Raw genomic sequence first — 51,144 nt, forward strand, 5'->3', positions numbered from 1 at the left:
CCGCCGTCGCCCAGCACCACCCCGGGCCCGACCGACGAGCCGACCGAGCCGGGCGGCGAGTGCACGGACAGCGGGGACTACAACGAGGACCCCGACCTCTCCACCACCCTCGTCGGCCTGCCGTCGAAGGTCGTGGCCGGAAGTGGTTTCCACGGCTTCAAGTTCCAGGTCAAGAATGACTCGGACCGCACCTACCAGCGGGTCGACTTCGGTGTTTTCGCGGGCACCGCGCACGAGAACATCCCCGATGGGACCGGCAAGTACCTGACCCTGCAGTACAAGGACCCCGAGTCCGGCGCGTGGAAGGCCATCTCCACCGACGAGAACGACCCGGGCGCGGGCTACGTCGGCTACACCGATGTGCGTCCGCACGAGACCCTCACCGTCGACCTGCGGCTGAGCGTGGCCAAGAGCGCGCCCGAGGGCTTCGGCTACGCCGTCAGCATCGGCGTGTACGCGGACGACGAGGGCAACTGCGTCTTCTCGACCGGTGAGTACTACGAGTTCGACGTGCTCAAGGCCGGTTCGGAGCCGGGCCACGTGCCGCCGTCCAAGCCGGAGCCGCAGGGTGGCAAGAAGCCGCTGCCGCACAAGCCGGAGGGCAACACGGAGATCAGCCCGAAGGGGAGCCTGGCTGAGACCGGGTCCTCCTCGGCGCTGCCGACCATCGCCGTGATCGGCGGCGTGGCCATGGTCGCGGGCGGGGGCGCGGTGTTCATCGTCCGTCGTCGTCGCACCGGCGGCGCCGCCGCGTAACGGCCTGACGGCCGACGCGCAGGTATAGGCAGCCGCAAACGAAGGGGGCCGCTCCCGGCACGGGAGCGGCCCCCTTCTCGGTGGCGGACGTCAGCTCTCGGGGGTGGCCGGGGGAACCACCGGCACCGGGAGCAGGGGCAGCTTCAGCGCCCCGAAGGCGTCCGCCGGGACCGCCGGGGCGGTCGGCTCGACCGGCGACAGGCGTTCGTACGACTCGCCCTGGGCCGGGCGGGGGTCGGGTTCGCCCCGGTTGGGCCACAGCGACATCGCCCGTTCCGCCTGGGCCGTGATCGTCAGGGACGGGTTGACGCCCAGGTTGGCCGAGACGGCCGCGCCGTCGACCACATGGATGCCCGGGTGGCCGTACAGCCGGTGGTACGGGTCGATGACGCCGTCCTCCGGGGAGGCTCCGATGGGGCAGCCGCCGAGGAAGTGGGCGGTCAGCGGGGTGCCCATCAGTTCGCCGACGTTGCTCCCGGCGAAGCCGTTGATGGAGTCGGCGATGTGGCGGGCGGCCTCGGCGCCTTCCGGGATGTGGTCGGGGTTGGGTTCGCCGTGGCCCTGGCGGGCGGTGAGGAGGCCCTTCCCCAGGCCCTTCGGCTTGCGGTAGGTGGTCAGCGAGTTGTCGTGGGTCTGCATGACGAGGCCGATGATGGTGCGCTCGGACCAGTGGCGGTTGGACAGGGAGCGCAGGGCCAGGATGGGGTGCCTGAGGCTGTTCCCGAGGAAGCGCAGCCAGCGCGGGGCGCGGCCGCCGTGGGGGATCTGGAGGATGGAGAGCATGCCCATCGCGTTGGAGCCCTTGCCGTAGCGGACGGGCTCGATATGGGTGTTCTCGTCGGGGTGGATGGACGACGTGATCGCGACGCCCCGGGTGAAGTCGGCCCGTTCCTCTCCCCCACGCACCGCGCGGCGGTAGCGGCGGTCGGTGGTCTGCGCGCCCACCAGCGCCTCGGAGTTCGTCCGCGTGAGCATGCCGAGCCGGTCCGAGAGGCGCGGCAGCAGCCCCTTGTCCCGCATCGTGTGCAGCAGCGTCTGTGTGCCGTACGTACCGGCGGCGAGGACGACGTACCGCGCCCGCAGGGCCTTCGGCTTGCCCTTGCGCCGGTTGTCCGTCGGGACCGTGGTGACCTGATAGCCGCCGCGCGGATCATCGCTCAGGGCGACGACGGTCGTCATGGGGTGGACGACGGCACCGGCCTTCTCGGCGAGGTGGAGATAGTTCTCGTTGAGGGTGTTCTTGGCACCGTGGCGGCAGCCGGTCATGCACTCACCGCATTCGGTGCACGCCCTGCGGGACGGGCCCGCGCCGCCGAAGTAGGGGTCGGGGACGGTCTGCCCCGGCTTGGCCTCGGCCGTGCCGGCCTCCTCCCCGCTGACGGCGTCATGGCCGTCGCCGAAAAAGACCCCCACGGGCGCCATATGGAAGGTGTCCCCCACCCCCATCTTCTCGGCGGCCGCCTTGAGGTGCACATCGGAGGGGGTGAGCGTCCGGTTGAGGCGCACTCCGAGCATCCGCCGCGCCTGGTCGTAGTACGGCCGCAACTCCTCCTGCCAGTCGGTGATGTGGCCCCACTGCGGGTCCCGGAAGAACGGCTCGGGCGGCACGTACAGCGTGTTGGCGTAGTTGAGCGAACCGCCCCCGACCCCTGCGCCCGCCAACACCATGACCTTGCCAAGGACATGGATGCGCTGGATGCCGAAGAGGCCGAGGGCCGGGGCCCAGAGGTAGTTGCGGAGGTCCCAGGAGTTCTTCGGCAGGGTCTCGCGGGTGAAGCGGCGGCCGGCCTCAAGGACACCGACGCGGTAGCCCTTCTCGCTCAGCCGCAGGGCCGATACAGATCCTCCGAAGCCCGAGCCGATGACGATGACGTCGTAGTCGAACTCGGCGCTCTCGTCAGCCTGATTCTGCCCCTGATTTTGGGCGCACTTGTCCCCTGACACGGGTACCTCCGTTAATATGTGCTGGTCAGCGCAGGCGCAGAGCCTTCATCGCGCGCAGGCTGCGGGTCATGAAGGCCGCGTACTTCTCATCCGTCATGCCGAAGGACGGGCCCAGCGGCAGCAGCCGCTGCTGAGCGACCGTCTGCGCCTCGGTGAACTTGAGGATGCCCTCGGAACCATGGCGGCGGCCGAGGCCGGAGTCGCCCATGCCGCCCATGGGGGAGGCGACGCTGCCGTAGGCGGCGGCGTAGCTCTCGTTGACGTTGACGGTTCCGGCGCGCAGCCGGGCGGCGACCGCGCGGCCGCGCCGGCCGTCCTTGGTCCAGACGCTGGCGTTCAGGCCGTAGGGGGTGGCGTTGGCGCGCTCCACCACCTCGTCCTCGTCGGTGAAGCGGTAGACGGAGACGACCGGGCCGAAGGTCTCCTCGGCGCACACGGCCATCGGCGACTCCACGCCGTCGAGGATCGTCGGCTCGTAGAAGAACGGGCCGATGTCCGGGCGGGGGCGGCCGCCCGCGACGACCGTGGCGCCCTTGGAGACGGCCTCTTCCACATGGCGGGAGACGGTGTCCAGTTGCGTCCGCGAGACGAGCGAGCCCATCTCGGCGCCATAGGCGAGAGCCGTGCCCAGCCGCATCGCCTTCGTACGGGCCACGAAGCGCTCGATGAAGGCGTCGGCGATCGACTCATGGACGTACAGCCGCTCGATGGAGATGCACAGCTGCCCGGCGGAGGCGAAGCAGCCGCGCACCGCGCCGTCGGCCGCCTTGTCGAGGTCGGCGTCGCGCAGCACCAGCATGGCGTTCTTGCCGCCGAGTTCGAGGGAGCAGCCCACCAGGCGGGCGGCGGCGGCCTGGGCCACGCCGCGGCCGGTGCGGGTGGAGCCGGTGAACGAGACGTAGTCGGCGTGTTCGACAACGGCGGGCCCGACGACCGGGCCCTCGCCGAGCACGACCTGCCACACCCCGGCCGGCATCCCGGCCTCCAGCATCAGCTCGCGCGCCCACAGGGCGGTCAGCGCGGTCTCGGTGTCGGGCTTCATGACGACCGCGTTGCCCGCGACGAAGGCGGGGATGGCATCGCTGACGGAGAGTTCGAGGGGGTAGTTCCACGGCACGATCTGGCCGATCACACCGCGCGGCTGGCGCAGTTCGGTGACCTTGGTGAGGGTCGGTACGACGCCCAGGCGCGACTTGGGGCGCAGGTAGGCGGGCGCCTTACGGCCGTAATGGCGGGCGGCGAGGAGGACGCCCTGAACCTCCTCATGGGCGTGCAGCCGGGTCTTGCCGGTCTCCAGCTGGATCAGGTCCAGGACCTCCGACTGGCGGCGCGCCAGCAGGTCGTGGAAGCGGAGGAGGACGGCGGCACGGCGGCGGACCGGGGTGGCGGCCCAGGCGCGCTGCGCCTCGCGGGCCTGGGCGAAGGCGGTGGCGACGTCCTCGGGGGTGGACTCGGGGAGGGCGGAGGCGAGGACCTCCCCGGTGAACGGGGTGTGGTTGACGGTGGTGCCGCTGCCCACGACGCCACGGGCGAGCCGGGCGACAAGCTCGGGGGTGACGACATCGGCCGCCGTACGGGGGCCTTGGGGGGCGACCGGATTGCCGTCGGCAGGGGCCGTCGTCGTGCCGCTTTGTGCGCTGGTGCTGTCCTGCGTCTCCGTCATGCGGCTGAGAGTAGGCCGCCGCGGCCGGTTTGGGTACCCGTCGGTAACTCGCCTTCACCGCTCACACACAATCGCGCCAGCGATTGCTGGCGCGACTGTCGGTGCGAGGGGGCGGATCGGTTCAGTCCGTGCCGATGGTGAAGTTCTCTTCGACTTTGACGTTCTTCAGGACGTTGTCGTACAGCTCGTCGCCGGTCTTCCCCGCATCGCCCTGGGCGGGCATGGTCACGGTCAGCTGCCAGGCGATCTTCTTGCCGCTGACGGTGATGTGATCACGGTTCATGTAACGGATGCGGTTCGTGTCGGTGCTGGTGCCGTACTCGAAGAACGCGGTGTCGAAGTCCACGGCATCCTGCCCCTGCTGCTCGCCCTTCTTCCTCGCTCCGCTCTTGGCCTCTTCCATCGTCGCCTGGGCGCCGCTCTTGTAGTACTCGACGACCTGCTCCGCCGCGCCCCCGGCGTTCGTGATCGTCCTCCGCTCATCGGACGTCGACGCGACCAGCGAGATGGTGTAGACGCCGCTGGGGTCGTAGAAGGTGACGGCCGGGTTGCTCGCGTCGTCGTCCTTCTGCACCCGCTTGTAGTTCTCGGGCACGGCCAGGGACGCCCCGAGCAGGTCGCGCTCCTCGCGGACCGTCCAGCCGGACGGCAGGGGGCTCTCACTCGCGAACGGCTTCATGAGGCCCAGCACCAGCGCTGCGGCCACCACCAGCACCACGGCGCCGAGAGCGAACTGGGCCTTGCGGTTCTTGTGCAGGACGGGCGGTACGAAGCGGTTCTGGCTCTCGCTCTGCCCGTAGGCGCGCGTCCCCACCATCGTCGGCACCGCCTGCGGGGGCGTCACCGCCGACTCCAGCGTCTGCCGCACCTCGGCCGCCACCGGGCGCATCGCCGGGTCCTTGCGCAGCAGTTGCATGATCAGCGTGCCGAGCGCCCCCGCCCCGCGCGCGGGCGTCTGCGGCTCGGCCGCGAGCACCGCCTGGAGGGTCGCGGGGGTGTGGCTGCGGCGGAACGGGGACATGCCCTCGACCGCCGCGTACAGCACGACGCCCAGCGACCACAGGTCCGATGCGGGGCCGGGCCGCTGCCCCAGCACTCGCTCGGGCGCGATGAATTCGGGCGAGCCGACGAAGCCGCCCGTCTCGGTGAGCCCCTGCTCGCCCTCGATCTGGGCGATGCCGAAGTCGGTGAGCACCACCCGGTCGTTGCGGCCGAGCAGCACATTGTCCGGTTTGACGTCGCGGTGCAGCACACCCGCCTCATGGGCGGCCGACAGCGCGCCGAGCACCGCGAGGCCGATCCGGGCCGCCTCGCGCGGGTCCAGCGTGCCCTCCGCGAGCCGGTCGCCCAGCGAATGGCCGTGGACCAGCTCCATCACGATCCACGGACGGCCGTCCTCGACCACCACGTCATGGACGGTGACGACGGAAGGGTGGTCGATCCGGGCCGCGGCGCGCGCCTCGCGCTCCATCCGCTGATAGGCGGTCTGCCGCTCACGCTCGGGGAGATTGTCGGGAACGCGCGGCTCCTTGACCGCCACCTCACGGTCGACGATCTGGTCGTGCGCCCGCCATACGGTGCCCATACCGCCGTGGCCCAGGCGGGAGACGAGGCGGTAGCGGCCGCCGATGAGCCGCCCGGTGCCGGGCACGGTCTGCGTGCCCTGCGGCGGCTGCGTGCCCTGCGGGGCCTGAGGCGGCTCGGGCGGGTGCGGAGTATGGCCGCTCCGCGGATCGTGCTGCGCGGCGTACTGCGTCGGCTCGTATCCGTCGTGCCGCGCCTGAGGCGGCGGCGCCGGAGTCGGAGCCGGTACCGGGGCGGCGGCCGGCCCGTGCGGCGGCCGCAGCCCGTAGCTGGTGGGCTCGTTCGCCCGTCCCCCGTCGTTGGTCATGAGCTCATCATTACGCCCGGCGGTATCGTCCGCTACCGCCCTCCGGTTGCTGAGACCGCTCGTGACAAAGCCGTTGCGACCGTTCAATCCATACCTGACAGAAGATGACCGATACCAGCCATACGGTCGCCGTCATGAGCCACTCCCTCCCCCACCGCCCCCGGATCTCCGCCGATCAGCGCCGCGCCCGCCTCGGGCGGCGCCATCTGCTCGTGCCCTCCACGCGCGCGGCCACCGCCGGGGAGGTGGCGGACGCGCTGGTGGGGCTGCACGCGTCCGACCCCGCGACCGTCTATCTGTCGGCATGCGCCCGGCTGCGCGAGCCGTGCGCCGAGGCGGTCGACCGGGCGCTGTACGACGACGTCTCACTGGTGAAGCTGCTCAGCATGCGCCGCACGCTCTTCGCCGTGACGACGGACCTCGCCCCCGCGGTGAGCGCCGGGGCAGCGCGGGCGATCGCCCTCAAGGAGCGCGCCACGCTCATGAAGCATCTGCGGGAGGGCACGGAAGGCGCGGAGGGCTGGGACGAGCGGCGCCTCGCACAGGTCGAGAAGGAGGTGCTGGCCGCGCTCGCCGAGCGGGGCGAGGCGACGACCGCCGAGCTGTCGAAAGATGTGCCCGCGCTCCGCGAGACGATCCTGATGTCGCCCGGGAAGCCGTACGAGGCCCGGCAGAGCGTCGGCAGCCGGCTGCTGCGGCTGCTCGCCTCCGACGGCCATGTGCGCCGCTGCCGCCCGCGCGGCTCCTGGACCAGCGGCCTCTACCCCTGGGCGCCGGCGCCCGCGCTCCCCGAACTGCCGGTGCGCAAGGCCACGGCGGAGATCGCACGGCGCTGGCTCGCGGCGTACGGGCCCGCCACCGAGGCCGATCTGAAGTGGTGGACCGGGTGGACGGTGACCGACACCCGGCGGGCACTGGCCGACACCGGCGCGGTCGGCGTGGAGTTGGCGGAGGGCCCGGGGTTCGTGGCGGACGGCGACGACGGGCCGGTGACCGAGACCGAGCCCTGGGCCGCGCTGCTGCCGGGGCTCGACCCGACGGCCATGGGATGGCGGGGGCGCGACTGGTATCTCGATCCGGCCGATGTGAAGCCGCTGTTCGACGGCAGCGGCAATATCGGCCCCACGGTGTGGTGGAACGGGCGGATCGTGGGCGGCTGGGCGCAGCGCGCCGACGGGGAGGTGGTGTGGCATCTCTTCGCCGACCGGGGGCGGGAGGCCGAGGCCGCGGTGGAGGCGGAGGCGGCGCGGCTGAGCGGCTGGCTGGGGGACAGGCGGCTCACCCCGCGGTTCCGTACACCGCTGGAACGCGAGCTGGCGCGATAGCCGGACGGATCAGCCCTGCCCACCGGCGGACCGGCGCACGGCGGCGCCGGGCTCCTTGTCGGATGATCGACACACCATGGGAACAGAAGACCGGCGGCCCGCTCCGGCGGGCGATTGAGTCCGGGCGCGGCATCGGGGAACGTAGAGCCTGCCGATGTTAAGGGGCGGACCGCGGCCGCCCCGCATCGGACGGACGACCACGAACCTCAGCTGCTCCGGCCGGGGACACCTCCCAGCGGTAGCCGGGGGCGAGCCGAAAGGTCGCGACGCTGCCGAAGCTCGCGACGCTGCCGAAGCTCGCGACGCTGCCGAAGCTCGCGACGCTGAAGCCCGCCCCGGTGCTCCGGCGGATGAACCGAAAGGGCGCACCGCGGTGGACCTCGCCTCGGTGCTCCGGCCGGGGACACCTCCCAGCGGTGGCCGGGGGCGAGCCGAAGGGTCGCGACGCTGCCGAAGCTCGCGACGCTGCCGAAGCTCGCGACGCTAAAGCCCGCCCCGGTGCTCCGGCGGATGAACCGAAAGGGCGCACCGCGGTCGACCTCGCCTCGGTGCTCCGGCCGGGGACACCTCCCAGCGGTAGCCGGGGGCGAGCCGAAGGGTCGCGACGCTGCCGAAAGGGAGAGCGCGCGGAGGCCCCGAGGGCTGCGATCGATATGCGGCTACCGCCGCGCGAGGGGCCGAGCACGGTCGACCGTCGACCGGGGGTCCCCCCGGCCGAAGGCTGGGGGAGGCTTGAGCGCCCCGGAGGCGAACCGAGCCCCACAAGAGGGGAGCCGCCCCGCGGCGGGGGTCCACGGGGCGGCAGCTGGGGCCGGCGCGGCCGATGGCGCCGGTGGGGGGACGGTGGCTAGCCGGTGACCTTCCAGGTGCGGGAGTCGGCCAACTGCTTGCGCAGCGCCGGGTCTTTCACCGCGCCCGTGTCGTCCGTCGCCTTGGCCGTGACGGTGTGGGCGGCCCCGTCGGACGGGACGCCCAACGACGCCGGGGTCACGGTGGTCTTGCCGCGCGCGGCGGTGACCTCGGCCCCGTCCGCGTACCACTTCAGCGACGCGCTCTTCGGGACGCTCACCTTGACGCTCGCCGTCCGCTTGACGGGCGTGCTTGTGGCCGTCCCGCTGCTGAGCACGCTCGCGTAGCGGTAGAAGCCCGCGATCATCGCCTCCCGGCCGGGCAGGTTGAACTCCTGGCCCAGGGTGCGCATGATCGAGTCGTCGGTGGGGCGGTTGATGCCCTTGGGGTAGTAGCCGCCGCCCACGTACGCGCCGACCTTGCCGCCGTCCGGCGAGGTCTGGCCGATCCAGCGGTACCACTTCTTCTGCTGCGCGGTCAGCTGCGCCGCCGTCAGCTTGGTGGCGTTGGGCTCCTCGGGCTCGGCGCCGGTGTAGGTGCCGTACTCCGGATAGAAGTACTCGTCGGCGAGCTTGCCGAGCGAGTGGCCGGTCTCATGGACCGCGACCTGGTCGGAGTCGGGGTCGTCGGAGGAGGCGGTGGCGACGCCGTCGTAGCCGACCTGCGAGGTGACGGTGTAGCCCGCGCCGCCGTACTTGGTGGAGTTGGACAGGACGACCACGAGATCGGCCTGCGGTGCCTTGGCGGCGTACGACTCGACTTTGTCGGTGTTGACGCACAGCAGCCGCTCGGTGTCGTCGCACCAGAAGTACGAGTCGAGGGCGGTGTCCTTGACGACGTCCTTGGACGGGTCGCCGGAGACGCCGGACTGGTGGGAGACGGCGTCCACGGTCCAGACGTTGAAGAGGCCCTTGTACGAGGCGTACGGCTCGACGGCGGACATCTGGTCCCACTTGGAGCGCGCGTCGGCGTGGAAGTCCGCCTGCCGGCCGGAGGTGTAGCCGTCGCCGATGAAGACGACATCGAGCTTGTCGGCCGTCGGGCCGTTCTGGACGAGGGAGCCGACCTCGCCGTCGGCGGCGGCCTCGGTCGCGGACAGCGTGCGGTCGGCGCGCAGCAGCCGCTGCGGGGTGGCGGCCGGGACCTCGGTCTGACGGGGATGGGAGCCGGGGCCGGTGAAGTACTCCACGTCCTGGGTGCGTGGGGCGCTCTCGGCCGCGGCGGCAGTCGTACGGGACGACGGAGTCGCGGTGGCGGCGGCGGTCGTGGCGGCGGCCGCCGCCAAGGCTATGCCTCCGGCGACGGCCGCGCTGCGCAGAGAGATGCGTCGGCGTATGTGTCTGCGCACGGTGGCTCCCGAAGTCTGTCCCGTAACCGGCTAGTTAAGCGGGGTTAATTCGCCGCTCAAACTATGGGCTGTGGGGAGCGTCGAGCAATGGGAACTAGGGAAGTGGCCAGAGAAATCCGGCGGGGGCAACCGGATGGGCTGTCAGCCCCGTCACGGGGCCTCGTCGCGCGCCAGCCGCAGCAGCCGGTCCAGCACCCTGTGGCCGCCGGTACGCACGCCGTCGTGCTCGAACTCGTCCGTCACCCAGGTGCGCAGACCGCGGATCGCACGGGCGGTGTCGAGGGACTGCGCGGTGTCCACGTACAGGTCGTCGTGGTAGATCGCGGCGGCCACGGGCACCGTATTACGGGCGAGCCGCTCGGGGTCGTACAGCGGTCCCCAGCCGGTGCGTTCGGCGAGGAGCTCGACAGTGCGGCGCAGCGGGCGCAGCGCCGCGTGGGTCTCCAGCATCCAGGGGTGCACGGTCTCGCCCGTGAGGAGCACCGGATGGTCACCGGCGACCGCCTTCTCCGCGTCGAACCGTGGGAACTCGGCGCGGATCCGGTGGGCGGACCAGTGGGTGGCGGTGCCGTCCTGGGCGTAGATGGACTCGTGCAGCAGGGTGTACAGCGGGCTCGCGGCGCGGGAGAGCACGGCCGCCACCCGCTCCCGGAACGCGTCGTTCAGCCGCGGTCCGTCGGGGGTCGGCGCGAACGCGTCCTCCAGGAGGTAGTGGAGGTGGTGCGAGCCGTCGCCGGTGCCCAGCAGGATGCCGAGCTGCTGGAAGGCGGCCGGGGTCAGGGTGGTGCCGTCCGGCAGCACCTCGTCGTGCGCGGCCAGATGGCGGACGATCGTGCGGACGGCCGCCGCGTCGCCCGGATAGCGGGCGTAGTGCGCGAGGGTCTTGCGCTCCATGCGCGGATAGGCGGCGCGGTAGACGGCGTCGGCGCCCGTACCGCAGTCGAGCGCGGGCAGTCCGCCGGTGATCAGCGCCGTGTCGAGCCCCTCGGGCGCGTACGAGAGGTAGCTGACGGCGCAGAAGCCGCCGAAGCTCTGACCGAGCACGGTCCACGGCCGGCCCCCGGTCAGCCGCCGCCGGATCAGCTCGCAGTCGCGGACGATCGCGTCGGCGCGGAAGTGGGCCAGATAGTCGGCCTGCCGCTCCGGGGTGCCGCGCAGCGGCAGGGTCTGCCGGGTGGCCGGGGTGGAGCGGCCGGTGCCGCGCTGGTCGAGGAGGAGGACGCGGTACTCCTCGAGCGCGCGGTCCAGCCAGCCGGAGCGGCCCACCGGGCGGTCGGCGCCGAAGCCGGGGCCGCCCTGGAGGTAGACCAGCCAAGGGAGCTGGTCACGCCGCGTACCGGCCGTGTCCCCGGCGACGACCTCTCGGGCGTAAAGCCGGATCAGCTCCCCCTCGGGAGCCTTATGGTCAAGCGGTACGTCGAAGTAATGGTCGGTGAGGAGCAGTCCCGGTTGGCGGACGGTCGTCGTGACGTCCGGTCCGGCCGGTGCTGTTTCCCTCGCCTGCTGCATCTTTCAATCCTCACGTAAATGAACTTAGCTCGGCAATTAAGCTACAGCCGGGGAGAAGAGGGCACGGTGGCCGAGAAGAGCGCCGGAGACGGGCGGGCGGCGGGAGCCGCCGGGGCGGGAGCAGGAGCGCACGGGATCGCCGAAATCGGGCGCCGGGTGCTCCGGCTGCGTACGGAGCGCGGCTTCACCCAGCGGCAGCTGGCCGAGCCCGCCTACACGGCGGCGTATGTCTCCACCCTGGAATCCGGGAAGGTGCGCCCCTCCGAGGCCGCCCTGCGCCATCTCGCCGGGCGCCTCGGCGTCAGCTATGAGGAGCTCACCACCGGCCGCTCGCCGCGCGACGCCACCCGGCTGCGGGCCGGCCTCACCGACGCCCGGCGGGCGCTGGCGACCGGCGCCAGTGAGGACGCGGCCAAGCTCCTCCGGGAACTGCACGCCGAGGCGGAGCGGCTCGGGTTCGCGGAGGAGCGGGCGGCGGTCCTGCTGGGGCTCGGCGACTGCGCGCTGGACACCGGCGAACTGACCGCCGCGCGCGACCACTTCGAGGCCGCCGAGCGGCTGCTCGCCGACGAGCCGCTGCCACGGCGGGTCCCGGCGATCCGCGGGCGCGCCACGGCCCACCTGCTCGCGGGCGAACTGCGCTACTCCTGCTATCTGCTGGAGAGCGCCATCGACGAGCTCAACGCCTCCGGGCTGCACGACCCCAACGCCCTGCTGCTGCTCTATACGGCGGCCATCGCCCCCTACATGGACATGGGGGCGCACGGCCGCGCCGTACGCGCCGCCGAGCTGGCGCTCGCGCTTGCCCCGAGCGTGGACGACCCGGGGCTGGTCGCCCGGATGCACCGCGGCGTCGCCCGCACCCTGATCGCCGAGGGCCGCACCGCGGAGGCCGACGCGTCCCTGGCCAAGGCACAGGAGCTGTACGAACAGCTGCGGATCCACACCGACCTGGCGCACTGCCACTGGATGCGCGGCTATATCCATGCGCAGGACGGCAATCTGGAGCGCGCGGAGCGCGAGCTGCGCATCGCGCGCGACATGCTGGCGTCCAAGCGGGCGGCGCTGTTCACGGTGCAGGTCGAGGTGGAGCTGGCGGATGTGCTGCGCCGGCGCGGCCGTACGGCGGAGGCGGAGGCGCTGCTGCTGCCGCTGCTGGCGCGGTCGCCGGGCTCCGGGGAGGCCGTCGCGCACGCGGTGGGCGAGCCGGAGGCGGCCGGCCTCACCGCGGAGCGCGGCGCGGTCCACGCGGGCGGCGCACACCGGCTGCTGGGCCTGATCGCCGACGAACGCGGCGACGCGGAGTCGGCGGAGGAGCACTACTGCGCGGCGCTGTCGCTGCTGGAGCGTACGGGCGCGGCCGGAGACATGGCCGACCTGTGCCGGCTGCTGGGCGATCTGCTGCGGCGCGAGGGGCGGCTGGAGGCCGCCATGGACGCCTACCGAACGGGCCTCGGCCACCGCGCGGCCCCCGGCACCACCACCCTGGGCCCGGCCCCGGCCGAACCGCCGATGTGAGAGACCGGCAGGAGCGGCCCGATGTGAGGTGCTCGGGTGCGACGGTGCGGCGGGGCGCCCGCCGACCGCCGGGTCCGCCTCCCCGGGGCAGGCCGCTGCCCGCGCGGGGGCGGGCCTGTTGCGCGCGGCCCGCGGCGCGATCCCGCCCGGGGACGGCGTCCGCGCGGGAGGCGTCCGCGCGGGAAGGGGCAACAGCGCACGCGTGGTGCCCGGCCGCCCGCCGGCCGGCGTGCCCGTCCTGCGGGGATACCCGGAGGCGAAGGCCGGTCCCTCCCCCCGCGGGGGGCCGGTCAGCGCCTGGTCAGGGCGCGCCGCGCGGCGGGCGGCCAGGGGATGCACAGGCCGCCGCGTGTGGGGGTCGCGGCGGCCTGCACGCGGCATCACCCCGCTGCCGGTCCGCCGACAGCGCATCGGGAGGCCCTCCGGCACGGTCGCGGGGCTGGGGTTCGGGACGACCCCGCGGGGTGGTGCGGCACGAGACCCACTCTGCCGGGTGAGCGAGGGGGAGGACATCCGCCGCTGGTCTCCCGTCACCCCCGCCGGTCGGCGGGGGTGATCCCCCCAACTGGGCGGAGCCAACGGCTCCATATTCCCGCGGCGATACGGCAGTCTGTCGGAGCAATGGTCATGACAGCCGAGGAGAGGGAGCGGCCGGTGATCCGTGTTGCGGTGGTGGACGACGAGGCACTCGTACGGTCCGGCCTGCGGCTGATCCTGGGCACCGCCCCGGACATCGACGTGGTCGCCGACTGCTCCGGAGGGGCGGCCGTGGAAACGGTGCTCGGCAGCGGAGCCGATGTCGTCCTCCTCGACATCCGGATGCCGGACGCGGACGGGCTCACCGTGCTCAGACAGCTGCGGGCCGCGCCCCGCTCCCCCGCCGTCGCCATGCTGACGACCTTCGACGCCCAGGAGTACCTCACGGCCGCGCTGCGCGCCGGAGCGGCCGGGTTCCTGCTCAAGGACACCGACCCGGAACAACTCGTACGGGCCGTACGGGCGCTCGCCCAGGGCGGCAGCGTCCTGGACCCCGGCGTCACCCGCGCCGTGATCGGCGGCTATCTCGCCGCCGAGGCCGAGGCGACGGCCGCCGAGGTCGTCGAGGCGCTCACCCCGCGCGAGCGCGAAGTGCTCGCCCTGCTCGGCGAGGGGCTGGCCAACCCCCAGATCGCCGAGCGGATGGGGCTCGCGCACAGCACCGTCAAGGACCATGTGCGGGCGGTGCTCGGCAAGCTGGGCGGGCTCAACCGCGTCCAGGCGGCGATCGTCGCCGACCGCGCCGGGCTGATCGCGAGCCGGCCGCCGACGGGCGGCGCCCGATGACGGTCTCCCCGCTGCGGTCGTTCCGCGGTACGCACCGGGGTTCGTCCCTCGACCCGCTGCCGTCCCCGCCCCCCGCACCGCGGCGCCGGCTGCCGCGGTGGGCCACGCACTGGGGGTCGCTGCTCGTCCCCGTCACCCTCGCCGTGGCCGACGCACTCCTCGTCAACGGCGTCACCTTCGGCCTGGAGCTGAATGTGTCGCTGGTCGCCGCGGGAGCGCTGCTGCTGCGGCGGCGCTTCCCGGCGCTGGTCTTTCTGAGCACCCTGCCGGGGATCCTCATCGGGTACGTCTGGTTCGCGCCGATGATCGCGCTCTATACGGTCGCCGAACGCCGCCCCGACCGGCGGCTGCTGGGCATCTCGGCGCTGCTGCTGGCCGCCGCGCACTTCGTCCCGTGGCCCGTCTCCGACTTCGAGCCGACCGCGTACCGCGAGAACACCCTGACGCTGATCGACGCCTGTGTCACCTCGGTCGGCCCCGTCGCGCTCGGCCTGCTGGTGCGTACGCGCGGCGAACTCGCCGCCCGTATAAAGGACCTGACTCGCAGCCGCCGCCACGCGGACGAGCTGATCGCCGCGCAGGTGCTGAGCACCGAGCGCGCACGGCTCGCCCGGGAGATGCACGACGTCGTCGCCCATCAGGTCAGCCTCATCAGCCTGCAGGCGGGGGCGGTGCAGATCAGCGCCGAGGACCCGAAGGCGCGGGAGGGCGCGCGGACGATCCGTGAGCTGTCCGTGCGGACCTTGGACGAGCTCCGCCATATGGTCGGCATCCTGCGCGCCGCCGGCGGCGACCACGAGGAGCTCACCCCACAGCCCCGGCTGGCGGACCTGCCCCGTCTGATCGAACTGAGCGCGCTGAACGTCGCGTACGAGGCGGGCGGGGCGGAGGCGAGGGCGGGACGTCCGGAGGCGGTCGAGCGGGCCGCCTTCCGCATCGTCCAGGAGGCGCTGACGAACGTCCGCAAGCATGCGCCGGGGGCACGGGTGACGGTGCGGGTCAGCGATGCGCAGGAAACGGACGGAGCGGAGGAGGGCGAGGGGGCTGAGGGGGACGAAGGGGCTCAGGAGGACGAGGACGCGCGCGGCTTGCGGGTCGAGGTCCGCAACGGGCCGCCCGACGCGTCCGCCGTGGCCCCCGGACTGCCGGGCGGCGGCCACGGTCTGATCGGCCTGCGGGAACGGGCACAGCTACTGGGCGGCACGCTGGAGGCCGGCCCGACGGACGAGGGCGGCTTCGTCGTACGGGCCGACTTCCCCAAGACGCCACGCATGCCGGAGCCCCGCGCCCAGGGGGTGTCCGGCGCGCCACCGCAGAGGTGACCGGGCGTGAGTGTCGCCGCGCCGCTAACGGAGTGTGCCGTTACCGTGATTCAGCGCGGGCCAGGCCACGACCGCCCGGCCCCGACCCAGCACCTGCTGCGCACGACATCACGGAAGGCAGGACCGGCGATGGAGGCACCTGCCGACGCCGACAGCGGGCAGCCGGAGGTTGTGGTGGGCATCGTCGCCGACCCGGACACACCGGCGGAACTGGCGGAGGAGCTGGCCGAGGAGCTGCCCGAGCTGCTCGCCGAGAACGTGGACCGGAACCTCGTATGGAACTTGCAGGTCATCCGTGATCCGCTGACCGCCGCCGTGCGCGACGACATCGGGGCCCTCAACCTGGCACGGGAACAGAAGGCCCGGGAGAACTGGGACATCGCCATCTGCCTCACCGATCTGCCCCTGCTCACCGACGGCAGGCCCGTGGCGGTCGATGTGGACGCCGAGGACCGGGTGGCCCTCGTGTCCCTGCCCGCACTCGGCGGGCTCTTCCTGCGGCGCCGGGTCCGCCGCGCGATCGTCCAGCTGGTGAAGAACCTGGTGAATGCCGGGGCGATCGATTTCCGGGCGCGAGAGGGCCGCGCCCCCGTCGGGCCGATCGTTCCGGAGCGGACCGCCCCCCTGAAGCGCGCGGCGACGGACGAGGAGATCGTCGATCTGCGGATCGTAGGGTCTCCGGCACGAGGACGCGTACGCCTGCTGCTCGGCATGGTGCGCGCCAACGGCCCCTGGCGCCTGATCCCCGCCCTCGCCAAGGCGCTCGCCGCCGCGCTGGCCACCAGCGCCATCGCCATTATGAACGGGGCCATGTGGAACGTGTCCAGCGCCATCGGGGCCGATCGGCTCGCCGTGGTGACCATTTTCTCGATGGCCGCCATGGTGATCTGGCTCATCGTCCACCGGCATCTGTGGGAACGGCCCGACTCCCCTACCCGCCAGGACCGGGAAAAGGCAGCCCTGTACAACGCCTCCACTGTCCTGACCCTGTCCCTGGGCGTCCTGTGGGGTCTCATCGGGCTCTGCATCGTGGACTTCGCGGTGGCCCTGTTCCTCATCAAGGGCGGAGTGCTGTCCAAGCAGGTGGGCCACTCGGTCGGCTTGGACGAATACGCACGCCTGGCATGGCTGGCGAGCGCGGCGGCCATCGTGGGCGGAGCTCTCGGCTCCGAGTTCGAGAGCGACGATGCGGTCCGCCGCGCCACCTACGGCAAACGGGAACGGCTGCGCCGCGAGCAAAGGGAACGTGAACGCCAAGCACGTGAGCGCGAGGAGTCCGATACCTCAGCGTCCGTGTAGGGTCCGCGACTTGGGGCCCGCGTCTTAAGGGCCCGTCTCAGGCCGAGAGGGAGTCCACCGCGTCCTCGTCGTCCTCGTCCGGCTGCGTGGCCGCCCCGAGGTCCGGATAGACGTCGAACAGCCGCCGTACGCCCAGCGCCGCCAGCACCCGGTGGACATGCGCGCCGTGCGCGGCGCCCTGCGGCGGCAGGATCAGTCTCAGGCGGCCGGAGCACGATCGCATCAGGCGGCGTGCCGCGATGAGCACGCCGACCCCGCTGGAGTCGCAGAAGCGGACCTCGGAGAGGTCCAGCACCACCCAGTGGCGGCCATCGGCGACCGCGTCGTGTACGTGTTGCCGGACCGCGGGCGAGGTCACCAGGTCCATCTCTCCAGAGACCTGGAGAACGACCCACTCCTCCCGCCGGTCCTCCATCACCTTCAACGTCACGCGCTCGAAGCCCTTCGCTCGCCGCTAACCGGAATTCGCTGTTCCAGGGCGGCTGCCCGCCCACTGCCGCATGAAACTCCCCCCGGCATACGCCTCGGGTGACGACCCTATGCCGTGCCGAAGCGTTTCGTCTCGCCCGTCCTGCGCAAAGTGACCGGACCAATACCATGTGCAGCCTCGCCGTGGCGCACTTTGCCTCATGGACGCGCGTTGTGTCAGCCCCCGGCACTACATTCGATATGAAGGTGGGCATAGTGCCTGGAGACTCGACCGGACGACGACTCAGGGATGGGGGCCGCATGGCGAACGACGCACCGCCCCGATGGGACCGCAGGATGCAGCAGCGCCTGGCACGCGGCGAAGCGGCCGCGCTCGGCGAGTTGTACGACCGTTTTGCCTCGCTTGTCCATCATCTCGCGCACCGTGTCCTGGAGGACGAGCCGGCGGCCGACCGCGTCACCCGTGAAGTCTTCGGCTACGTCTGGGAGAACCCGGACGCGTACGACCCCAAGCAGGGCTCGCTGCGCTCGTGGATGGCCATGCTCACCCACCGTCAGGCGGTGCACCGGCTCCGCCGCGCGCAGTCCGCCTCGGCCGACGAGGACGCGCCCACGACCGAGGACCTCGAGGAGCGGATCCGCGAGGCGTCCGTGGCCGCCCGCGCCGACTACATCGTCACCTCCATGCCCGCCCCGCTGCGCGCCGCCCTGGAGCTCGCCTACTTCGACCGCCGCGACTACCGCCAGGCCGCCGCCGCCCTCGGGGTCACCGAGGACGAGGCCAGGCGCCGGCTCCGGCTGGGTCTGCAGCTGCTCTCCACGGCCCATGTCCAACCGCCCCGCGCGGTCTCCCCTCCCGGCTACGGGCGGGCGCTGTGAGCGGGCCCGGCGGCGCGGAGCCCTATGGTGACCACGCCCTCGGCGACGAGCCCGCCGAGGGTTCCGGATCCGGATCGGGTTCCGGTTCCGGATCGGGTTCCGGATCCGATTCCGGTTCAGGTTCCGGTTCAGGTTCGGCGTCCGGCTCGGGGGACGGGAGAGACGGGCCCGGCCGGGGCAGCGCACCGGGCACCCCACCCGCCCCGGCCGGGCCACCCCGTATACCCCCGCCGCGACCGGCCGCCGAGGACAGTGGCCACTGGCCGGGCGCCCTGGACGGTGGGATCCCGGCCCCTCGGCCGCCCACGGCGGCCGAGCCGGAACCGGAACCGGAACCGGAACCCGATCCGGAACCGGAGCCTGAACCCGACCCGCTCGTCCCGGCTCCGGCTCCGGCTCGCCCGCCCTCACATGAGCTCCTCAAGTCGCTGCTCGGCGCATGGGCACTGGCCGCCTGCTCCCAGGAGGAGACCGCCGCCGTCGAGGCGCATCTCAACCACTGCAACGCCTGCGCCGAAGAGGCGCTGCGGCTGCGCGAGGCCGTCGGGCTGCTGCACACCGAGCACAGCCTCGACCTCGACCCCCTGCTCCGCTCCCGGGTCCTCGCGGGCTGCCTGGGCCGCCGCCCGGCCCGGATCCCCGTGCCCGGCTGGGCCGGTGCGTACGACGCGGAGGCCGCCCGGCTGGACGCGCTGCTGCGGGACATGGGCGAGGCCGAGTGGCGGGCGCCGGTGCGGCTCACATGGTTCGACGGGGAGCGGCTCACCGGGCGGGACACGACCGTCGCCGGGGTGATTGGGCATCTGATGGTCGTCGACGGCCTCATCGCCGCCTCCCTCGGCCTCCCCGACCCGCTCGGCGACGGTGCGCCTGGCACGCCGGCGGAGCGTACGGAGGCGTTCTGGCAGGCCGAGCCCATCGAGATGTACCAGGCCGATCCGCCGGGGGTCGTACGGGAGTTGTGGCGCGAACAGGGCCATGCGCTCGTCCGTACGGTGTCGTTCGCCGGGCGCGGGGTCTCGGACCTCGATGTGCCGTACGGCGACTTCGCGCTGCCGGTACGCGACTCGTTCCTGGACCGCGCCTTCGAATGCTGGGTGCACGCCGGGGACATCGCCGAGGCCATCGACTACCCGTATGAACCCCCGGCCTCCGCCCATCTCAAAGCCATGATCGACCTATGCGCCCGGCTGCTCCCCGACACGCTGGCCGAGCGGCGGCGCGCCGGGCTGGCGGCCCCGCCCCGCCGACTGGTCGCGGCGGGCTCGCCGGGCCGTACGCTCCATCTGGAGGTCGAGGGCACGGGTGGCGGCGACTGGTACATCCCGCTGGACTCACCGGCGGCGGTGGCCTCGCCGGAGGAAGCGGTGGCGCAGATCACGCTGGACCGGGAGGCGTTCTACCAGTTGGCGGCGGGGCATGTGACGCCGCATGAGGCGGCGGCGGGCCAGCGCGGTGACACGGAGGCGATCAGGGACGTCCTGTTCGCGACCGCGTCCCTCTCCCGGCTGTAGGCGTCCGCACCGGGTGGCCCGGCCTCAGGCGAAGACGACGGTCCGGTGGCCGTTGAGGAGCACGCGCCGCTCGCTGTGCCACTTCACGGCCCGTGCCAGCGCCTGGCATTCGACGTCGCGGCCCACCGCCACCAGCTGGTCCGGGGTCAGTTCGTGGCCGACGCGCTCGACCTCCTGCTCGATGATCGGGCCCTCGTCCAGGTCGGCGGTCACGTAGTGGGCCGTCGCGCCGATCAGCTTGACGCCGCGGGCATGTGCCTGGTGGTACGGCTTGGCGCCCTTGAAGCTCGGGAGGAAGCTGTGGTGGATGTTGATGATCCGGCCCGACAGCCGCTTGCACAGGTCGTCCGAGAGCACCTGCATATAGCGGGCCAGCACCACCAGCTCGACGTTCTCCGTCCGCACCAGCTCCAGCAGCTCGGCCTCGGCCTGCGCCTTGGTGTCCTTCGTCACGGGGATGTGGCGGAACGGAATCCCGTAGGAGCCCACCAGCTCCTGGAAGTCGGTGTGGTTGGAGACCACGGCCGCGATCTCCACCGGCAGCGCCCCGATCCGCGAGCGGAAGAGCAGGTCGTTCAGGCAGTGCCCGAACTTGCTGACCATGAGCACGATGCGCATCTTCTCGTCCGCGGGATGGATCTGCCAGTCCATCCGGAAGGACTCGCCGACCGCCGCGAAGCTGGCCCGCAGATCCTCCACCCGCACCGGCGAGACCGCGCGGAAGTGGACGCGCATGAAGAAGAGCCCGGTGTCACGGTCCCCGAACTGCTGGCTGTCCTCGATGTTGCAGCCGGTCATGAAGAGGTAGCTCGACACGGCGTGCACGATGCCCTGCTTGTCCGGGCAGGACAGCGTGAGGATGTACTGATCGGGGGCGGAATGCGACTCGCTCATGACTGTATAGCGTCGCACACCCGCGGCGATCCGCGGACCGCCGCGGACCGCGCTAGACCGCCCGCGTCATGATCGCCAGCACCTCGAGGGTCCGCGGCGGCGTATCAGGGTCGTCGCCGTCGTTCGTGGCGAGCCGCACATGGGCCTCGCGGGCCGCCCGTACGGCCTCGGGCCAGCCGTGGTGTTCGAGGTAGGCCGCGACCTGAGCGTCCGCCCCCACCTGGTGCATGATCCTCAGCACCCGTAGTACGGCGACATCGACGAGCGCCGCCTCCTGCGAGTCGCGGAAGATCGTGCCGACGTACTTCTCGGCGGACCAGTTGTCGAGCCAGGTGTCCTCGACCAGCCGGTAGACGGCATCGGTGACGTCCCCGTATCCATCCTGGCCGGCCAGCCAGCACTCCTGCTGGAAGACCGGGTCAGCGAGCATGTGCAGCGCCGAGCGCACATTGCTGCGCCAGCGCCACCACGGCATGTCATTGGCAGGCATACCGCCCATGGTGGTCGAGCGACGGCCGTGACGGGAAGACTTCTCCGAACCTTGCACAGTGGTCGATCGTACGTTCTTCACAGACAGGGACGAGCCGCCCCCCTCTGTTCACCTTCCAGCCACCCTTCATTGGGTTGTCATAACGGCTGCGTTCCGTCCGCGAGGCCAGGATTCATAGCTATGACCGGATGGCGACGCCCCTCCTCCCGCCCTTTCCGAGCCGCTGTCGCGGCACTGTGCACGGCGGTCGGCGTGTCGCTGCTGACCGGCTGCGGCGCGATGCCAGGACTGGCCAAGGGGGCCGACAGCAAGCCCATCACCGTGATGACATGGGCGCCCGAGGGCACCAAGGCGACCAATATGCCGGGGATGCCCGCGATGGCGAAGGCATACGCCCGGTGGGTCAATGACTCCGGCGGCATCAACGGCCGCGAGCTGAAGATCATCACCTGCAACGAGCGCAACGACGCGATCCAGGCCGCCCGCTGCGCCCAGCAGGCCAAGGAGGAGAAGGCCGTCGCGGTCGTCGGCTCGTACAGCCAGCACGGGCGGTCGTTCATTTCCCCACTGGAGGTCGCGGGCATCCCCTACATCGGCGGCTACGGGCTGACCCAGGAGGAGTTCAACAGCCCGTACTCCTACCCCGTCAACGGCGGCCAGGCCGCGCTGCTCGTGGGCAACGGCCGCCAGCTGGCGGCCGTCTGCCACCGCGTCTCCCTCGTACGCCCCGACACCATCGCGGGCGACGAGCTGCCCGAACTCCTCGACACCGGCCTCAGGGCGGGCAAGCGCGAGGGCGCCCATGACGTCCGCGCACCCGAGGACGCGGGCGACTACAGCGACCAGGCCCGCAACGCCCTGGGCGGCGTCGGCGCCGACAGCTCCCTCGGCACCCTCGCGCAGGGCTCGGCGCTGGACAGCTCTTGTGTCACGGCGGCCCTCGGCAATCGCACGGGCACCTTCTTCGACTCCTTCCGACGGGTCCAGGAGGATCATCCGAAGGTACGGATCGCCTCCGTACTCGGCAGCGTCCGGCAGTCCCTCGTCGACAGCACGGGCGGCAGCAGCAGCCCCCTGGAGGGCACGTACGCCACCGGCTGGTACCCGGCCGCGGACGATCCGCGCTGGGACGCCATGAACAAGGTGATCAAGAAGTACGCCTTCGACGACAACCGTATCGACCCCGCCGACCCCGGCACCCAGACGACCTGGATCGCCTACACCGTGCTGCGCTCGGTCCTGATGTCGCTGAACAGCGACGACATCAGCGCCCGCTCCGTGCGGAACGCGCTGGATCACGGCCACTCGGTCAACACCGGCGGGCTGACGCCGACGCTGCGATGGGGATACGGCGACATGCTGGACGTGCCCAACTACTCGCGGATCGTGAACCCCGACGTCACCTACCAGGTGGTGCGGAACGGGCAGCTGGTGCCGGTGCGCAGGGGGTTTGTCAACGTGGCGAAGACGCTGGAGCGCTACAACCCGGCGGTCTGACCGGGCGAGCCGAGCGGGCGGGCTGACGGCCGTTGAGCCGCAGGTCGACGGCGAAGGGCCCGGAGCTCTGCAGAGCTCCGGGCCCCTCGTACGTCTGACCGCCGCTCTGACGGCCGTTGAGCCGCCGCTCTGACGGCCGTTGAGCCGGGGGCGGCGCGGCCGCCCCCGGCCCCCGCGTCACAGCTCGGTGGCCTGGTGCTGGCTGAGCCCGTACCTCGAGGCGATGGGGTTCCAGATCCCGGCCGCCGTCTTCTTGGCGGCGGTCGCCCGGCCGCTCGCCAGCTCGGCCGCGCCGACCCGGGGCGTCCGGCGGGCCTTGCCCTTGTGGCAGCCCTTCTTGCCGCCGCCGACCTGATCGGCCCAGGCCGCGTACTGGTTGTCGGCCGTCGCCGAGGACTTCCACGCCTTGGTGAGGGCCGCGGTCAACTCCGCGTTGTTCGGCAGCTTGTCCACGGAGAGCTTGCCCAGCCGGGCCACCAGCCCATTGCGCTGGCCCGCGGCCGTCCGCAGGTCCGAGGCCGCCGTGGACAGGTCCTTGCAGTTCTTGATGTTGTCCACGGCCTTGATCACCGACGCGCGGCTGTTGTTGCTGTCGGCGAGCAGCGCGTCCAGCGCCTTCGCCTGCGGCTGGGCCGGGTCCGTGGCGGCCTTGCCCGGGGCGTCCTCGGCGGCGCTCGGGGAGGAGCTGCTCAGCGTCGAGTTGTCGCTCTTCTTGTCGTCACCGCCGCCCATGCTGAGCGCGGCTCCGGCGGCGAGACCGGCGATGCCGCAGCCCGCGACGACGAGACCGATGAGCATGGGGCGCGACATACGGCGGCGTCCGCCACCTCCTCCGCGGCCACCACGGCCACCGTGGCCCCCGTGGCCGGGCGGGCCCTGCTGGCTGAACTGCGGCATCTGCTGCGTCTCATCGGGAGCGTCGGCCCCCGCGCCGCCGGCCGCCCCGTCCGCACGGAACAGCCCGTCGAACTCGGAGGGCGGCGGGCGGTCCCCCGGAAGGCCGGGCCGGATCGCGTACGGGGAGCCGCCTGGCCGCGGCGGCTCGGCGGCCGCCGGGACCGGACCCGGCAGCACCGCGGTCTCCTCGGCGGCGCTGGGGGCGGAGTTGGGGGCGGGGGAGGCGGTCTGCCGCTGGCGGTGGGCGCCACGGCCAGGGCCGACCGTGCGCAGCTGGGTGGTGGACTCGGCGGGCGACTCGGGCTTCCCGGGCCGGTTCTCGGGCGGCAGCGGCGCGCTCTTGACCGGGGCGAGCATCGTGGTCGGGTTGTCCTGGGGCGGCTGCGCCTGGCCCAGCACGGGGGGTATGAACTGGGTCGCCTCGGCGTCGCCTGCGGGCTGCTGCGGCAGCATCTGAGTCGCCTCGGCGTCGCCCGCGGATTGCGGCGGCAGCATCTGAGTCGCCTCGGCGGCGTTGTAGGGCTGCGCCGGTCTCTCCGGCGGCGGCTGCGGCGACCAGCCCTGCTGCCCGTACGGCTGCCCCTCGGGCGGCAGCGGCTGCCCCTCCCGCGGCAGCGGGGCGCCGAATCCGCCCTCCGGCGGCAGCGGCGCCCCCGCGGAGGGTTCCGAGCCCGCAGCCCACGGTGCGCCCTGCGGCGCCCCTTGCGGCCCCCAGGGCTGCCCCCACGCCTGCCCACCTGCCGGGGCCGCGTGATGCTGCTCCGAGGACCACTGGTCGCCCTGGGCGGGCAGCACGACACCCTCGCGCACGGGGTGCGGGGGCTGCGCGGGCGGGACCGCAGGCAAATGCGGCTCATTCCCCTGTCCGCTCTGCGTCACCGGGACTCCTTGGCTATGCGGAACTTACGGAATCGTCGGCTCACGCTACCGGTTCACCGGACACCTCGGCGCCCGTCGGCCGGCCCGGAAAGGGAGAGACTGGTCACCGGCTCATCGCCCACACCGCCGTGACCAGCGGCGATGCCCGGAGATGGCGAGGAGGGGGCCGACGCCGGGCCCGGGCCGCCGCCACCACGGCGCATCGGAACAAACCCGGCCACAGCGCTCACAACGCACCGCGTCGCGCCCAGGAATCAGGCGACCTGCACCTCCAGCCGCGCCCCGAACTCCCGCACCACCGGTTCGTCCCGGTACGGCTCCAACCGCTGCTGGAAGTCGTCCAGATACTCCGCGCCCCGGTTCGACCGCAGCGTCCCCAGCAGATTCACCGCCTGGGTGCCGATATGGCACGCCTGCTCCACCTCGCGCTGCTGCACATGCGCCGTGGCCAGCAGCAACAGCCCGATCGCCCGCCGCCGTACGCGCCCCTCCGGATGCCCCTCCAGGGCCTCCTCGGCGCGCCGTCGGGCCGGTTCGGCCTGGCCCAGGTCGCGGTGGCAGTGGGCCAGCTCATCCGCGAGATACGCCTGGTCGAAGTGGCGGATCCACAGGGGCTCGTCCCCGGATTCGTCCCCCACCGCCCGCTCCATGGCATCCAGCGCCCGGCCGGCCGCGGACTGGCACGCCCGCGCGTCCCCCATCAGCGCGTGCCCGCGCGCCTCGGCCGCCAGGAACATCGACTCGGCGCGCGGCGGCACCTGGCCGCGCGAGCCCTCCTGCGCGGCCTTCGCCAACTGGGCGATCTCCCGCGGATTGCCCAGCTGGGCGGCGAGATGGCTCATGCCGGCGGCGAGCACATAGCCGCCGTAGCCCCGGTCCCCTGCGGCCTGCGCCAGCCGTAGCGCCTGGATGTAGTAGCGCTGGGCGAGCCCGGACTGACCGGTGTCAATCGCCATATATCCGGCCAATTCCGTCAACCGGGAGACGGTCGCGAAGAGTTCACGCCCGACCGACTCGCGGTACGAGCCGGCCAGCAGCCCGGAGACGACGCTGTTCAGATAGTGGACGACGACGGGGCGCACATGCCCGCTGCCGTAGCGGTGGTCGAGATCGACGAGCGCGTCGGTCGTGGCGCGTACGGCGGCGACGTCGGACCGGCCGACCCGGGCACCGGCCGTGCGCGCGACCTGGACGTCCGCACCGGTGATCAGCCAGTCACGGCTGGGCTCGACCAGCGCCGAGGCGGCGACCGTCGAACCGCTCAGGAAGTCACGGCGGCCGACATCGCTGCGCCACAACTCGCAGACCTGCTCTATCGCGCCGAGCACGGTGGGCGAGAACTGCAGGCCGACGCCCGACGCGAGGTTCTTGCCGTTGGCCATGCCGATCTCGTCGATCGTGACCGTACGGCCCAGCTTGCGGCCGAGCGCCTCGGCGATGATGCCCGGGGCGCGGCCACGAGGCTGCTGCCCGCGCAGCCATCGGGCGACCGACGTCTTGTCGTAGCGCAGATCCAGACCGTGCTCGGCGCCGCACATATTGACCCTGCGCGCCAAGCCGGCGTTGGAGCACGCGGCTTCCTGGATGAGCGCCTGCAGCCGTTCGTTCGGCTGCCGCGCCACAAGCGGCCTAGCGGCCATGGCTTTACCCCCAGTGACTGCTGTGCGTTCTCGGCGAATCCGTCCCTGTTGATCAGTGATGCCCCGCAGATATCGCAGGTATACGGTGAATGCGGACCTTGCCCGAATTGACCGCATCGTTCGCGTACGGCGCCGACACGAGTCCGGGACCGCCGCCGCGCGCGGCGCGGCACGGCCGCCGGACACTCGTACGCCCGTCACGCATGGTGGCTACCCGCTTACAGAGCCGCAACCCCGCACGCGCCCCCGGTCGTGCACCCATGCGCCCCGTATGCCGTCGCGCGCACCCACCGGACCCCATGTGGGCCCCATCCGGCCCCCGCCCAGGCGGGGGTCCGGCCGTAACCCTTGTTGACGGCGGAAGTTGTCTTCTGCGTGGAAGAGACCATGGACGTGACAGGAACATCGCAGATCCCTCAGCAGCGCGGGGAGCGGCTGCGCGACGCCGCGGTGCGATATGCCGAAGAGCGGCATTGGGACGTGCTCTCCGGCGCCTGGCTGGAGGCCGTGGACGGCATGGAGCGCTGCTCCTGCGCGAGCGCCGACTGCCCGGCCCCCGGCGCCCATCCGGCCGGCCGGGACTGGGTGAACCAGGCGACGGGGAGCGCGGTCGTGGTCCGCCGCATGTGGGCCAAGACGCCGCGCGCCTCGATCCTGCTGCCCACCGGCCGCACCTTCGACGCGCTCGACGTCCCGGAGTCGGCGGGCTGTCTGGCGCTCGCGCGCATGGAGCGCCGTCATGTCGAACTCGGCCCGGTCACCTCCACCCCCGGCCGCAGGCTCCTCTTCTTCGTCCTGCCGGGCGCCGCGGCCAAGATCCCGGACCTGGTACGCAACCTGGGCTGGCCGCCGAACACGATCGACCTGGTCGCGCGCGGCGAGGGGGACTATGTGGTCGCGCCCCCGACCCGGGTGGGCCACCGCGGCCCGATCCAGTGGGCCCGTAAGCCGACCGCCACGAACCGCTGGCTGCCGGACGCGGAGGAGTTGGTCGCCGCCCTCGCCTACGCGTGCGGCCGCGAGCGCCGCCGCTGACGCACCCGGACGCACCGGACACGCCGGGGCACCCCGCCCGTATGGTGGTCGGCGGACGGGGACACGACCGGTCCCCGCATCAGCTGACGTGGGAAGACGGGGAACCGGGTGCCGGAAGAACAGACACACGCCGCACAGCCGACGACGACCGCCGCGGTGCGGGTGAGCGGGCTGTGGAAGCGCTACGGGGAGCAGATCGCGGTCGCGGGCATCGAACTGGAGCTGCCCGCCGGGCAGTTCATCGGACTCGTCGGCCCCAATGGGGCCGGCAAGACCACCACACTCTCGATGATCACCGGGCTGCTGCGCCCCGACTCCGGCACCGTCGAGGTCGCCGGCCACGACGTATGGCAGGACCCGGTCGAGGTCAAGGCGCGCATCGGGGTGCTGCCCGAGGGGCTGCGGCTGTTCGAGCGGCTCTCCGGCCGTGAACTCCTCGCGTACACCGGGCGGCTGCGCGGACTGCCCGGCGAGGAGGTCGACAAGCGCGCCACCCAGCTGCTGGACGTCCTGGATCTGGCGGGCGCGCAGAACAAACTGGTCGTCGACTACTCGACCGGTATGCGGAAGAAGATCGGCCTGGCCGCCGCGCTTCTCCACAATCCGGAAGTCCTCTTCCTCGACGAGCCCTTCGAGGGCGTGGACCCGGTCTCCGCGCAGACCATCCGCGGCGTTCTGGAGCGCTACACCCGCTCCGGCGCCACCGTCGTCTTCTCCAGCCATGTCATGGAGCTGGTGGAGTCGCTGTGCGACTGGGTCGCGGTCATGGCGGCCGGACGGATCCGGGCGCACGGGCCGCTGGCCGACGTACGGGGCGAGGCGCCGTCCCTGCAGGACGCCTTTCTGGAGCTGGTCGGCGCGAACCGGCGCACGGCCGGACAGAACCTCGACTGGCTGGGCGGCGGCGCCCGATGACGCTCACCGACCCGCTCGGCGCCACGGCGCCCGCCCCGCCCGCCGCCCCCACCGGCTCGCCCACGCCCGTCTTCGTCACCCTGAAACTGTCGCTGCTGCGCAACGGGCTGCGGCAGTCGGCGGGGCGGCGCGCCGCGTACATGGCCTCGATCGTCGTCACGCTGCTCTTCGCCGCGCTGCAACTGCTCGGGCTGGTGCTGCTGCGCGGCCATGACCACGCCGACGCGCTCGTCACCCTGCTGACCGCGGTGCTCGCCCTGGGCTGGGCGGTGATGCCGCTGTTCTTCCCGAGCGGCGACGAGACCCTGGACCCGACCCGGCTGGTGATGCTGCCGCTGCGGCCCCGTCCGCTGATCACCGCGTTGCTGGTGTCGTCGCTGATCGGCATCGGCCCGCTGTTCACCCTGACCCTGGTGGCGGGTTCCGCCGTCGCCGTCGCGCACGGGGCGGCGGCCGCGGCCGCGGGCGTGGCCGCCGTCGTTCTGACGCTGCTGCTGTGCGTGGCGCTGGCGCGCGCCGTCGCGACCGCCAACACCCGCCTGCTGACCAGCCGCAAGGGCCGCGACCTGGCGCTGCTGAGCGGGCTGTTCATCGCGATCGGCGCGCAGTTCGTGAACCTCGGGGCACAACAGCTCAGCGGCAAGAACGGCCTCGCCGTACTGGAACCGGTCGCCGGCGTCCTGCGCTGGGTGCCGCCCGCGGCGGCGGTCGACGCCGTCCAGGGCGTGAGCGACGGCTCGTACGCCACCGCCGCCGCCCAGTTCGCCCTGACCGCCGGGACGCTGGCGCTGCTGCTGTGGTGGTGGGCGCGCGGCCTCACCCACCTGATGACCGCGCCGGACGCCTCCACGCTCCAGGCGGCGACGCCCAAGGAGGCGCGGGCGGGGTCCGCCGACGCGGCGGACGCGGCGGGCCCGCTCGGCCGGCTACTGCCCGCCGGCCGCATCGGCACGGTCATGCTGCGCACGCTGCGCTACGCCGTACGGGACCCGAAGTCCAAGGCCTCATGGGCGACCTCACTGGGCATCGGTCTGCTGCTGCCCGTCGTCACCGCCGTACAGGGCAATGGCTCGGTCTATACGGCGTGCTGGGCGTCCGGGCTGCTCGGGATGCAGATGTACAACCAGTTCGGGCAGGACTCCTCGGCCTTCTGGATGGTCGCGCAGACGATCTCCTCCCCGCGTGACGCCTGTCTGGAGCTACGGGGCCGGGCGCTGGCGCTGGTGCTGGTCGCGCTGCCGTACGTCACGCTCGTGGTGCTCGGGTCCGCCGCCCTCATGAAGAACTGGCCCGCCGCCCCGGAGACGCTGGGGCTGGCGCTGGCGCTGCTCGGCTCGCTGCTGGCGACCGGGGCCATGACGTCCTCGCTGTTCCCGTACTCCATCCCGCAGGACAGCGGCTACAAGAACGTCGTGCCGGGGCAGGCGGGGCTCGCCTGGATCAGCATCTTCGGCGGGATGATCGTGGGTGCCCTGGTGTGCGCGCCGGTGCTGGCGCTCACGATCTGGCTGCACGTCTCCGGGGCGCATGCGTGGCTGTGGGTGCTGCTTCCGGTGGGCGCGGTGTACGGCGCGTTGATCACGGAGGCGGGGCTGCGGCTGGCCGCACCGCGCGCGGCGGCGCGGCTGCCGGAGATTCTGACGGCGGTCAGCAAGGGATGAGACGCAGTGGGCGGCGGGGGCGCGGGCCCGGTCACGGCCCCTGCCCCTCGCCGCCCTTCTCTCCCCCTACTGCGGAAACGTCACTGCGCCTTACTGCCGGAACGTCACCGCTAGTCCAGGTACTTGCTGTAGACCCAGCCCCTGGTCCCGGCCCGCATTCCCGAAGTGGTCCGCTTGATGATCTTTCCGTACGACCAGCTCTTCTCGAAGCCGCGCGTACGGCAGAAGTACCGGAATGAATCTCCCCGGTAAAGCGTCCCAATCACTCGGTACTGCTTTCCAGGCCCGGTACGGAATCGGGCGCCACTCGTCGCGACCTTGAAATTGACGTCCGGAGAATTGAACTGGCAGGCCGACGGCCCCACCGCGGACGCGGTCGGTGCCAGAGCCACCGAACCGCCCAGCATCAGAGTCGCCGTCAGCACGACCATCGAGGCTTTACGTTTAAGCTTCACGCAATCTCTCCCCCCGTGGCAGTCGTTATGCATTGCGCGCAGACGAGCGTAGCACCAGCCAATGCGGAAGCCCCGGACCCGGTAATGCCGAGAAGTCGCCGTGCCGGAAGGGAATGTCAGACGAGCGCGGACGGGGTCAGCCCCGCGGCATCCGTATGGCCCGACAACGCCATCGTCAGCTCGAACTCGGCCATCAGCGCCCGGATCACATGCTCGACGCCCGCCTGCCCGTCGAGCCCGAGCCCATACGCGTACGGACGCCCGAGCAGCACCGCGCGGGCGCCGAGGGCCAGCGCCTTGAACACGTCGTCACCACTGCGTACCCCGCTGTCGAACAGCACGGCCATCCGGTCCCCGACCGCCTCCACCACCCCCGGCAGCGCGTCCGCGGCCCCGATCGACCCGCCCACCTGGCGCCCGCCGTGGTTGGAGACGACGACCCCGTCCATCCCCGCCGCCGCCGCGCGGCGCGCGTCATCCGGGTGGAGAATCCCCTTCAGCACGATCGGGCCGTCCCAGTGCTCCCGCAGAAGCGCCAGATCCTCCCAGGTCTTCCCGGGATCCCCGAACATCCCCACAAAGTGCAGCACCGCCGCGTCCCTGTCCTCATGGACCGGCTTGGCGAGCCCGGCCTGAAACGCCGGATCCGTAAAGTAGTTGGCCGTCCCGACGCCCCGCAGAAACGGCAGATACGCCTGATCCAGATCGCGCGGCCGCCACGCCAGCAGCGGTGTGTCCAAGGTGACGAAGAGCGCCGTGAAACCGGCCGCTTTCGCCCGGCCGAGAAAGCTCTTGGTGACCTCGCGGTCCTTCCCCCAGTACAACTGGAACCACCGCTCACCGTCCCCCATCGCCTCCGCGACCTGCTCCATCGGCGTACTGGAGGCCGACGACAGAATGAACGGCACCCCCTGCGCGGCCGCGCCCCGCGCCGCCGCGCACTCCGCCTCCGGATGCATGATCGACAACACCCCGATCGGCGCGAGCGCGACCGGCGCCGGCAGCCGCCTCCCCCACAACTCCACCGACAGATCCCGCCGCCGCACATCCCGCAGCATCCGCGGCAGGATCCGCCGGCGCTCCAGCGCCTCCCGATTGGCGCGCTCCGTACTACCGTTGCCGGCGCTCCCGGCCACATACCCCACGGGCCCCGGCCCCAGCCGCCCGGCGGCCAGCTCCTCCAGCCGTCCGAGCTCGGCGGGCAACCGGGGCACGGCGCCGGTCATCCCGTTCAGGTAGATCTCGTACTGGAACGCCGCCCAGTCCTTGCCGGCCCCGTTCGCGTTCTCGTTCCCGATCATCCGTATCCCTCCGCGCCGCCGTCCTGACGCCTCAGTCGTTTCGGCCCGCGCTCAGTTGGCCTCGGCCCGCGGTCCGCGCCAGGAGGGCAGCAGCTCGTCCAGCAGTGCCTCGGTGCGCGGCGGGAGGCCCCGCGCGCCCCCGTTCAGGGTCTGGTTGCGGGCGACGAGGCCGTCCGCCGTCGACTGGAGGAGGTCCAGGTCGCCGGTGGCGTGGACCGCGCGCAGCAGCTCGTTCCACAGCCGCTCGTCCGCCGGGGCGGTGGCCAGCGCCGCGTTGAGGGACTCGATCGCCCAGGCCGCCCGGTCCGCCTCCAGATGGTGGCTGGAGAGCGCCAGGGCCACATCAGTGACCAGCATCGGCAGCTGGGCCTCGATCAGCTCATGGGACAGCCAGCCGTAGCGGCCCTCGGGACGGTCGGCCAGCAGCGGCCCGCGGGCGAGCGCGAGCGCGTCGGTGAGCAGCCGCTCCCGTACGGAGGCGCGGCGCGCGCCCCGCCCCTCGGTCGCCTCGTGGTGGAGCGTCCGCAACACATCCAGGTCCGAGACCACGGACGCGGCCAGGGTGAGCCGGCCCGTCTCGTCCCGGCCCAGCCGCGGGGTGCCGTCCGGATCGTCGCCCAGCCAGCCGTGCAGCCGCTCGATGAGCGCGTCCCGTACGTCCTCCGTGGCGCCACGAGGCCACAGGGCCGAGGCCAGCACCCGCGGATGGACGCCCTCGCGGTGCAGCAGCAGCAGAGCGAGCGCCTCGTGCAGCAGCGGGCTGCGGTCGTCGTCCGGGGTGTCGAGCCCGATGATCTCGTACGGGCCCACCAGACGCGCGTACACCGCGGGCCGCCCCCGCTCGGTGATGTCGACCATGAAGGGCGGAGGGGCGGTGTCCGGCCCATCGGGGCGCGGCCCCGCGTCGGGGTCGGCGGCGGCGAACAGGTCGACGACCGCGCGGTGCTGGGCCTCGGGCAGCAGCTGCGCCGTCAGCTCCAGGCCGAGCAGCGGCGCGAGCAGCCGCCCATCAGAGGTGATCTCCAGCTCCCAGGTGGCGCCGGGGAGTTCACCACGCCCGGTGCCGATCAGATAGCCGATGCCCAGGCGGCCGGAGTCGGCGGCGAGCCCGGCCAGCCGCGCGGCCTGCTCTTCGGTGGGCTCGGCGGCCAGCAGCACCAGATGCGGGGCGCGCTGGGTGTGCTGCGGACGGCCCGTGCGCCCGGTGAGGACCGAGTCGTGGCCCGCCGCGCCGAGCGCGCCGCGGCGCTGCCGGGTCTCGGCGTCCATGGTCTCGATCAGGGCGTCGACATCCTCGACATGACGGACCCGGGTGGGCGCGAGCGCACCGAGCTCCTGCCCGAACCCGACGAGGGTCACGGTGAGCCGGTCCGACCAGCCGTTGGTGGCGAGTTCGGCCGCGACCGAGGCGAAGAGGGCGGTCCGGTCCGCCTCGGAGCCGGTCAGGGAGACGATGCCGGGGACTGCCTCCAGATTGAGCAGCAGCCGGGCGTCGTCCAGCGTGCCGAGGCTGACCAGGCCCGGGTAGGGGGCGGCGGTTCCGTCGTCCTCGTGCGGCTCCTGCGGCCGGACATCGGCGCGGCGCACCTGCCAGAACGTCTGGTCCTGGCCGGGCTGCCAGGGCGCCGGGGGCTCCCCGGAGGGCGCGGCGAGCTGAAGGTGGATCTCGGCGGCGGTGAGCCAGGCGGCGTAGACGGTCGGCAGCTGGCGGTTCTCGTCGGCGAGCGCGGCGGACAGACCGCGCAGCGCGCTGTCGAGGTCGCGTACGGCGTCCGGGTCGGCGCCCACGAGCAGCGCGTCCTGCGCGTCGGCGGCGGGGCCGGTGGGCGTGAGGTCGATGCCGCTGCCGCGGCCCGTCACCGACATGGCGGCCTGCCACAGCGCGGCCCGGCGGCGCCGGCCGAGGGCGCCCAGCAGCCCGGCGGCGAGCAGCGGAGCGCCGATGAGCGCCTCGGACAGACCGAAGGAGGAGTCCGAGCTGCCGGCCGTCGCGGTCTCGGCCTGCCCGGCGTCGTCCCGCTGCTGGTCGGGCCGGGCGACCGGCTCCTTGTGCACATCGCTCGCGGGGTCCGCCTGCCCGCCGCCCTGCTGCTGGTCGCCGCCGCCCTGCTGCTGGTCCGCGTGCGGGCTGTCGCGGTCGTAGTCCTGGATCTGCTGACGTACGTCCGGCGAGACCTTCGGCGCCTCGTCGGGCATCTCGACGAGCTCACCGCCGCGCGCGTCCGCCGGCATCTCCATGATCCAGCCGGGGCGGATCAGGCTGGCCTGCGAGAGCTTCGAACCGTCCGGCTGCAGACGGTCCTTATTGAGCTCGTAGATCTCCTTATAGCGGCGGCCGTCGCCGAGGTGGCGGTCGGCGATCTCCCACAGGGAGTCATGATGGCGGCCCTCGGGCGGCTGGATGCGGTAGAACTTCGTGTTCTTCCCGGCGTGCCGGGCCGCCCCTTCGGCCCGGTCGCCCGCCGTCGGGTCCACCGCCTGCTTGCCCTGCGGGCGCATCCCCGACTGGGCGCCGTCCTGCCCCTGGGTGTGCGCGGCCTGCCGGTGCGCGGCCTGCTGGTGCGCGCCGGGCGTCTGCTGGGCGGCGGCCACCGTGGAGCGGTGGTTGGCGTCGTACGCGTTCCCCATCTGCGAGAGCCCCGGCGTCAGGCTCGCGGCCGTCGCGCCCACCAGCAGCAGCGCGGCCACCAACTGGCGGGCGAGCAGCTGGCTCGGCCCGGCGCCGGGTATGCGCGACGGCATCCCCACCCCGGACAGCTCGGCCTTCCCCTCGACCAGCACACACGCCGTGAACTGCGCCCAGGCCAGCCACACCACGACCGTGAGCACCTTGATGAAGATGCCCGCGGTGATCGGCTGCCGCACGGTGTCCATCGACGGCATCTGATGCGGCAACGGCCAGCCCACGAAGTACGCGAGCGACCCCGGCACACCGATGAGCAGCACGGCCAGCCCGATGAAGGCGAGGAACGCCTTGACGAAGTCACCGGCCGTACGCTGCGGATTGCGGGGCAGCGGCCTGGGCTGGGGACCCCCGGCGGTGCGGGGGCTGGTGCGTGCTCGAGCTGTGCGCGCCATGGCGGGTTTCCTATGCCGTCGGTGGTCGCCGGGGGTGCGACAGATGCTGATGGGACAACTCTAGTGCTCGTCAGTCACGCTCAGTCGGTGCGCGTCTCGGCCGCCGAGCTGCCGTGCACCGTGATCGAGCCCTGGTAGAACAAGCCGGTCAGCACGGGCTCGTAGGTCAGCTGGATCTCGACCTCGACCCGCTCGGCGGTGGCGCTGGTGCAGCGGGACCCGGCGACATCCGCTCCCGAGAGACCGGCCTCGCGCACGAACGCCCGCACCCGGGCGCCGCAGTTCGCGAAGTTGATGGCCGGGCGGCCCTCGCGCAGCGCCTCCTGGTCGAGGTCCTGGGCGGCGTAGCGGGCCGCCTGTTCCGCGTAGTCGGCGGCGCGCTCGCGCTGGGAGATGGACAGGCCGCCGTCGATGACGAAGGCGGCGATCGCCAGGAAGAGCACCGCGAAGATGATGACCGCCGCGGCCCCGGACCCCCGGTCCTCACCGAGCCGCGCCCGCGGCCCCGCGGCCGCGCGCCGCAGCGCCCCGCCCCTGCTCACGCGTTCGCTCACGCCGCCCTCCGGAACGGGTCGATGGGCGAGGTGGCACGGCCCTTGATTGTGCTGCCGATGTCCAGACCGAGCATGCCCAGGCCCCTGACCCGGCAGCTCACCTGGACCGTGAAGAAGCCGCCGGGCTTGAAGCTGCTGCCCGCCATCGACACCTGCGGGGAGCCCTCGCACACATCGCCGAGGTCCGCCTCGGCCGCCTTGCGCGCCTCGCTCATCGCGACCCCGTAGTCGTGCTGGATGGAGCCCGCGCGTGCGGCGTCGCGCGCGGCGCCGTCGACCGCGCCACGGCCGTCCACCAGTTGGCCGAAGGCCACCAGCACCAGGATGAACATGATCATTACGGGTGCGAGGATCACGACCTCGATGGTCGAGAGGCCGGCGTCACCGCTCCGCCCGGAGCCTGCGATGCGCCTCGCGAGCGCCGTACGTCGTACCAGCTCCGCTGACCGCGCCGGCCCCGTAGCCAACCGGCCCTTCATCCCGTGTCCTCCACGAACCGCTCGACCGGGCCCTGCGACCGCGCGTGCACCCGGAACGTCATCCCCGGGAAGATCGTCGGCACATCGGCCTCCACCTGCACGCCCACCGTGTCGCCCTCGGGCTGTACGGGCGTCACATCCGGTCCCAGGAGAAGCTGCGGACCCAGCTGCCGGATGTACTGGTCCGCGGTCGAGGTCGCCTTGCCCCGCCAGCCGCCGGGGTTCTCGTCCGCCTCCGCGCGTGCCTTACGGGCGCCCGCCTGCGCGGCTGCCTGGGCGACATGGTCGGCGAAGAAGTACAGCGCGAACTGCACGGTGGCGAAGATCATGAAGAAGAGCACCGGGGTCAGCAGCACGAACTCGATCGCGGTCATACCGCAGTCGCTCGTACGGCCGCAGCTCCCGCTGTCGCTCGTACGGCCGCCACTCCCGCTGCCGCAGCGCGCGCGACCGCCGTATCCGCGCACCATCGCGCCGCTGTCGCCGCGGGCGGCGTCCAGTCTGCGGCGTACGGCACGGCGCAGCGCACCCGTTCGTCTCATTCGCATCGCTCAGCTCGGTCGCTCGGTCAGCTCGGTCGGCTCGGTCAGCTCGGTCGCTCGGTCGGCTCGGTCGGATCAGTGGGCGGGACGGGCCGTACGGGGCCCGTCAGCACGTCTTGCTGGCGTTGGCACCCTTGATGCAGTCGCCGACCTTATGGGCGCCATCGCTCAGCGCCGAGTTGATGATCGCGGCGACCACGCCGACGATCGCGACCACGACCGCCGAGATGATCACCCACTCCACGGCGGAGGCGCCGCGGTCCGTCTCCTCCGAACGGGCCCGCTCGACGCGGCCCCGCAGAAAGGTGACCAGGAAGTCCACGGCCGGGTGGCCGGTGATCCGGGTTCCGATGTTCATGGTGATGTCCTCTCAAACAGGTGGGGAGAAGGAGCGGATAGCCGCGTCGTCCGGTCAGACCTGGAACACGCGCATCGCCGCCGGATAGATCAGGAAGACCAGAAAGCCCGCGCACAGCAGGAGTTGCGCCACCAGCATCGACTGCGACTTCTCCCCCGCACTCCCCTCGATCTCCGCCAGTTCTCGGTGCCGCATCGTCTCGGCGCGCGATGCGAGCGATTCACGCACCTTCGCGCCGTCGTCCGCGACCAGCGCCAGTGACGCGGACAGGTCCTTGAGTTCCTCGACGCCGAGTTCCTCCCCGAGGTTCCCGAGCGCCTGCCATTGGCTGACGCCGGTGATGCGGGCGTCAGCCAGAGTGTTGCGCACCCGGCGCAGCGCCCACCCGTCGCTCACCTCCGACGCGGCCATCAGCGCCTCGGGCAGACCGCGTCCGCCCGCTAGGTTCATCGACACCAGATCGAGATAGGCACCGATGACGCGCCGCAGATCGCGCCGCTTGTCCTTGGCGTCCCGCCGGATCTCCAGATCAGGCAGCATGAAGAACAGGCCCGCGAAGGCCAGCGCCAGCCAGATGGGGATGGCCGGGCTGCTGCCGAAGCCCATCGTCCACACGATCGCGAAGACGAACGGGCCGAAGACCAGACCGGCCGCCGCCAGCAGCACCTTGGTCGCCAGGAACGACTCCCAGGTGCGCTCCAGCACCGCCAGATCCGCACGCAGCGAGCGCTGCTCCCAGCCCTGCTGCAGATAGAACTCCGCCACCCGCATCCCGACCCGCGCGCGCAGCGAGCCGAACCGCCCGCTGTCCCGCGCGCCCTGGGCACCGGCACCCGCATGCGCCGCGCCGCGCGCCCGCAGCGCGTCGATCTCCGCGACCCGGGCGACCGCGCCGCGCTTGCTGGGCATCAGGGCCCGTACGAGGGCGTAGACACCGAGGCCGAAAACCACGCCGACCAGCACCGGCATCGTCAGACTGCCGTTCATCGCGGCGTCACCTCCTCCCCACGGGGCAGATGTGCCTGCGCCTCCGGCGCCTCATGCGCACCGTCCGCGCCGTGGTCCGATCGCGGCCGTGCGAAGTGGACTCCCGGGTCGTCCCGGGTCAGGAAGCGGTCCGGGGTCTCGATGCTGGAGAGCTTGCGCAGCCACCAGAAGCCGAGCGCGAAGAGCCCGCACACACAGGCCAGCACCAGCTGCCCGACGGGCGTCCCGTACGGCTCGACGAAGTCCCGGTTGAAGACCGACAGGCCGAGCACGAAGGCCACCGAGACACCGATCACGATCTGCACACTGCGCCGGGTGCTGGCGCGCTGCGCCATGACCCGCTGCCGCATGTCGACCTCCTCGCGCGCCGACTTGGCCAGCGCGCCGAGCACCACGCGCAGACCCGGGCCGCGCAGCCGTGCGTTGAGGATGAGCGCGGCGACGATGATGTCGGCCGAGGCGTCATCGATCTCGTCCGCGAGGTCCTGCAGCGCGTCGGGCAGCGGCGTACGGGCGCGCAGCCGGTCGACCAGCGCGTCCAGATGCGGGCGCAACGCCGGTGCGGCGGCGCGTGCGGACGCCGGAATGGCCTGCTCCAGGCCGACGGCGCCCGCGATGGTGTCACGCAGCGACTCGGTCCAGGCCGCGAGCGCCTCGACCCGGCGCATCGCGGACCGCTCCTCGGCCGCACCGCCGAACAGCCGGTCCCAGAAGAAGACGAGCACGGCCGCGGCGACACCGGCCACCACCCAGCGGGTCAGCAGCAGCACCGCCAGCCCCACACCGGCGGCGAGCGAACCACGCCGGCTGGCGAAGCGGGCCAGCTCGGCGGAGCGCCGGCTCGCCTTGGCCTTCTCATGGGCCGGCTTGGCGGGCAGTCCGCGGAGGGCGACGATGAGCAGCGCGAGACCGCCGCCGACGACGACGCCGCACAGCAGGGCGTACAGCACGGGCAGCGAGAGGAAGCCGCCCATAGAGGGGAGTTGCATGGTGTCCCCGTCACCCCCAGTTTCCGGTCGGGCGGTAGCCGTACATGGCCAGTTCGTCGATGCAGGCAACGGGGGCGTGCGGCACCACGCGGCCGTCGGGCATCTCCGCGAACACCTCGCTGGACAGCACCCGGCCGTCCACGCCGTTGACTTCGCGTACGGAGGTGACGGTACGGCTGAGCCGTCCGCCGCTCTGATAGTTGTTGCGGCGCTCGACGAAGACGACGAAATTGACCGCACCCGCGATCAGCATCTGGCTCGCCTCGATGGGCAGCCGCTCATTCGCCTGGAGCGCATAGGTCGAAATACGGTTGAAAACCTCGCTGGAACTGTTGGCGTGAATCGTCGACAGCGAACCGTCGTTGCCCTGCGACATCGCGTTGAGCATCGTGACGATCTCATCGCCCAGAACCTCACCCACGATCACCCGGGAGGGGTTCATACGCAGTGATCGGCGGACCAGCTCCGCCATGGATATCGCACCCTGGCCCTCGGAGTTCGGCAGCCGCTCCTCGAAGGCGACGACATTCGGATGCAGCTCGGGAAACTGATCGAGCCCCAGCTCCAGGGCCCTCTCCACCGTGATCAGCCGCTCATTCGGCGGGATCTCATTGGCGAGGGCACGCAGCAGCGTCGTCTTACCGGCGTTGGTAGCGCCCGCGATCATGATGTTCTTACGGGCCCTGACCGCGCAGGCCAGGAAATTCCCCAACTCCGGCGTCAGCGTGGCGTTTCCCACCAGATCGGCCATGAAGACCTTGCCCAGGCGGGCGCGCCGGATGGACAGCGCCGGGCGCCGGGTCACATCCATGACGGCCGACAACCGCGAACCGTCGGGAAGGCGCAGATCGAGCTGCGGATTGGCGGAGTCGAAGGGCCGGGAGGAGAGCCCCGAATAGGCGCCGAGCACCTGAATGAGCTCGATCAGCTCCTCATCGGTCTCGGCGACCGGCTCCCCCTGCGTCTCACTCCCGTCGGCATAACCGACGAAGACCTGATCACACCCGTTGATGTCGATGTTCTCGACCTCGGGGTCGTCCAGCAGCGGCTGCAGCCGCCCCACCCCGAAGAGCGCGGCGTGCACGGCCGCCGCGTACTGCTCCTCGGTCTCGGCGTCCAGAGGCGCACGCCCGTTGTTGATCTCAGCGCGGGCGTAGTCCTCGAGGATCTGGGCGATGACGGCGCGGGCGTACTGCCGCTCGTCCTCGGTCGACATCGGCGCGGCGCCGGACGCCTGGTCGAGCCGGCGCTGCTCGGCGATGCGGTCACCGGCCTGCTGCCGGAAACGCTTGACGAGCTGATGGTCGACAGCGCTCATCGAGGCGCCCCCGGACCGCGCGCCCCGTAACCGCCGTAACCGCCCTGGCCGCCGTGAGCACCTTGGGCGCCGGGGCCGCCGGGGCCGCCCGGGCCGCCGGGGGCACCTTGGCCGCCGGGGCCGCCCGGCATGGCGGGCTGTGTCCACGCCGCGCCGAACTGCTGGTGCAGATCGCCGACGACCTTACGGGCCGAGCGCACCAGCAGCGACTTGTCCAGCCGCCCGCGCTTGCGCCCGTTCAACTGGTCCGCGCCGCTCGCGTCGTGCGCGATGACCCCGACCACCCGCGCGCCGGCCTGCGCCGCAACCAGCATGTCGTTGACCTGCCCGGCCAGCCGCGCACTGTTGCCCGACTCGGCGATCAGCAGCACCCCGATGAGGGGCGTACCCAACTGCGCCGCACCCCGCTGCCCGCCGTGCAGCTTGGCGGACAGCGCGCCGGCCCGGTCCCTGATCCGCGCCAGGTTCTCCGGCTCCGTCCGGGAGATCAGCAGCACCAGCGAGGCATGCGAAAACATGTCGACGGGGGGCGAATCGACCCCGATCCGCCCGCAGTCGGCGATGACGTCGGCGGCGCCCTGCGCGGACTGCACGAGCCCCGCGAAAGCGTGCCCAAGGGTCGGCCACAGCCCGACGAGCCCGGCGGACTGCTCCGAATTGCCGAGCCCGACCAGCACTTCGAGCCCGCCCGCCATCGGCTGCGCATGATCCCAGAGCTGCTCGGCGACCAACCCGCGCCGCGCGGTGGCGGCGACCGACAGCATCCCCGTGTTGGGATCCAGCGTCCCCCCGTGCGCCGCGGCGCTCCGGTACACCAGATCCCCGCCGGCCGGATCCACCTCAGCCAGCAGCGCACGCCGCGGCCAGACCGCGGAGATCGCGACGGCTGTCGTGGTGACACCGGGCGAACCCTTGTCGGCAGCGAGAGCGATGAGCGCCATATCGTTTATGTCTCTCTAAGACCCTAGACCTGGACCTGCGAACTGCACCCGCGCCCCGCGAAGGACGGACCGGGCGGCTGGAAACCGGGCGGCTGGAAACCGGGCGGCTCGGGACCGGGCGGCTGGAAACCGGGGTGGCTGGGAACGAAGCCCGGGCCCCACCCGGGGGCCCGGACTCACTGACCACTCTTGGGAACCTTGACCACGGCGACCTCACCGGCAGCCGCGGCCTGGGTCAACGCGGCGGCGTCACCCTGGTCGACGAGGATCGAGACGGGATAGTCGGCGCTGCCGATGGTGTCCCCACCTCCACCTGTCGAGCCGGCGGTCTGCACCTTGGCCCGCTGCACCAACAGCGTGTTCCCCCCGGTCCCACCGGAGGCCCCCGCCGCCGACCCGGATGCGCCGCCCTTGCTTGCGGCGTCGCCCACCCGGTACGCGGAGACGCTGTCCCCGGCGGCCAGATCCTGCGGATACTGCCCCGACTTGAGCGACAGCCCGACCAGCACCTTGCCGTCCGGCAGCCCCTTCGACTTCTCGGTCAGCATCGGCCCGACCAGAAGGGATCCCTTCACGATGTCCGAGGTCGCCCGGTAATCGCCGAGCAGATTCAGCTGGTTGTACTTCACGTAATCGACACCGGAATCTTCCGCGACCATCACCGATGCCATCGCGGACGGCGGAATGGGCTTCCCCGCGGTCACATTCTGCGTGATCTTGATGACCTCGATCCGGTCACCGGCACGCAACACAAGAACCGTCGCCCCCAACGCACCGACAAGGATGAGCAACACCGCGAGCGCGGCAAGCGCAGGCTTACGCTCGCGAGGAGCGGAAGGAAGCCTGTCACCGACGGGTTGAGCCGACGCCGAGCCCCTGCCATGCGCCGCCCCCGTGCGCTCCTGGATCTTCACTGCGACTGCCCCCGCAAGTTATGTCCGAATTCCGGCATTTGCCCCGCCCAGGCCCCTCTCACGCGGTTATCCAACGGAACTGGGGCTGTCAAGTCATCGCACCGTATCAGCCACCCATAACCACCTCAAGGCGCGCCGGAGCCCCTCCACCTTCGTACCTCCCATCGTTATCCGCACGCAATCGAGCCTCCCAACGTGCTCCATGCATCCATGCCATCATCGATGAGCTTTGCTCACCGGACAGCCGTAGGAGATGCGGAAGTTGAATACGCACACACGCACAAAGGCCGGCCTGGCGGCGCTGCTGACCGCCACCGCCCTGGCCCTGACCGCGTGCGGCAGCGACTCCAAGTCGGGCGACGACAAGGAGATCGACGGCGCGAAGAAGGCGACGCAGTCGGCGTCGCCCGGCGCGTCTCCACCGGACGACGGGATCCAGCGACCGAAGATCACCTTTCCGGGTGATGTGCAGCACGTGTTCGAGGGTCGCACCACTGGCGACCCGAAGAAGGATGCGGTCCTGGCCGACAACGAGCGCAATATCCTGGCCGAAGACGACGCCATCATCCGGGGTGACGCCAAGTCACCCGCCTTGAAGTTCTACAACCAGGGCGAGGCGCTCATTGGCGCCTTCGATTGGGTACAGAAGTACCTGGACGCCGATCTCACTTTTACGGGAACGATCCGCTACTTCGATCGCCGCGTGACTCTCGTTGGCGACAACAAAGCATCGCTTGCCTACTGCGGAGACGAAAGCAAAGCTTACAACAAGAACCGCAAGACGAAGAAGGTGGACAAGGCTGCTCCTTCAGCGGATAGCTACGTCCTCTACAACAGTCGACTCGTCAAGAACGACAAGGGTGTCTGGCAAACCACGAAGCTCATTTCCAAGCGGGGGGACAGGGCGTGCCAGCAGTGAAGTCGACCAGGGCCCGAGTTGCAGCCGTCACAGTGACGGCATCTCTCTCCGTGCTGGTTGCAACAACAGCTGCCTATGGGATTGGACCTGGTGGGTCACGCGGCGGTGCAAGTGGATCGGGAAGCAACCAAAAGGTCGCTGCCGAAGTGAAGATATCCGGCGTTCAAACGAGGGTGAACGGCGATCCGAGCACGACCAAGACCGGATCGCTCTCCCCCAAGAACACCAACTGGACGCCACCAGCATGCTGGTACGAGCCCAAGTTCTCTCCCAAAGAGCTTAAGTCGCTGATCGAGGGCTTTGACAGCAACAAGTTCATGGGCGTAGGCCCACTCTTGGCCGAGGCCTTCAGAACCTACTTCCAGACCGATGATTACGACGACTACAACATGGCTAAGCAAGGCAAGGGCATGTTCTGGACGGCGGTCGTCAACCCCGCCCGCAAGGACGACCCCAAAGCCATGTCCTGCGACAAGCCACCATTTTGGGTCGACAAGAACGACACCCCGGACGAACCCCTCGCCGTCTCCCCGAAGATCCTGGCCGAGTACGCCTACGACGAGCTCCCCGTCCCGGACACGGCCATCACGATGAGCCCCGACGGCAAGCAGACCGTCAACCTCGACACCTGGGTCTGGCTCAACAAGTCCAAGTTCAAGCCGGTATCGGTCACAGCCAGCCTGCCCAACACGAACCTCTCGGCGACGACCACCGCAACGCCCGTCGCCCTCACCCTCGAACCCGGCACCGCAGACGCCGAACTGCACCCCTCCTCCGGTGAATGCCCCATCAACACGGATGGCAGCATCGGCACCCCCTACTCCGCCGACAAGAAGAACCAGACCCCGCCCTGCGGCATCACCTACCTCCGCTCCACCAACAACACCGGCCCCCACCACCTCAAGGCCACGCTCACCTGGAACATCTCCTGGACGAGCACCAACGCCCAAGGCGGCGACCTCCCCGACGGCGCCTTCGGCACCACCACCGACGTCACCGTCCAGGAAGTCCAGGCCATCAACCGCTGACCCGGGCCTGAAGGGCAGAACAAAGGCAGCCAGCGCGCCACTGACCCGGACGCTCTGGTCAAGCTCTCGGGCTCGACCAGAGCGCCAATGCGTCGGCCGCGCAGGAGGCCGAAAGAGACGGTCATGGTTGGGTAAGGCTTCCGTCACAGAATTGTCATGGACTGCAGACCGCATTTCTCCCCCTATATCCACCGACCTACCCAGGAGCCCGCCGCCCTCAACGGGTCGCACGGGGCGCCCGTAAAATCCCTGCACATGGGGAACAATAGGGCCAACCCGACCACCGGTGCGGCACCTCGACCACGCATGGACGCCCTGACTCGGCAGTGACAGTGATCTCTCTCCTTCAAGCGTGCACCGGGGCATCGATATGCTTCGCCCAGCGCATACTGAGCGCTACTGACACATAGTTGACGACGGTTCACGGGGGCAAGCATGGGGACCGCAGAGGGCGACAGCGCCGCCATGTTGAAGAAGCGCGCGGATAAGCTGCGCGAGTGCGCAAGGGACGCGCGCAAGACTGCTCAGCGGTTGGGCAAGTATCTCGACGATGCGGTCAAAAAGGCCGCTCCTCGCACGGGCAATCCAAGAGCGCAGGGCGGCGATGCGATTTGGCTCGGCCCGTTCGCCGACCAGTGCACCCAGACCCTGCAGACGAGGCAATCCAAGCTGAGCCATATGGCCACCGCCCTGCTGGCTGACGCGACTCGCTGGGAAAACATAGCCCGTGAACTGGACGCCAAGGCAAAGGCAAAGGGCCACGGCAAGGGAACGGAAGGTGCCCACTCGTGAGTTTCAGGGGCTTTAATTCCGTCAAGCTGACCGCTTTCGCCAATGATCTCGACGGCCTGGCGCGGCACTCCAACAAGCTGCATACGGATGTGGCTTCTCTCCTGACCACCGTCCAGCAGCAACTGCCTCCCGGCGAGACTGCCTCACGAGACCCCGGTCTCCAGGACCTCGTCGGCGACCTGATCCCGGCCGCGTTCTTCGGCCGCAGCCGCCTCCCTGGCTCGCTGTGCCAAGAACTGGGGGACATGCAGGCGTCGATAAAACGTCGCATCAAGCAGCTGGACGGCATGCATAAATTCCAGGACGCGGGCTACCCCGTCGACTCCAGCATGCTCTTTCTGGACGAGAAAGCACCGGACGGCAAGAAGGTGGACGAGGCACTGAACCGCTTGAAGGGACTGAACGGTAAGGACTTCGGGGTCAACGGAAACCGCAACGACCTCACAAAGGTGTCCAAGAGTCTGGATGGTCTGACGGCCGCCGAACTGGACACGGTCATCACCAAGGCCGACCCCCAGGACCTCGCTCGCTTCAACAAGCTGGCCAACAACACCGACGACTCCGGTTGGTCTCCTTTCGACGCAAATGGCCTGCCGGAGGCCGAGCGCCGCGACAGCTTCAGCTTGATGCTCTCGAAAATCGGCCCGGAGAACATGGACAAGTTCATGAAGGCCTTCCCCGGGGTCCAACCGACGTTCACCAACACCGACGCCTACGAAGAACACGGCAACAGTCAGAACGGTCAGACCAACTCCGGTATCCACTGGCAGAAACCGTCGGATCCCCTGTTCAACGGTGACGTCAGCGCCGATGAGATCAACCAGCGACAGTTCGGCGACTGCTGGTACGTCGCCTCCCTCGCCGCGGTCACCCAGAAGAACCCGCAGTTCATCAAGGACGGCATCAAACAGAACCCCAACGGCACCGTGAGCGTGCGGATCTGGGACAAGGAAGGCAACCACCACTGGGTCACCGTGACCCCCGACCTTCCCACCGACACCAACGGCTCCCCGATTGGCACCTATGGCAACGGCACCACCTGGCCGGCCTACTACGAGAAGGCGTTCGCCGCGGCGTACAGCGACGATGACGACGGCGAGCGCGGTTACGGCGGTATCGAGGGTGACGACCCCAAGGACTCGGCGCCGTACCTCACCGGTCACGAGGGCGAGGACATCACCAAGAGCGGCGGCTTCCTCGGCCTGGACACGGAGGAGGACAAGAGTCTTTCTTCTCTGAAGAAGGCCTTCGACGCCGGCCAGCCCGTGACCGTCTCCACTCCGGACGACGACAAGCTGGAGAAGAACGTGCCGAAGCAATGGGGCAGTTGCTACTCCACCAATCACGCATACTACGTGCGCGGGTTCACCAATGACGGAAAGGTCATTCTCGGGAACCCCTGGGGTGCGTCGCAGTACCCCCCGATAACGGTGGACCAGGAGCAGTTCAACAAATACTTCCAGATGCCCGAGAAGTACAAGGCCCCCTGACGAACCCGGTGAACGCAATGTCCGAGCACGTGAAGTACCCCTTCGAGGTGGACGGCCTCTGGCCGATCCGCCACCACATCCCCTACAGCGTCGAGCATGAGGGACGCACCTACGCCATCAATGCGACCGTCTTCGGCGAGCCCTCGGTCCACGCTCGCATCCAGGTGGGGCGGGAAGGCGAACCGGTGGCCACGTATGACGATCTGGTGCCCGGGGACATCGTGGAGATCACGGATGACCAATGGCGCGTCGCCGCGGTGGATTACCGGACCCGCATCGTGCTTGAGCGCATGAGCAACGGCAGCAAGGAGGAAACGGATGCGTAGGCACGGTGCGGCGGCACTCATGGCACTGGCCGCCCTGGCCCCCCTGGCCGGCTGCGGCTCATCCGACGGCGACAGCACGGACAAGCCCACCGGTGACGAGACCACGGCGGCGGCCCGCGACATGGGCCCGCTGTGCGTGGGCAAGGCACCGGCCGACGGTCTGCATGTGCTGCACGGCGGTGGATTCAAGCTCCCGGGCGGGGGAGGCGTCCAGTACGAGGAGGGGCAAGGCGACGGTACGACACGGACCGCCAGCATGCGCGAGGGCGAGACCTACCAGGCCGGCCAGAAGACCCGTACGGTCAAGCCGGGCCAGCAGACGACGCTGTCAGGCCATGTCTACACCGTCAGCCAGATCTGCTCCTACCGAGTGGTCCTCGAACCGAAGGACCCCAAGGACCGCGCCAAAGCCGCAGCCGCGCCCAAGAGTATTAAGCCGGTCGGTGGAAAGGCCGACGACGGACTGTGCTTCACGACCAACGCGGCGGTTCGCGCCGCCGCCTCCAAGGGCTTTCCTCCCAAGGGCGACGACTGGGTCCTCATCAACAACAACGGCAAGCAGGATCTCCCCACGGGGGTCTCCGCAGCCGTGTATGCGGTCGACAACGCTGCGAAGACCGCGACCATCCGGGCGGTCTGCGCCGGCGTCCAGGTGGTCAGCTTCACGGACGCGGCAGTCGGGGACACCATCGAGGTCGCCGGGGTGACGTTCAAGGTCTCCAAGGTGACTGAAAAGGCGGTGAGGTTGACCAGGACGGCTGCGTAGCCCGTCACCTCGGTAAGTTGCGGATTGACCGATACCGCAGCCACCCTCACAAGGCCTAAGACAAACTCCATGACCATGCCCCAGCCTCCGGACCACACTCAGCCGCCCACGGCCACGCCCAACCCACCAACACCCCCCTCGTCGAACAGAGCCGCCGGGTACAGCCTCTCGGCGGGGTTGTTCGGGACGCTTATGATCGCCACGATCCCGAGCGTGCCACCGTTCTGGCTCTTCACTGGGCTGTGGGGCTTCCTGGTCCCATTCTTCTGCGGCATTTTCGCGATCGTATCCGGCCACATCGGACGCTTCCGAGGACGGACGACCGGCGGCCGCGGCACAGCCCTCCTCGGCATCATGGCCGGATGGCTGCTCGTCATCACCTGCCTCCTGGTGTGGCTGCTAGCCATTGGGCTCATAGCGGGAGTCGCCGTCCTCGTCGACTGAGCAGAGCCAGGGCGTCCAGTCATCCGATTCACTAGCACACAAAGCGCTTACGGGTTCACTGGTCACAGGTTTCGGACACGAAGTTGAAACCGGGTCAGCGCTATGGTCTAACTATCTCGTTGAAGAAGCATGGAGGGTATCGCGGTGTTCGGGAAGCGCAAGCAGGAAGAGGACCAGCAGCCTCCGGTTCCTCAGGTTGACTGGATGAATGTCCGTCGGTTCACCATCGGAACCAGAGAGCGAGAGATCCTCCCAGAACGCAAGAAACTCATCCATGGGCGTTGCGCCGTACGCGTACCGAAACGCGATGGCCAACAAGACGTTTATGCGCCCTGCGCGTATTTTCGCACCGATATCCAGACGTTGATCTCAGAGGAGCCCAAACTATACGAAGACGAACAGGCACAGGTTCCGCTGTGCTCGCTGGATGATCCGGTAGAAGTCAGTGGCGAGCGCCACTACGAAGTACTGGATGGCTGCGGCGAAGCCATCGGAACAATTTGTCGCATCCCCCCAACGAATCGCCTCATTCATCACACATGGCGAATTAACCAGCCAGGCCATCCCGAAATCGTGGGACGCAATAAATGGTCCATGTCCAACCCGAAGCAGTTCGCACTGCGAAGTCTTGAGTCAGCAACCAACCTAATATTCGATGCAGCGGCAGGAGGGGATCCTGAGGGTTCGAAGGGGCGAACACTTGAATGGAAGGCCGAGGAAAAGCTCGTGATGACCTCCACAGGTTCGCCAACACTTGATTGCCATCTCAAAATATCGATCAAGGCCCAATGGCTCGACCGTCGGATAGCATTCGCGTACGCCATGCTTGAAGATTTGCCAGTGGACAAGTGGTGAGGCCGCGCCACGGGAAACATATAGCGCGACCGAGGGGGCGCCGCGTGCGTCGTGCGTAACGTCAATCCTGGAGATTTGGAACAGCTTGCCAAGCTTATCGATGGCAAGGGCGGCGTAGGAGATAAACTCAAAGGGGTATTCACTCAGGCATCGGCACTCGGGGTAAGCAGCACACTGTCTCCCCTCAAGCCTCTGGCTCATTGGGCCACCGACAACGGCCCGGATTTGCGCAAACGCGCCGCATTCGCCCGACTCGAAGACGGCGACCCCAAGGCCGGCATAAGGTGGGCCGGCTTCACCACAGAAGAGATCAAGAAGTACCAAGGCCAAGGACCCACTCCCAGCACCCTACTGCTCGCCAACTCTCTAGCGGCCAGCGACGATCCCAAAGCCAGCGGATTCCAGCGAAAGTCCAACGAGTCTTTCAACGACTGGGTAGAAAGAGTCGAGGCTCATGCCATCGCGCAGATTCCTGGGCTGACTCCGCATGAAGAAACCATCAAGTTCCTGGTGGGCGCCTACAACGAGGTCACGGGAATCACGTCCACAGGCGTGCGCACCATCTTCATGGGTAGCACACTGACTCGCGTTCTGGTCCAGAATTCAATTGTCGAATCTTTTGGCTCCACGCGTGCCCGCGCATGGGTTCAGTCCGTTCAGAATTCTACATACAGGGTGCTGCGGAGCTTCAACGCAACGCGGGTCACCGCCGTCGCGAGAAGGATCCGAGATTGGAATCCAGCACTCAGGTCTTTGTCGGCTCCGGGAACCTGGCTTCCGACAAGGCTGGTCGGATTCGCTTCTCAGAACCCCTTGATCCAGCGACTGGGTAACGCACCCGGATTCACCGCACTGCGAAATTGGGGCGTCAATAGAGGCTGGACAAGACTGGGAGAGCTCGGTTTCATGAGCAATCCCCTGTTGGGACGCCTAACACCGAATGGGGCGATTAGTTTTTTCCTTGGCTCGAATTCACTTGCCGAGAGATTCGGGGGACTGACTCATTCGGATCAACAAGTCACAAAGGCCGCCCAAGCCGGGCTTGTCAGGGTTGGGCGAAACGCATTTGCCGCGTCGCGTGGCGCCAATATAGGAAGGGGTGCATCACTTCTCAGAGGACTCGGAGCGTCAGCCAAGGTGTCCGGGTTCCTGCGTGGCGTAGGAATTGCGGGAGGGCTCTTTGCTACTTACCGGAGCGCGGATCAGCTATATCATCGCGGCCTTCCCTGGCAAAATGGCAATTTCAGCAGTAGGAAGAAAGGGGCCAGTTATGTCGCAGATGTCGCCGAGTTCGGGTTCAATGGATCGCTGACGTTGGCGACAGTGGCTCCCAGCCCATGGACCTACGGAGCCACAGCCGCATTCGGGGCCATTTATCTTGGCGCCAAGGCTGTCGAACACTGGGAAGACGTCAAAAAAGCTCCGGGGAAAGCTGCCCACTGGGTCAAGCACACAGCCGAAGACATCGGGTCCGGCGCCATTGACACAGCGAAGAAGGCCGGAAAGGCGCTCAACCCATCGAATTGGTTCTGACGCGGAGCAGGCGTAAGGACTGTCCCGTAAATGATCTTCGGGTCGTCTCGGACATGGCTGGTCGCTGTGCGGCCCGGTGGTCTATCCGGCGAGGGTGAGGTTGTGCATCCGTGCGATGCCGAGCATGGCGTGGTGGACGCCGTCGCCCTTGAGGCGGCAGTCCCGGAGGATCTTCCAGGTCTTCATACGGGCGAAGACGTGCTCGACCCGGACCTGCTTGCGAGACGTGTTGTGGGCCTGCTTCCAGTCGGGCAACTCCTCACCCTTGCGGCGTCGGTGGGGCATCACGAGCCCGGTGCCCGGGTAGCCGCCGTCGGCGATCGTCATGGTCTTGCCCACGGCGGCCTTCGCGCCGGACTCCTCCCACGCCTTGCAGTCGTTGCGGTTGCCGGGCAGGTGCCGGCCGACCACCACGACGAGCCTGGTGTCGGCGTCGATGACGACTTGGTGGTTGGTGGAGTACCGGTAGTTCTTCGACTGCTCAGCGACGGTGTGATCGCGGGTGGGCACCAGGGTGCCGTCCACGATGAGCACGGTGTCCTTCGCGAACCGCTTGCGGGGCTGGAGGGCGAGCATCGGGCCGAGGTGGTCGATGATCCGGTCCGCAGCCGACTTGGAAACCCCGAACAGCGGGGCCAGTTGGCGCATGGTCAGGTTCGTGCGCCAGTAGGCCGCGACCAGCAGTGCCCGGTCCTCCAGTGGCAGGCTCCACGGTCGGCCCTTGCGGACCGCGTCCGCACCCTCGCGCCGCAGAACCGTCACCAGCTTCCCGAACAGGCGAGGGCTCAGCCCGGTGAACGGGGCTATCCAGGACGGCTCCGACGCCGTGATCACACCAGCCACAACAAGATCATCTCACCCGTGACCAGCAGTTACGGGACAGCCCTTAGGTAGCGACACGGACGTAGGAGCGAGCTGGGCAAGCCTCTCCGGTGGCTACTGAGATTGAACTCGTGGTGTCGTGGGGGCTGACGGCTGCTGATCTGTGCGGTAGCACCGAGGGATGCGGTATCCACAGGGTGGCGGCCTGACTGCCGAACGGCAGCAGCGCCGCGAGGAGTTACGGCTTCAGGCGGCCGAGCGGTTCGCCCGGGGTGAGACGAACGCCGTGATCGCCAAGGACCTGCGTGTCAGTGTTCGGTCGGTACAGCGGTGGCGGCGGGCCTGGGCCGAGGGCGGTCCGCGGGCCCTGTGCTCCAGCGGCCCGGCCTCGTTACTGCGGCTGGACGAGGAACAGTTCGCCCAGCTGGAGGCGGAGCTGGCCAAGGGGCCGGCCGCGCACGGCTGGGAGGACCAGCGGTGGACGCTGGAGCGGGTCAAGACGGTGATCGGCCGACGTTTTCACCTGGCCTACACGATCCAGGGCGTGCGGAAGCTGCTGGTACGCAACGGCTGGTCCTGCCAGGTGCCCGTCCGCCGGGCCATGGAGCGGGACGACGACGCCGTGGCCGGGTGGGTGAAGGAGGTGTGGCCGTGCGCGGAAGGCTCGCGGCGGCCCGTGGGGCATGGCTCGTCTTCGAGTTGCGCCGTGAGGCGCTGTGATTCGTGTGGAGGTGAAAGACCTTCACCGCCGACCTGTCGTAGCAGGGAGGTGGAGC

44 protein-coding genes and 1 pseudogene are annotated in these 51,144 nt (G+C 70.3%); 22 read left to right on the forward strand and 23 right to left on the reverse strand.

Annotated features, from left to right (window positions below):
* The coding region (locus ABZS71_RS09735) for an LAETG motif-containing sortase-dependent surface protein (protein WP_356208649.1) at window positions 1-756 on the forward strand (756 nt) is incomplete at its 5' end.
* Between the two features lie 90 nt (window positions 757-846).
* On the opposite strand, the gene ABZS71_RS09740 is transcribed toward ABZS71_RS09735, so the two are convergent.
* The 3 genes from ABZS71_RS09740 to ABZS71_RS09750 all read right to left on the reverse strand — a co-directional run bounded on the left by ABZS71_RS09740 (window position 847) and on the right by ABZS71_RS09750 (window position 6,254).
* Window positions 847-2,700, reverse strand: coding sequence for a GMC family oxidoreductase (locus tag ABZS71_RS09740; RefSeq protein ID WP_356208650.1), 1,854 nt, complete (start codon window positions 2,698-2,700; stop codon window positions 847-849).
* 25 nt (window positions 2,701-2,725) lie between these two features.
* Window positions 2,726-4,363: a succinic semialdehyde dehydrogenase gene (locus ABZS71_RS09745; RefSeq protein WP_356208652.1), complete on the reverse strand. Its 1,638-nt coding sequence runs from the start codon at window positions 4,361-4,363 to the stop codon at window positions 2,726-2,728.
* Between the two features lie 121 nt (window positions 4,364-4,484).
* On the reverse strand, window positions 4,485-6,254 hold the full coding sequence (locus tag ABZS71_RS09750) for a serine/threonine-protein kinase (RefSeq protein WP_356208653.1): 1,770 nt from the start codon (window positions 6,252-6,254) through the stop codon (window positions 4,485-4,487).
* Between the two features lie 104 nt (window positions 6,255-6,358).
* On the opposite strand from ABZS71_RS09750, the gene ABZS71_RS09755 reads away from it, so the two are divergent.
* Complete coding sequence (locus ABZS71_RS09755; RefSeq protein ID WP_356208654.1) at window positions 6,359-7,579, forward strand: winged helix DNA-binding domain-containing protein; 1,221 nt, start codon at window positions 6,359-6,361, stop codon at window positions 7,577-7,579.
* Window positions 7,580-8,426: 847 nt separating this feature from the next.
* Here the strand turns inward: ABZS71_RS09755 and ABZS71_RS09760 are convergent.
* Window positions 8,427-9,776 (reverse strand): M64 family metallopeptidase, encoded by a 1,350-nt coding sequence (locus ABZS71_RS09760; protein WP_356208655.1) that lies wholly within the window; start codon window positions 9,774-9,776, stop codon window positions 8,427-8,429.
* Window positions 9,777-9,926: 150 nt separating this feature from the next.
* Complete coding sequence (locus tag ABZS71_RS09765; protein ID WP_356208657.1) at window positions 9,927-11,285, reverse strand: alpha/beta fold hydrolase; 1,359 nt, start codon at window positions 11,283-11,285, stop codon at window positions 9,927-9,929.
* Between the two features lie 18 nt (window positions 11,286-11,303).
* Here ABZS71_RS09765 and ABZS71_RS09770 point away from each other — a divergent pair, with 18 nt between their 5' ends.
* The 4 genes from ABZS71_RS09770 (at window position 11,304) to ABZS71_RS09785 (ending at window position 16,747) form a co-directional block, all read left to right on the forward strand.
* Window positions 11,304-12,803 carry a helix-turn-helix transcriptional regulator gene (locus tag ABZS71_RS09770; protein WP_356208659.1) on the forward strand — a complete coding sequence of 500 codons (1,500 nt, stop codon included), beginning with the start codon at window positions 11,304-11,306 and terminating at the stop codon, window positions 12,801-12,803.
* A gap of 654 nt (window positions 12,804-13,457) precedes the next feature.
* Window positions 13,458-14,126, forward strand: a complete 669-nt coding sequence (locus ABZS71_RS09775) for a response regulator transcription factor (protein ID WP_356208711.1) — start codon at window positions 13,458-13,460, stop codon at window positions 14,124-14,126.
* Entirely contained in the window at window positions 14,123-15,448 is a 1,326-nt protein-coding gene (locus ABZS71_RS09780) for a histidine kinase (protein WP_356208660.1), read from the forward strand. Before ABZS71_RS09775 ends, ABZS71_RS09780 begins: the two co-directional genes overlap by 4 nt.
* A gap of 129 nt (window positions 15,449-15,577) precedes the next feature.
* Window positions 15,578-16,747, forward strand: a complete 1,170-nt coding sequence (locus ABZS71_RS09785; protein WP_356208661.1) for a hypothetical protein — start codon at window positions 15,578-15,580, stop codon at window positions 16,745-16,747.
* A 37-nt stretch (window positions 16,748-16,784) separates the two neighbouring features.
* Here the strand turns inward: ABZS71_RS09785 and ABZS71_RS09790 are convergent, their stop codons facing one another.
* Complete coding sequence (locus ABZS71_RS09790; RefSeq protein ID WP_355845142.1) at window positions 16,785-17,162, reverse strand: STAS domain-containing protein; 378 nt, start codon at window positions 17,160-17,162, stop codon at window positions 16,785-16,787.
* A gap of 314 nt (window positions 17,163-17,476) precedes the next feature.
* Here ABZS71_RS09790 and ABZS71_RS09795 point away from each other — a divergent pair, with 314 nt between their 5' ends.
* Window positions 17,477-18,055, forward strand: coding sequence for a sigma-70 family RNA polymerase sigma factor (locus tag ABZS71_RS09795; RefSeq protein ID WP_355845043.1), 579 nt, complete (start codon window positions 17,477-17,479; stop codon window positions 18,053-18,055).
* Between the two features lie 221 nt (window positions 18,056-18,276).
* Window positions 18,277-19,569 carry a maleylpyruvate isomerase N-terminal domain-containing protein gene (locus ABZS71_RS09800; RefSeq protein WP_356208713.1) on the forward strand — a complete coding sequence of 431 codons (1,293 nt, stop codon included), beginning with the start codon at window positions 18,277-18,279 and terminating at the stop codon, window positions 19,567-19,569.
* Between the two features lie 24 nt (window positions 19,570-19,593).
* On the opposite strand, the gene purU is transcribed toward ABZS71_RS09800, so the two are convergent.
* The gene (gene purU / locus ABZS71_RS09805) at window positions 19,594-20,463 is read right to left on the reverse strand and encodes a formyltetrahydrofolate deformylase (RefSeq protein WP_355845046.1); all 870 of its coding nucleotides are present in this window, start codon (window positions 20,461-20,463) and stop codon (window positions 19,594-19,596) included.
* 52 nt (window positions 20,464-20,515) lie between these two features.
* The gene (locus tag ABZS71_RS09810) at window positions 20,516-20,962 is read right to left on the reverse strand and encodes a hypothetical protein (protein ID WP_355845049.1); all 447 of its coding nucleotides are present in this window, start codon (window positions 20,960-20,962) and stop codon (window positions 20,516-20,518) included.
* Between the two features lie 171 nt (window positions 20,963-21,133).
* Between ABZS71_RS09810 and ABZS71_RS09815 the strand changes: the two genes are divergently transcribed.
* Complete coding sequence (locus ABZS71_RS09815) at window positions 21,134-22,450, forward strand: ABC transporter substrate-binding protein (RefSeq protein ID WP_356208662.1); 1,317 nt, start codon at window positions 21,134-21,136, stop codon at window positions 22,448-22,450.
* A 177-nt stretch (window positions 22,451-22,627) separates the two neighbouring features.
* Here ABZS71_RS09815 and ABZS71_RS09820 read toward each other — a convergent pair whose 3' ends face one another.
* Together ABZS71_RS09820 and ABZS71_RS09825 are read right to left on the reverse strand one after the other, a co-directional pair.
* Window positions 22,628-24,226 carry a hypothetical protein gene (locus ABZS71_RS09820; protein WP_356208663.1) on the reverse strand — a complete coding sequence of 533 codons (1,599 nt, stop codon included), beginning with the start codon at window positions 24,224-24,226 and terminating at the stop codon, window positions 22,628-22,630.
* A gap of 254 nt (window positions 24,227-24,480) precedes the next feature.
* On the reverse strand, window positions 24,481-25,866 hold the full coding sequence (locus ABZS71_RS09825; protein ID WP_355845058.1) for a transcriptional regulator: 1,386 nt from the start codon (window positions 25,864-25,866) through the stop codon (window positions 24,481-24,483).
* A 387-nt stretch (window positions 25,867-26,253) separates the two neighbouring features.
* Between ABZS71_RS09825 and ABZS71_RS09830 the strand changes: the two genes are divergently transcribed.
* From ABZS71_RS09830 to ABZS71_RS09840, 3 genes are all read left to right on the forward strand, one after another.
* Window positions 26,254-26,901: a bifunctional DNA primase/polymerase gene (locus tag ABZS71_RS09830; protein ID WP_356208664.1), complete on the forward strand. Its 648-nt coding sequence runs from the start codon at window positions 26,254-26,256 to the stop codon at window positions 26,899-26,901.
* Between the two features lie 108 nt (window positions 26,902-27,009).
* A complete protein-coding gene (locus ABZS71_RS09835) occupies window positions 27,010-27,816 on the forward strand; it encodes an ABC transporter ATP-binding protein (RefSeq protein WP_355845064.1) in 807 nt (268 codons plus the stop codon).
* Window positions 27,813-29,477: a transporter gene (locus ABZS71_RS09840; RefSeq protein WP_356208666.1), complete on the forward strand. Its 1,665-nt coding sequence runs from the start codon at window positions 27,813-27,815 to the stop codon at window positions 29,475-29,477. The genes ABZS71_RS09835 and ABZS71_RS09840 overlap by 4 nt, the downstream gene beginning before the upstream one ends.
* 110 nt (window positions 29,478-29,587) lie before the next feature.
* Here the strand turns inward: ABZS71_RS09840 and ABZS71_RS09845 are convergent, their stop codons facing one another.
* From ABZS71_RS09845 to ABZS71_RS09900, 12 genes are all read right to left on the reverse strand, one after another.
* Window positions 29,588-29,932 carry an SH3 domain-containing protein gene (locus tag ABZS71_RS09845; RefSeq protein WP_355845070.1) on the reverse strand — a complete coding sequence of 115 codons (345 nt, stop codon included), beginning with the start codon at window positions 29,930-29,932 and terminating at the stop codon, window positions 29,588-29,590.
* Between the two features lie 116 nt (window positions 29,933-30,048).
* On the reverse strand, window positions 30,049-31,233 hold the full coding sequence (locus tag ABZS71_RS09850) for a lactate 2-monooxygenase (protein WP_356208668.1): 1,185 nt from the start codon (window positions 31,231-31,233) through the stop codon (window positions 30,049-30,051).
* Window positions 31,234-31,284: 51 nt separating this feature from the next.
* A complete protein-coding gene (locus ABZS71_RS09855) occupies window positions 31,285-34,311 on the reverse strand; it encodes a BTAD domain-containing putative transcriptional regulator (protein ID WP_356208669.1) in 3,027 nt (1,008 codons plus the stop codon).
* Between the two features lie 80 nt (window positions 34,312-34,391).
* Entirely contained in the window at window positions 34,392-34,853 is a 462-nt protein-coding gene (locus tag ABZS71_RS09860; protein WP_355845148.1) for a pilus assembly protein TadG-related protein, read from the reverse strand.
* An 8-nt stretch (window positions 34,854-34,861) separates the two neighbouring features.
* Window positions 34,862-35,302 (reverse strand): TadE/TadG family type IV pilus assembly protein, encoded by a 441-nt coding sequence (locus tag ABZS71_RS09865; protein ID WP_356208715.1) that lies wholly within the window; start codon window positions 35,300-35,302, stop codon window positions 34,862-34,864.
* A 38-nt stretch (window positions 35,303-35,340) separates the two neighbouring features.
* Entirely contained in the window at window positions 35,341-35,886 is a 546-nt protein-coding gene (locus ABZS71_RS09870; protein ID WP_356208670.1) for a TadE family protein, read from the reverse strand.
* 106 nt (window positions 35,887-35,992) lie between these two features.
* A complete protein-coding gene (locus tag ABZS71_RS09875; RefSeq protein ID WP_355845086.1) occupies window positions 35,993-36,244 on the reverse strand; it encodes a hypothetical protein in 252 nt (83 codons plus the stop codon).
* A gap of 54 nt (window positions 36,245-36,298) precedes the next feature.
* A complete protein-coding gene (locus ABZS71_RS09880) occupies window positions 36,299-37,231 on the reverse strand; it encodes a type II secretion system F family protein (protein ID WP_355845089.1) in 933 nt (310 codons plus the stop codon).
* A complete protein-coding gene (locus ABZS71_RS09885; RefSeq protein WP_356208717.1) occupies window positions 37,228-38,205 on the reverse strand; it encodes a type II secretion system F family protein in 978 nt (325 codons plus the stop codon). The genes ABZS71_RS09880 and ABZS71_RS09885 overlap by 4 nt, the downstream gene beginning before the upstream one ends.
* A 25-nt stretch (window positions 38,206-38,230) precedes the next feature.
* Entirely contained in the window at window positions 38,231-39,538 is a 1,308-nt protein-coding gene (locus ABZS71_RS09890) for an ATPase, T2SS/T4P/T4SS family (protein ID WP_355845091.1), read from the reverse strand.
* Entirely contained in the window at window positions 39,535-40,479 is a 945-nt protein-coding gene (locus ABZS71_RS09895; protein WP_356208672.1) for a hypothetical protein, read from the reverse strand. The genes ABZS71_RS09890 and ABZS71_RS09895 overlap by 4 nt, the downstream gene beginning before the upstream one ends.
* Window positions 40,480-40,655: 176 nt before the next feature.
* Complete coding sequence (locus ABZS71_RS09900) at window positions 40,656-41,393, reverse strand: hypothetical protein (RefSeq protein WP_356208673.1); 738 nt, start codon at window positions 41,391-41,393, stop codon at window positions 40,656-40,658.
* 262 nt (window positions 41,394-41,655) lie between these two features.
* Between ABZS71_RS09900 and ABZS71_RS09905 the strand changes: the two genes are divergently transcribed.
* The 9 genes from ABZS71_RS09905 to ABZS71_RS09945 all read left to right on the forward strand — a co-directional run bounded on the left by ABZS71_RS09905 (window position 41,656) and on the right by ABZS71_RS09945 (window position 49,546).
* Window positions 41,656-42,312, forward strand: coding sequence for a hypothetical protein (locus ABZS71_RS09905; RefSeq protein ID WP_356208674.1), 657 nt, complete (start codon window positions 41,656-41,658; stop codon window positions 42,310-42,312).
* A 173-nt stretch (window positions 42,313-42,485) separates the two neighbouring features.
* Window positions 42,486-43,340, forward strand: coding sequence for a hypothetical protein (locus ABZS71_RS09910; protein ID WP_356208675.1), 855 nt, complete (start codon window positions 42,486-42,488; stop codon window positions 43,338-43,340).
* Between the two features lie 435 nt (window positions 43,341-43,775).
* Complete coding sequence (locus ABZS71_RS09915; protein ID WP_356208676.1) at window positions 43,776-44,132, forward strand: hypothetical protein; 357 nt, start codon at window positions 43,776-43,778, stop codon at window positions 44,130-44,132.
* Entirely contained in the window at window positions 44,129-45,622 is a 1,494-nt protein-coding gene (locus ABZS71_RS09920; RefSeq protein WP_356208678.1) for a C2 family cysteine protease, read from the forward strand. Before ABZS71_RS09915 ends, ABZS71_RS09920 begins: the two co-directional genes overlap by 4 nt.
* 17 nt (window positions 45,623-45,639) lie before the next feature.
* Window positions 45,640-45,948 (forward strand): hypothetical protein, encoded by a 309-nt coding sequence (locus ABZS71_RS09925; protein ID WP_356208680.1) that lies wholly within the window; start codon window positions 45,640-45,642, stop codon window positions 45,946-45,948.
* Window positions 45,941-46,714 carry a hypothetical protein gene (locus ABZS71_RS09930; RefSeq protein WP_356208681.1) on the forward strand — a complete coding sequence of 258 codons (774 nt, stop codon included), beginning with the start codon at window positions 45,941-45,943 and terminating at the stop codon, window positions 46,712-46,714. The genes ABZS71_RS09925 and ABZS71_RS09930 overlap by 8 nt, the downstream gene beginning before the upstream one ends.
* A 69-nt stretch (window positions 46,715-46,783) precedes the next feature.
* Complete coding sequence (locus tag ABZS71_RS09935; protein ID WP_356208683.1) at window positions 46,784-47,158, forward strand: hypothetical protein; 375 nt, start codon at window positions 46,784-46,786, stop codon at window positions 47,156-47,158.
* Between the two features lie 129 nt (window positions 47,159-47,287).
* Complete coding sequence (locus tag ABZS71_RS09940) at window positions 47,288-48,013, forward strand: hypothetical protein (protein ID WP_356208685.1); 726 nt, start codon at window positions 47,288-47,290, stop codon at window positions 48,011-48,013.
* Between the two features lie 51 nt (window positions 48,014-48,064).
* Window positions 48,065-49,546 carry a PE-PGRS family protein gene (locus ABZS71_RS09945; RefSeq protein WP_356208687.1) on the forward strand — a complete coding sequence of 494 codons (1,482 nt, stop codon included), beginning with the start codon at window positions 48,065-48,067 and terminating at the stop codon, window positions 49,544-49,546.
* An 81-nt stretch (window positions 49,547-49,627) separates the two neighbouring features.
* Here ABZS71_RS09945 and ABZS71_RS09950 read toward each other — a convergent pair whose 3' ends face one another.
* On the reverse strand, window positions 49,628-50,389 hold the full coding sequence (locus tag ABZS71_RS09950; RefSeq protein ID WP_356208689.1) for a transposase: 762 nt from the start codon (window positions 50,387-50,389) through the stop codon (window positions 49,628-49,630).
* 160 nt (window positions 50,390-50,549) lie between these two features.
* On the opposite strand from ABZS71_RS09950, the pseudogene ABZS71_RS09955 reads away from it, so the two are divergent.
* Window positions 50,550-51,032, forward strand: a pseudogene (locus ABZS71_RS09955) (winged helix-turn-helix domain-containing protein); the annotation flags it as partial.
* Between the last annotated feature and the right edge of the window lie 112 nt (window positions 51,033-51,144).

Origin of the sequence: Streptomyces sp. NPDC005393 (genome assembly GCF_040606675.1) — a bacterium.
In the GTDB taxonomy this organism is placed as follows: domain Bacteria; phylum Actinomycetota; class Actinomycetes; order Streptomycetales; family Streptomycetaceae; genus Streptomyces.

Coding starts and splice junctions, on each gene's coding strand:
- ABZS71_RS09840 (WP_356208666.1), top strand. CDS start 27,813: ATGACGCTCACCGACCCGCTCGGCGCCACGGCGCCCGCCCCGCCCGCC.
- ABZS71_RS09785 (WP_356208661.1), top strand. CDS start 15,578: ATGGAGGCACCTGCCGACGCCGACAGCGGGCAGCCGGAGGTTGTGGTG.
- ABZS71_RS09935 (WP_356208683.1), top strand. CDS start 46,784: ATGACCATGCCCCAGCCTCCGGACCACACTCAGCCGCCCACGGCCACG.
- ABZS71_RS09815 (WP_356208662.1), top strand. CDS start 21,134: ATGACCGGATGGCGACGCCCCTCCTCCCGCCCTTTCCGAGCCGCTGTC.
- ABZS71_RS09825 (WP_355845058.1), bottom strand. CDS start 25,866: ATGGCCGCTAGGCCGCTTGTGGCGCGGCAGCCGAACGAACGGCTGCAG.
- ABZS71_RS09850 (WP_356208668.1), bottom strand. CDS start 31,233: ATGATCGGGAACGAGAACGCGAACGGGGCCGGCAAGGACTGGGCGGCG.
- ABZS71_RS09875 (WP_355845086.1), bottom strand. CDS start 36,244: ATGAACATCGGAACCCGGATCACCGGCCACCCGGCCGTGGACTTCCTG.
- ABZS71_RS09765 (WP_356208657.1), bottom strand. CDS start 11,285: ATGCAGCAGGCGAGGGAAACAGCACCGGCCGGACCGGACGTCACGACG.
- ABZS71_RS09885 (WP_356208717.1), bottom strand. CDS start 38,205: ATGGGCGGCTTCCTCTCGCTGCCCGTGCTGTACGCCCTGCTGTGCGGC.
- ABZS71_RS09795 (WP_355845043.1), top strand. CDS start 17,477: ATGGCGAACGACGCACCGCCCCGATGGGACCGCAGGATGCAGCAGCGC.
- ABZS71_RS09780 (WP_356208660.1), top strand. CDS start 14,123: ATGACGGTCTCCCCGCTGCGGTCGTTCCGCGGTACGCACCGGGGTTCG.
- ABZS71_RS09755 (WP_356208654.1), top strand. CDS start 6,359: ATGACCGATACCAGCCATACGGTCGCCGTCATGAGCCACTCCCTCCCC.
- ABZS71_RS09855 (WP_356208669.1), bottom strand. CDS start 34,311: ATGGCGCGCACAGCTCGAGCACGCACCAGCCCCCGCACCGCCGGGGGT.
- ABZS71_RS09940 (WP_356208685.1), top strand. CDS start 47,288: ATGGAGGGTATCGCGGTGTTCGGGAAGCGCAAGCAGGAAGAGGACCAG.
- purU (WP_355845046.1), bottom strand. CDS start 20,463: ATGAGCGAGTCGCATTCCGCCCCCGATCAGTACATCCTCACGCTGTCC.
- ABZS71_RS09880 (WP_355845089.1), bottom strand. CDS start 37,231: ATGAACGGCAGTCTGACGATGCCGGTGCTGGTCGGCGTGGTTTTCGGC.
- ABZS71_RS09770 (WP_356208659.1), top strand. CDS start 11,304: ATGAACTTAGCTCGGCAATTAAGCTACAGCCGGGGAGAAGAGGGCACG.
- ABZS71_RS09830 (WP_356208664.1), top strand. CDS start 26,254: ATGGACGTGACAGGAACATCGCAGATCCCTCAGCAGCGCGGGGAGCGG.
- ABZS71_RS09750 (WP_356208653.1), bottom strand. CDS start 6,254: ATGACCAACGACGGGGGACGGGCGAACGAGCCCACCAGCTACGGGCTG.
- ABZS71_RS09810 (WP_355845049.1), bottom strand. CDS start 20,962: ATGGGCGGTATGCCTGCCAATGACATGCCGTGGTGGCGCTGGCGCAGC.
- ABZS71_RS09790 (WP_355845142.1), bottom strand. CDS start 17,162: ATGGAGGACCGGCGGGAGGAGTGGGTCGTTCTCCAGGTCTCTGGAGAG.
- ABZS71_RS09870 (WP_356208670.1), bottom strand. CDS start 35,886: ATGAGACGAACGGGTGCGCTGCGCCGTGCCGTACGCCGCAGACTGGAC.
- ABZS71_RS09930 (WP_356208681.1), top strand. CDS start 45,941: ATGCGTAGGCACGGTGCGGCGGCACTCATGGCACTGGCCGCCCTGGCC.
- ABZS71_RS09890 (WP_355845091.1), bottom strand. CDS start 39,538: ATGAGCGCTGTCGACCATCAGCTCGTCAAGCGTTTCCGGCAGCAGGCC.
- ABZS71_RS09925 (WP_356208680.1), top strand. CDS start 45,640: ATGTCCGAGCACGTGAAGTACCCCTTCGAGGTGGACGGCCTCTGGCCG.
- ABZS71_RS09745 (WP_356208652.1), bottom strand. CDS start 4,363: ATGACGGAGACGCAGGACAGCACCAGCGCACAAAGCGGCACGACGACG.
- ABZS71_RS09895 (WP_356208672.1), bottom strand. CDS start 40,479: ATGGCGCTCATCGCTCTCGCTGCCGACAAGGGTTCGCCCGGTGTCACC.
- ABZS71_RS09915 (WP_356208676.1), top strand. CDS start 43,776: ATGGGGACCGCAGAGGGCGACAGCGCCGCCATGTTGAAGAAGCGCGCG.